This is a genomic window from Microbulbifer harenosus (assembly GCF_005771435.1).
Taxonomy (GTDB): domain Bacteria; phylum Pseudomonadota; class Gammaproteobacteria; order Pseudomonadales; family Cellvibrionaceae; genus Microbulbifer; species Microbulbifer harenosus.
Map to the genome: position 1 here is coordinate 1 of NZ_VANI01000024.1, position 57671 is coordinate 57671.

General features: G+C 57.8%; 49 protein-coding genes and 1 riboswitch (1 of these 50 running past the window's edge). Of the genes, 31 read left to right on the plus strand and 18 right to left on the minus strand.

Annotated elements, in window-relative coordinates; translation table 11 throughout:
- The 6 genes from FDY93_RS18365 to FDY93_RS18390 form a co-directional block, all read left to right on the plus strand.
- Positions 1 to 148 (plus strand): transposase domain-containing protein (locus tag FDY93_RS18365; RefSeq protein WP_181954057.1); only part of this gene is annotated, 148 nt, incomplete at its 5' end.
- Between the two features lie 684 nt (positions 149 to 832).
- Positions 833 to 1495 carry a GNAT family N-acetyltransferase gene (locus FDY93_RS18370; RefSeq protein WP_220446246.1) on the plus strand — a complete coding sequence of 221 codons (663 nt, stop codon included), beginning with the start codon at positions 833 to 835 and terminating at the stop codon, positions 1493 to 1495.
- A 163-nt stretch (positions 1496 to 1658) separates the two neighbouring features.
- Positions 1659 to 2540, plus strand: coding sequence for a TolB-like translocation protein (locus tag FDY93_RS18375; RefSeq protein ID WP_138237218.1), 882 nt, complete (start codon positions 1659 to 1661; stop codon positions 2538 to 2540).
- Between the two features lie 199 nt (positions 2541 to 2739).
- Positions 2740 to 3321, plus strand: a complete 582-nt coding sequence (locus FDY93_RS18380; RefSeq protein ID WP_220446247.1) for a TetR/AcrR family transcriptional regulator — start codon at positions 2740 to 2742, stop codon at positions 3319 to 3321.
- A complete protein-coding gene (locus FDY93_RS18385; protein WP_138237220.1) occupies positions 3321 to 3608 on the plus strand; it encodes a YciI family protein in 288 nt (95 codons plus the stop codon). Before FDY93_RS18380 ends, FDY93_RS18385 begins: the two co-directional genes overlap by 1 nt.
- Positions 3609 to 3625: 17 nt before the next feature.
- A complete protein-coding gene (locus FDY93_RS18390) occupies positions 3626 to 4234 on the plus strand; it encodes a DNA-3-methyladenine glycosylase I (protein WP_138237221.1) in 609 nt (202 codons plus the stop codon).
- Between the two features lie 102 nt (positions 4235 to 4336).
- Here FDY93_RS18390 and FDY93_RS18395 read toward each other — a convergent pair whose 3' ends face one another.
- Entirely contained in the window at positions 4337 to 5533 is a 1197-nt protein-coding gene (locus FDY93_RS18395) for an MFS transporter (protein ID WP_138237222.1), read from the minus strand.
- A gap of 157 nt (positions 5534 to 5690) precedes the next feature.
- Between FDY93_RS18395 and FDY93_RS18400 the strand changes: the two genes are divergently transcribed.
- The 7 genes from FDY93_RS18400 to FDY93_RS18430 all read left to right on the plus strand — a co-directional run bounded on the left by FDY93_RS18400 (position 5691) and on the right by FDY93_RS18430 (position 15114).
- Positions 5691 to 6695 (plus strand): LysR family transcriptional regulator, encoded by a 1005-nt coding sequence (locus FDY93_RS18400; RefSeq protein WP_138237223.1) that lies wholly within the window; start codon positions 5691 to 5693, stop codon positions 6693 to 6695.
- 226 nt (positions 6696 to 6921) lie between these two features.
- Positions 6922 to 8433: a DNA-3-methyladenine glycosylase 2 gene (locus FDY93_RS18405; protein ID WP_138237224.1), complete on the plus strand. Its 1512-nt coding sequence runs from the start codon at positions 6922 to 6924 to the stop codon at positions 8431 to 8433.
- Entirely contained in the window at positions 8430 to 8912 is a 483-nt protein-coding gene (locus FDY93_RS18410) for a methylated-DNA--[protein]-cysteine S-methyltransferase (protein WP_138237225.1), read from the plus strand. The genes FDY93_RS18405 and FDY93_RS18410 overlap by 4 nt, the downstream gene beginning before the upstream one ends.
- 102 nt (positions 8913 to 9014) lie before the next feature.
- Positions 9015 to 9563, plus strand: coding sequence for a gamma carbonic anhydrase family protein (locus FDY93_RS18415; protein WP_138237226.1), 549 nt, complete (start codon positions 9015 to 9017; stop codon positions 9561 to 9563).
- Complete coding sequence (locus FDY93_RS18420) at positions 9556 to 9798, plus strand: DUF1289 domain-containing protein (protein WP_138237227.1); 243 nt, start codon at positions 9556 to 9558, stop codon at positions 9796 to 9798. Before FDY93_RS18415 ends, FDY93_RS18420 begins: the two co-directional genes overlap by 8 nt.
- A gap of 426 nt (positions 9799 to 10224) precedes the next feature.
- Positions 10225 to 13755 (plus strand): DNA polymerase III subunit alpha, encoded by a 3531-nt coding sequence (dnaE, locus tag FDY93_RS18425; RefSeq protein WP_138237228.1) that lies wholly within the window; start codon positions 10225 to 10227, stop codon positions 13753 to 13755.
- A 402-nt stretch (positions 13756 to 14157) separates the two neighbouring features.
- Positions 14158 to 15114: an acetyl-CoA carboxylase carboxyltransferase subunit alpha gene (locus FDY93_RS18430; RefSeq protein ID WP_138237229.1), complete on the plus strand. Its 957-nt coding sequence runs from the start codon at positions 14158 to 14160 to the stop codon at positions 15112 to 15114.
- A gap of 93 nt (positions 15115 to 15207) precedes the next feature.
- On the opposite strand, the gene FDY93_RS18435 is transcribed toward FDY93_RS18430, so the two are convergent.
- Together FDY93_RS18435 and FDY93_RS18440 are read right to left on the minus strand one after the other, a co-directional pair.
- Complete coding sequence (locus tag FDY93_RS18435) at positions 15208 to 16569, minus strand: MBL fold metallo-hydrolase RNA specificity domain-containing protein (protein ID WP_138237230.1); 1362 nt, start codon at positions 16567 to 16569, stop codon at positions 15208 to 15210.
- Positions 16566 to 18107: a thymidine phosphorylase family protein gene (locus FDY93_RS18440; RefSeq protein WP_138237231.1), complete on the minus strand. Its 1542-nt coding sequence runs from the start codon at positions 18105 to 18107 to the stop codon at positions 16566 to 16568. Before FDY93_RS18440 ends, FDY93_RS18435 begins: the two co-directional genes overlap by 4 nt.
- A 353-nt stretch (positions 18108 to 18460) precedes the next feature.
- On the opposite strand from FDY93_RS18440, the gene FDY93_RS18445 reads away from it, so the two are divergent.
- From FDY93_RS18445 to FDY93_RS18480, 8 genes are all read left to right on the plus strand, one after another.
- Positions 18461 to 19234 carry a sulfite exporter TauE/SafE family protein gene (locus FDY93_RS18445; RefSeq protein ID WP_138237232.1) on the plus strand — a complete coding sequence of 258 codons (774 nt, stop codon included), beginning with the start codon at positions 18461 to 18463 and terminating at the stop codon, positions 19232 to 19234.
- Positions 19235 to 19252: 18 nt separating this feature from the next.
- Positions 19253 to 20620, plus strand: coding sequence for a sulfoacetaldehyde dehydrogenase SafD (gene safD, locus FDY93_RS18450; protein WP_138237233.1), 1368 nt, complete (start codon positions 19253 to 19255; stop codon positions 20618 to 20620).
- Between the two features lie 265 nt (positions 20621 to 20885).
- A riboswitch (TPP riboswitch) is annotated at positions 20886 to 20984 on the plus strand.
- Positions 20985 to 21083: 99 nt separating this feature from the next.
- Positions 21084 to 23009, plus strand: coding sequence for a phosphomethylpyrimidine synthase ThiC (gene thiC, locus FDY93_RS18455; RefSeq protein WP_138237234.1), 1926 nt, complete (start codon positions 21084 to 21086; stop codon positions 23007 to 23009).
- 189 nt (positions 23010 to 23198) lie between these two features.
- Positions 23199 to 24287, plus strand: a complete 1089-nt coding sequence (gene thiO, locus FDY93_RS18460) for a glycine oxidase ThiO (RefSeq protein WP_138237235.1) — start codon at positions 23199 to 23201, stop codon at positions 24285 to 24287.
- On the plus strand, positions 24278 to 24481 hold the full coding sequence (gene thiS / locus FDY93_RS18465; RefSeq protein ID WP_138237236.1) for a sulfur carrier protein ThiS: 204 nt from the start codon (positions 24278 to 24280) through the stop codon (positions 24479 to 24481). Before thiO ends, thiS begins: the two co-directional genes overlap by 10 nt.
- Before the next feature lie 14 nt (positions 24482 to 24495).
- Positions 24496 to 25305, plus strand: coding sequence for a thiazole synthase (locus FDY93_RS18470; protein ID WP_138237237.1), 810 nt, complete (start codon positions 24496 to 24498; stop codon positions 25303 to 25305).
- On the plus strand, positions 25302 to 26852 hold the full coding sequence (gene thiE / locus FDY93_RS18475) for a thiamine phosphate synthase (RefSeq protein WP_138237238.1): 1551 nt from the start codon (positions 25302 to 25304) through the stop codon (positions 26850 to 26852). The genes FDY93_RS18470 and thiE overlap by 4 nt, the downstream gene beginning before the upstream one ends.
- 16 nt (positions 26853 to 26868) lie before the next feature.
- Positions 26869 to 27639: a HesA/MoeB/ThiF family protein gene (locus FDY93_RS18480; RefSeq protein WP_138237266.1), complete on the plus strand. Its 771-nt coding sequence runs from the start codon at positions 26869 to 26871 to the stop codon at positions 27637 to 27639.
- 29 nt (positions 27640 to 27668) lie between these two features.
- On the opposite strand, the gene FDY93_RS18485 is transcribed toward FDY93_RS18480, so the two are convergent.
- From FDY93_RS18485 to purM, 9 genes are all read right to left on the minus strand, one after another.
- Positions 27669 to 28481 (minus strand): type IV pili methyl-accepting chemotaxis transducer N-terminal domain-containing protein, encoded by an 813-nt coding sequence (locus tag FDY93_RS18485; RefSeq protein ID WP_138237239.1) that lies wholly within the window; start codon positions 28479 to 28481, stop codon positions 27669 to 27671.
- Between the two features lie 112 nt (positions 28482 to 28593).
- Complete coding sequence (locus tag FDY93_RS18490; protein ID WP_138237240.1) at positions 28594 to 29838, minus strand: alginate export family protein; 1245 nt, start codon at positions 29836 to 29838, stop codon at positions 28594 to 28596.
- Positions 29839 to 29970: 132 nt separating this feature from the next.
- Positions 29971 to 30852: an ABC transporter ATP-binding protein gene (locus FDY93_RS18495; protein ID WP_138237241.1), complete on the minus strand. Its 882-nt coding sequence runs from the start codon at positions 30850 to 30852 to the stop codon at positions 29971 to 29973.
- A gap of 47 nt (positions 30853 to 30899) precedes the next feature.
- Positions 30900 to 31889, minus strand: coding sequence for an ABC transporter permease (locus tag FDY93_RS18500; RefSeq protein ID WP_138237242.1), 990 nt, complete (start codon positions 31887 to 31889; stop codon positions 30900 to 30902).
- A gap of 93 nt (positions 31890 to 31982) precedes the next feature.
- Entirely contained in the window at positions 31983 to 33359 is a 1377-nt protein-coding gene (locus tag FDY93_RS18505; RefSeq protein ID WP_220446248.1) for a CmpA/NrtA family ABC transporter substrate-binding protein, read from the minus strand.
- Positions 33360 to 34008: 649 nt separating this feature from the next.
- Entirely contained in the window at positions 34009 to 35481 is a 1473-nt protein-coding gene (locus tag FDY93_RS18510) for an OmpP1/FadL family transporter (RefSeq protein ID WP_138237243.1), read from the minus strand.
- A gap of 230 nt (positions 35482 to 35711) precedes the next feature.
- Positions 35712 to 36464 carry a DUF3108 domain-containing protein gene (locus FDY93_RS18515; RefSeq protein ID WP_246068648.1) on the minus strand — a complete coding sequence of 251 codons (753 nt, stop codon included), beginning with the start codon at positions 36462 to 36464 and terminating at the stop codon, positions 35712 to 35714.
- 61 nt (positions 36465 to 36525) lie between these two features.
- The gene (purN, locus tag FDY93_RS18520) at positions 36526 to 37203 is read right to left on the minus strand and encodes a phosphoribosylglycinamide formyltransferase (RefSeq protein ID WP_138237245.1); all 678 of its coding nucleotides are present in this window, start codon (positions 37201 to 37203) and stop codon (positions 36526 to 36528) included.
- A 6-nt stretch (positions 37204 to 37209) separates the two neighbouring features.
- Entirely contained in the window at positions 37210 to 38262 is a 1053-nt protein-coding gene (purM, locus tag FDY93_RS18525) for a phosphoribosylformylglycinamidine cyclo-ligase (RefSeq protein WP_138237246.1), read from the minus strand.
- A 218-nt stretch (positions 38263 to 38480) separates the two neighbouring features.
- Between purM and FDY93_RS18530 the strand changes: the two genes are divergently transcribed.
- The 3 genes from FDY93_RS18530 to sodC all read left to right on the plus strand — a co-directional run bounded on the left by FDY93_RS18530 (position 38481) and on the right by sodC (position 41001).
- On the plus strand, positions 38481 to 39578 hold the full coding sequence (locus tag FDY93_RS18530) for a DUF2066 domain-containing protein (protein ID WP_240914290.1): 1098 nt from the start codon (positions 38481 to 38483) through the stop codon (positions 39576 to 39578).
- Positions 39579 to 39580: 2 nt separating this feature from the next.
- Positions 39581 to 40333, plus strand: a complete 753-nt coding sequence (hda, locus tag FDY93_RS18535; protein ID WP_246068649.1) for a DnaA regulatory inactivator Hda — start codon at positions 39581 to 39583, stop codon at positions 40331 to 40333.
- Positions 40334 to 40461: 128 nt separating this feature from the next.
- Positions 40462 to 41001 carry a superoxide dismutase family protein gene (gene sodC / locus FDY93_RS18540; RefSeq protein ID WP_138237247.1) on the plus strand — a complete coding sequence of 180 codons (540 nt, stop codon included), beginning with the start codon at positions 40462 to 40464 and terminating at the stop codon, positions 40999 to 41001.
- Here sodC and FDY93_RS18545 read toward each other — a convergent pair.
- The 4 genes from FDY93_RS18545 to FDY93_RS18560 all read right to left on the minus strand — a co-directional run bounded on the left by FDY93_RS18545 (position 40995) and on the right by FDY93_RS18560 (position 47234).
- Positions 40995 to 42380 (minus strand): catalase family protein, encoded by a 1386-nt coding sequence (locus FDY93_RS18545; RefSeq protein ID WP_138237248.1) that lies wholly within the window; start codon positions 42378 to 42380, stop codon positions 40995 to 40997. The two genes, sodC and FDY93_RS18545, sit on opposite strands and share 7 nt — an antisense overlap.
- On the minus strand, positions 42377 to 44410 hold the full coding sequence (locus FDY93_RS18550; RefSeq protein ID WP_246068650.1) for a c-type cytochrome: 2034 nt from the start codon (positions 44408 to 44410) through the stop codon (positions 42377 to 42379). Before FDY93_RS18550 ends, FDY93_RS18545 begins: the two co-directional genes overlap by 4 nt.
- A 155-nt stretch (positions 44411 to 44565) precedes the next feature.
- Complete coding sequence (locus FDY93_RS18555) at positions 44566 to 46464, minus strand: DUF885 domain-containing protein (RefSeq protein WP_220446249.1); 1899 nt, start codon at positions 46462 to 46464, stop codon at positions 44566 to 44568.
- Positions 46465 to 46652: 188 nt separating this feature from the next.
- Positions 46653 to 47234 carry a superoxide dismutase gene (locus tag FDY93_RS18560; protein ID WP_138237249.1) on the minus strand — a complete coding sequence of 194 codons (582 nt, stop codon included), beginning with the start codon at positions 47232 to 47234 and terminating at the stop codon, positions 46653 to 46655.
- Between the two features lie 341 nt (positions 47235 to 47575).
- Here FDY93_RS18560 and FDY93_RS18565 point away from each other — a divergent pair, with 341 nt between their 5' ends.
- The gene (locus FDY93_RS18565; RefSeq protein WP_138237250.1) at positions 47576 to 48337 is read left to right on the plus strand and encodes a hypothetical protein; all 762 of its coding nucleotides are present in this window, start codon (positions 47576 to 47578) and stop codon (positions 48335 to 48337) included.
- Between the two features lie 273 nt (positions 48338 to 48610).
- Complete coding sequence (locus tag FDY93_RS18570; RefSeq protein WP_138237251.1) at positions 48611 to 50119, plus strand: fumarate hydratase; 1509 nt, start codon at positions 48611 to 48613, stop codon at positions 50117 to 50119.
- 67 nt (positions 50120 to 50186) lie between these two features.
- Here FDY93_RS18570 and FDY93_RS18575 read toward each other — a convergent pair whose 3' ends face one another.
- Positions 50187 to 52046 carry a DUF885 domain-containing protein gene (locus FDY93_RS18575; RefSeq protein ID WP_138237252.1) on the minus strand — a complete coding sequence of 620 codons (1860 nt, stop codon included), beginning with the start codon at positions 52044 to 52046 and terminating at the stop codon, positions 50187 to 50189.
- 203 nt (positions 52047 to 52249) lie between these two features.
- On the opposite strand from FDY93_RS18575, the gene FDY93_RS18580 reads away from it, so the two are divergent.
- Complete coding sequence (locus FDY93_RS18580; RefSeq protein ID WP_138237253.1) at positions 52250 to 52594, plus strand: 4a-hydroxytetrahydrobiopterin dehydratase; 345 nt, start codon at positions 52250 to 52252, stop codon at positions 52592 to 52594.
- Positions 52595 to 52740: 146 nt separating this feature from the next.
- Positions 52741 to 52962, plus strand: coding sequence for a DUF1272 domain-containing protein (locus FDY93_RS18585; protein ID WP_240914351.1), 222 nt, complete (start codon positions 52741 to 52743; stop codon positions 52960 to 52962).
- 30 nt (positions 52963 to 52992) lie between these two features.
- Here FDY93_RS18585 and FDY93_RS18590 read toward each other — a convergent pair whose 3' ends face one another.
- A complete protein-coding gene (locus FDY93_RS18590) occupies positions 52993 to 53751 on the minus strand; it encodes a TlyA family RNA methyltransferase (protein ID WP_138237255.1) in 759 nt (252 codons plus the stop codon).
- A gap of 232 nt (positions 53752 to 53983) precedes the next feature.
- On the opposite strand from FDY93_RS18590, the gene nhaA reads away from it, so the two are divergent.
- The 3 genes from nhaA to FDY93_RS18605 form a co-directional block, all read left to right on the plus strand.
- Positions 53984 to 55426: a Na+/H+ antiporter NhaA gene (nhaA, locus tag FDY93_RS18595; protein WP_138237256.1), complete on the plus strand. Its 1443-nt coding sequence runs from the start codon at positions 53984 to 53986 to the stop codon at positions 55424 to 55426.
- A gap of 186 nt (positions 55427 to 55612) precedes the next feature.
- On the plus strand, positions 55613 to 56701 hold the full coding sequence (locus FDY93_RS18600; RefSeq protein ID WP_138237257.1) for an alpha/beta hydrolase: 1089 nt from the start codon (positions 55613 to 55615) through the stop codon (positions 56699 to 56701).
- Between the two features lie 77 nt (positions 56702 to 56778).
- On the plus strand, positions 56779 to 57671 hold the 5' portion of the coding sequence (locus tag FDY93_RS18605) for a peptidase M42 (RefSeq protein ID WP_138237258.1). It continues 163 nt past the right edge of the window; the window shows 893 of its 1056 coding nt (coding positions 1–893); the start codon lies at positions 56779 to 56781; its stop codon lies off the right edge, out of view.

A 57671-nucleotide genomic window follows, 5' to 3' on the forward strand; every position in this document is an offset into this window, starting at 1 on the left:
CAAGGCCAATCAGTTGGAGCCCTCAGCCTACATCCACTATGTACTGGACCGAATCGGTGAGGCCGACACGCTGGAGAAGCTCGAAGCCCTTCTACCGTGGAATGTGCCCTTGAAGCCTGTTTCAAAAAATTTGGCTCAGTATGGTTAGGGGAAGTGTGTCGATTTAACGGCGCTTACGAGGAATGGGTTAAAAACCTCCTGGAGATACCCATGCTGAGTCAATCAGAGCATGTAGAAAGTGGAGCGTTAATACTAGACGTAGCTGTTCGAAAGTATCGGTTAGGTACAGATTTTGCGCTTTACTGCGATCCAGTTATCCCAATATTATGGCGCCCAAGTATTAGTATTGACATGCGTATAAGAGAGTACGATTCAAATAATACGCTGGGCGAATACTCTATCAGTCGAGTTCTCGGGTGGAGGGAGTATTTCCGAAGAGCCTTTTCATTCTCGTCGATGTTCAGGTTTGGATCTCTGTTCAATTCAAATGATTTGAAAAACCTGTTGGCAATGTCTTTGTTGGATGGTTTGGTTTTGGTCAAGAGGCAAGAAAAATCATAGCAAGGCAGGGTGATTTACTCTGGGCCTTCGTCTCTCTACGGGATGTCTTACCTTGCGCACCTTTTGCGTGATTCGCTACGCTTGCAGTTTCGCGCAAAACGCGCACAAGGTAAGCTGTCTCTGCCAGCGGGATATCAACCTGTCCGATTTTTTACGACAATTACGAGAATGGTGCGGACGGTTGTTTGGCGTATGATCCAGCGATTTTTTTGGAACAATACTTTTCGCCTATTCCAAGCCCTATGTGCCAGGGTGTGCTGACGATAAACAGTTGAAAGAGCCAAAAGAAGGCAGCGGAGAAAGTCGTTTTTCTACAGGCTTGTTATGCGTAAAAATGGAGGAATTCATGTCGGAAGAGTTGTTTTTCCCAGTTCTTGAAACCGTGCGATTAACTCTTAAACCTTTAGTAATGGATGACGCGGGTAGCTTACTGGAAATTTTCTCTGACTCTGAGGTCATGCGGTATTGGCATACTGCTCCTTGGGAAACAATTCAGGACTCTCTTGACTTCATTAATGAGAGCAACGGTTCGATGCAGGATCAAGAGTCTCTTGTGCTCGGCGTGTATTTGAAGTCTACAGGTGAGCTCGCTGGAAAATGTATGTTGTTCAGTTATGACAAGGAATCCAAACGTGCCGAGATCGGTTTTGGTTTGGGGCGTTCTTTTTGGGGAAGGGGTTACATCCACGAAGCGGGAGAGGCATTAATTCAGTACGGATTCAATTCATTGGGACTTCGGCGAATTGAAGCAGAGATCGACCCAGACAACCAGTCTTCCGCGAAAGCATTAGGGAAACTAGGGTTTTCCCGCGAGGGGCTACTAAGGCAGCGTTGGGAAGTCAATGGCATCGTCTCTGACTCGGCATTGTATGGGCGACTGGTAAGTGACCGTCCAGAACCGCACAGCCAGGCAATACACGAGGCAAGCGCGTGATTTCGTCGGTTAGGCGCAAATTAAATTACCTGAGGTTTTTGGAAATATGGAAGTTGAAAAAAGTGACGCTCGGGAGCGCGGACGAAATTAGGCCTTATCACTGCAAGCCAACCAGATGCTTAATGGTCAACTATTAGGGGAAATTATGAATAAGGGAAAAGTTATGAAGAATAATTATGCTTCAATTTCTCTATTATTTACTGTTCTACTTATGGTCAATAAAAGTTATGGTCAAGATGATTTTCCAGTTCTTGAGGGTCCGTATCTCGGGCAGAAGCCTCCGGGTTTGACTCCTGAGCTTTTTGCGCCGGGTACTATTGCAACAAGGGATTGGGAGGGTGGTGCTGCTTTCTCAAACGATATGAAAGAGTTTTATTTTACCAGGCAGCATCCGGAAACTAAAAGCGTAGAAACTGTCGTTTTCAAGAGTAAAGATGATCGGTGGTACATGTCTGATGTGTTTCCTGGGTATGGACCATCTTTCGCGCCGGATGGCAAGGTCATGCATTTTGGCAAGCGGTATAAAGAACGTACGGATTCTGGTTGGTCGGAGATGAAAAACCTTGGCTCCCCTTTTGAAGAGATACGCATCATGAGCCTTAAGGTTTCCAATAAAGGAACCTATGTGTTTGACGAGGTGGGCACAAACGGAGACGGCATTATTCGATATTCACGGCTAGTGGATGGCATTCGCGAAGAACCGCAACCATTCGGTAAAGAGATCAATACGGGATTGTGGAATGCCCATCCCTACATTGCTCCGGACGAGTCTTACATTATGTGGGATGGTGAAAGAGAGGGTGGGTATGGTGGATCTGATCTTTATGTGAGCTTCAAAGAGGCGGATGGGTCGTGGGGTGAAGCAATTAACCTGGGCGGTGAGATCAACACAGAAGTCGACGACGGGGGCCCGCGGATCACACCAGACGGAAAGTATCTTTTCTTTAGTAGAGTTGTTGCGCCGGCAGATGGCGACAGGTGGCCCGATGTGGATACCTACTGGGTTGATGCGCAGGTTGTCGAGAGCCTGAGGCCCCGAAATTGAACCAGATAGCAAAGCGCTATGGTCGAATAATGCTTCTTTGGTGATATAGAACGCGGCGCCAAGGCGTCAATTTTCTCCGCTTCACTTATCCTCTCGTGAATGTCTTGATTTGTTAGGACGGTTGCCCTAGAGTCTGAGATTAGGTCGGTTGTCCTAGGTGTCTGACGGGGCGTTGGGGGGTGTTTCTGTGGGTGGCAGTTTGACGAGAGATCGCATTATCGTTGAGGCGGATCAGCTGTTTTATGAGCAGGGGTTCGAGCACGCTTCTTTTGCGCAAATTGCGAAAGCTCTGGGTATTTCTCGGGGAAATTTCTATTACCACTTCAAGACCAAGGACGAGATCCTGGATGCTGTAATCAGCCATCGTCTTGTTCGCACTCGCTCAATGCTCGACGGCTGGGAGCTAGAAGGTGAGACACCAATTGATCGAGTTCGGAGCTTCATCAACATTCTGATAGTGAATGGCGCAAAAATCAGGCGCTATGGCTGTCCGGTAGGAACACTCTGTGCGGAGCTCACGAAACTAAACCACCCTGCTAGAGATCACGCAAAGGAACTTTTTACTCTTTTTAGAGTGTGGTTGCGTCGACAGTTTGAACAGCTTGGCCTTGGTGACGAAGCGGATGAGTTGGCAATGCATCTGCTGGGGTTCAGCCAGGGTGTAGCAACGCTTTCCAGCACATTCAACGATGATAAATTTGTTCAGAACGAGGTAAACCGCATTAATGAATGGTTAACCTCCGTCACAACCAGAGCTGAAGTTCAACCGGAGATACTTTAATGTTTTTCGTGCTTTTGCGGTTTTCACAGAATAAGGAGCAGGCCAGCCATTATATGGACGCCCATAATCAATGGATAAGGCGTGGATTTGACGATGGCGTTTTTTTGATGGTAGGTAGTCTGCAATCCGGCCTTGGTGGCAGTATTATCGCTTATGGGGTTTCACGTGAAGATCTTGAGAATAGGGTTAATGAAGATCCGTTTGTGGTTGAGCGTATCGTCGCTGCAGAAATACTTGAAATTGCGCCCAAGAAAGCAGATGCACGCCTGAGCTTTCTTCTGGGTTAATGACTGGGGAACTTAAAATGAACTCTACTGTTGCTGGTCCTGACGGTAAGTTACGCTGCGGTTGGTGCTCGGCATCTCCTGATTTCTTTGATTACCACGATAAGGAGTGGGGGTTTCCTGTCGACGATGATATTCGGCTGTTTGAAAAGATATGTTTGGAAGGATTTCAGTCTGGGCTCAGTTGGCGGACTATTCTTGCAAAACGTAATAACTTTCGTGCTGCCTTTGCAGGTTTCGACTTCAATAAAGTGGCTCAATTTAACGAGGTTGATATTGAGCGTCTGTTGCGGGATAAGGGTATTGTGCGCCATCGCGGGAAAATTGAAGCTGTTATTAACAATGCAAAAATGGCGCAAGATCTTGTGAGTCGGGAAGGTTCACTTGCGGCCTATTTTTGGAGTTTTGAGCCAGACGAGAATAGTCTTCCAGAGCCGCAGACTGTTTCGACCTCGGAGGCCTCGGTTGCGCTTTCGAAGGCTTTGAAAAAGCAGGGCTGGAAGTTTGTAGGCCCTACCACAGTGTATGCGTTTATGCAGGCAATGGGTCTGGTGAATGATCACTCCAGTGGGTGTGCGCTAAGAGAGAAGGTGGAAAAAGCCCGCAAGCGATTTAAGCGTCCGGGGTAGGTATGGTGCCCGGCCTGTCGGCTGCAGCGCAAACGATTTAAAATGTACTATTAACTCGAACTCACTGTTGTGATGATTTTCACTGGCTTGACGTACACATTGTTATTGTGGCAGTGCTGCGGCTGTCGTGGGTTCTTCTTGAGCTTGAACGGGTTTGAGTAGTAGGAAGTAACTCAATAGGAAAACGAATGCGCACGCGTAGAGCATTACGGAATAATTGCCATTGGCAAGAAGTAGTGATGCGAATAACGGCCCTTTTGCCAGGCCGACAGAAGAGGCGACTGCCGCGATAGTTGATAGCCGCCCACTGCCGTCTAACTCAGCCGTTACCGCTAACAGATATGACTGCACTGCAGGCCAGGAAAGAAATAATAGTGCCATGGCGATAACATAGAGTTGTGTGTTCTGTGAAAAATTGAGCAATATCGCCGTGGTAATTGACAGGATAGTACCAGCCACTATCCAGATCATTCGGCCATAACGATTACCTGCCACGACAGGCCATGCTGCGCCAAGTAGCCCTAACATCCCGGCAATCGCGATATAGTTGCTGACACTTTCATGGGTAATGCCCGCGTTGGTGCCGATCAGTCCTACATATGCCCATAGGGCGCTGGCCGCCATTTGGTAGGTAATAATAGCGGACAGTAGTAAAGCGGCGTTTTGCCAGCCGCTGAGTTGGAAGGATAGGGAGAAACCTACTGAAAGGCTGCACATATCTCTGTCGAAATGGCGCGAGGGCAGAATTAGCATGAAAAGCAGGCTGATCAGCGAAAAGCTGGCCATAACGTAAAATACCGCATAGGCACTGACCATTTCCTCGACTCCTGGTAAAAGATAGATGACCAGTGAGCCAACGCTGAATTGCACAAATAATAGTGTTCCAAAGGCTCGGTCTGGATTGTCTAGCCGAGCAAGCAATGCGATCGCCATGCCTAGACATAGGCCGCCCAATACTCCGGCTAGAAAACGCCAGATGAGCATCAAACCGAGGTCATCAAACAAGACGGTGGCGCTGTCTATCAAGGCCAGTAGAGAGAAACATACAAAAAGAGCGGGTTGAGAGTTTATTCGGCGCACCAAAAAAATGGCGATAGTGCTTCCCAGTAATCCGCCATAGCCATTGAGTGCGACTATCTGCCCCGCCTCAGCATCACTGAAGCCGATGTCTCCTGCCAGGGCGTTTACCACGCCCGGAAGAAAATTAATATAAGACAGCCCGGCCATGGTGACGAACGCAAAAAGTGCGTAGGTTAGATAGTAGCTGGGAGATACTTTTTTTGTTGGATTCCGGTTCAATGTTAATCCTATGAGTGGTTTAAGCCTGCTGTTGGGTTGAATTCTATGGATCTCAGCTCTTTAATGAATCGACCGCGCACCCTAAGAGTCGTGAATACAATTCACGAAATCCATGTTATGTTTGTAACAGACGTCAACAGCATGAGTCAGGCAGACAGTGGATAAGCTGCGCTTGTTGGAAATTTTTTTGGCTACGTGTGATGGCGGGAGTTTCGCTGCGGCCGCCAGAAGTTGTGGTACCGACCCTTCGACCGTCAGCAAGGCGATCAGTCGCCTTGAGACTCAGCTGAAGTTGACGCTCTTTCAGCGCTCGACCCGACATTTGCGCGTAACAGAGGCTGGTCAGCGATATGCCGTTACTGTTCGCAAGATGATGCGGGACCTCGCTTCCTGTGAGCATGAACTGATGCACTTGAATGATTTACCTGGCGGTACGCTTCGCATCAGTTCGGCCGTGTGCTACGGGCACCTTTACCTGCGCCCTTTGCTGCACGCATTTTGCCAGCGGTATCCAGCGATCAAGCTGGAGCTTGAGGTCAATGACTTGCATGTAGATATCATTGAAAGTGAAATTGATATTGCTCTGCGTACTGGCTACGTAAAAGACAGCCGTCTTGTAGCCCGACGGCTGAGTCCTATGGATTTTTTGACCTGTGTATCCCCGAACTACTTAGCGGCATACGGTACTCCCACTTGTGCCGATGATTTTAAACGGCATAGTTGGATTGGCTTTCGGATCAAGCAGACGCAGCAGCTACAGCCGATTTTTTTACCCGATGAGAAGGGTGAGTACCGGCTTTTTGAATTGGTGCCGCGTCATATTACAGACGATGGCGAAGCGATGGCGTATATGTGTGCCGATGGATTGGGTTTTGCGCAGTTGCCTCATTTTCTGGCGAAATCCGGTTTGCGAAGTGGAACCTTGGTCTCACTTTACCCTTATTACCGACCCCCAGAGCCGGAAAACGGTGTCTTTGCTATTTACCCCAAACGCGATTACTTGCCGGCTAAGGTCAAGGTCTTTATTGAATTCTTGATTTCCTCCTTGGCGTCTCTGGGAGAGAATGCAAATCACACCTGGGCCGAGAATTTGACACCGGCCGTCAATTTTCCTGCGAAATTGCCGCCTGAATTGACATTGTGCCTGGATGCAAGCGTCTAGTTCCGGTTTTGCGAAAACCCCCTATGTGTCAGGGTGGTTGTCTCCCACTTCTTTTGACCAGCGAGTTCTGAGCTCTCCCGGTATTCTTCCGTATGCACCATACGGGACGACAGACCGCGCGCTTGAAGCGTGCATTGTCACTCCTGATTGTCAGTTCCGAATCTGACTAGCCCGGCTGCCGCCATGGCCATACACTGGTACTTGTAGACCAACCAGTGAACATGAGATGCAACCTGATCCAGAGATTTGCCACAGCGCCCGGATGGCACGCGATAAGCGGTTCGATGGGCGTTTCTACACCGCGGTAAAGACCACGGGTATTTTCTGCCGCCCTGTCTGCCCTGCGCGCCCGCCGTTGGAGCGCAATGTAGAGTATTTTGCTACGGCCGCGGAGGCCGCTGCCGCCGGCTATCGCCCTTGTCTGCGCTGTCGCCCCGATGCCGCGCCCGGAAGTCCCGCCTGGGGTCTGGTATCCACGACCGTTCAGCGCGCTCTGGGTTTGATGCGTCGCGAGCGCGAGGCCCAGTCCATCGAGGAGCTAGCGGAGCGGCTCGGTATCACCAGCCGTTATTTGCGCAAGCTTTTTGCGGATCATATCGGCCTCAGTCCGTTGCAGGTCTGGCAGACTGAGCGCGCGCTGTTTGCATTCAGTCTGTTGCGAGATACCAGTCTGTCCATTGGCGATATCGCCTTTGCTGCCGGGTTCAACAGCCTGCGCCGGTTCAATGGGGTGTTTAAAGCAATATACCAGCGTACGCCGAGCGAAGTGCGCCGGGAGCGGTCGGGTATGGCCTCTGGTTCGGTGCACCCGGAGGCGGAGCCTGTGCGGATCTATCTGAGTTATCGCCCACCGTTTGACTGGCCGGAACTGCTGGGCTTCTTTGCGGCAAGGGCTTTGCCGGGGGTGGAGCGAGTGGTCGTCGGGAATACGCCTGAGGAGGCGGTGTACCAGCGTAGCTTTCGGCTGAATGGACGGCGCGGCGTATTGCGGGTTGCCCATGAGCCGGAGAAGGACAGGCTTCGGGTTACGGTTTACGGGGAGGGGGCCGCGGCGGTTCTGTACCCTTTGCGGGAGAAGCTGCGGCGGTTGTTCGACCTGGATGCGGACAGCGAGCAAATTTGTGTGCATTTGCAGGGGGACCCCTTGCTCGGGAAAGTATTGCTGCAAAGCCCGGGGGTGCGCTTGCCAGGTGCCTGGGATCCTTTTGAGTACACTCTGAGGGCCATCCTCGGTCAACAGATCTCCGTTGCCGCAGCAACGACGATTGCAGGGCGGATCGCAAACCGCTACGGAGAAACATTCACTGGGCCGGAAGGGGAGCCGGTGCTGCTGTTTCCTTCGGCGGAACAGTTGAGTGGTGCCGATTTCTCCGATATTGGCGTTACCCGTACCCGCGCGAAGACGTTGCAGCATTTTGTCGCCGCGACCCTGGATGGCGAAATCGACTTCGACGAACCGGATCTCGAGCGCTTTTGTGCGCAGATGACGGCTTTGCCCGGCATCGGAGACTGGACCGCCCATTACACCGCTATGCGCGGCCTTTCCATGCCGGATGCTTTCCCGGCCTCGGATCTGGGAATCCTGATTGCACTCGGCAAGGAGAATGACGGGGACCGGAAGGCGACACCCAAGCAGGCGTTGGCGCGCGCCGAATCCTGGCGCCCTTGGCGGGCATACGCTGCACTGCTGCTCTGGCAGTCCCTGAAACTGAGTTCGTCCTCGGGAGACAAAAAATGATCTGTTATGAAATTTACAACAGTACCTTCGGCGAGCTCGGTATTGCCGCCAGCGATACCGGGCTTGTGGGGATCGACCTGCAGGCGGGCAAGCGCCCTCTGCCGGTGCGGGAAGGATGGCGACGGGACGCGACGCCGCTGACGGATTTGGCGGCGGCACAGCTGCAGGCGTATTTCCGCGGTGAACGGCAGGGATTCGATCTGCCGCTGTCGGCTGCCGGCACGCCATTCCAGCAGTCCGTGTGGCGGGCGCTCTGCGCCATTCCTTACGGGGAAACCCGCAATTATCGCGAGCTGGCGGAGGCGATTGGCAACCCGAAAGCGGTGCGCGCGGTTGCGCGGGCCAATGGTGCCAACCCGCTATCTATTGTGGTTCCCTGTCACCGTGTGATCGGTTCCGACGGCACCCTGACGGGCTATGCGGGCGGGCTGGAGATAAAGGCGCGGTTGCTGGTTTTGGAAGGGGCGTTGATCGGTTGATGTGTCCACTCGGTCAGCCCTCGCAAGGGTGGCAATCGGGGGCCTTGGGCGGGATAATGCCGGGCTGATTTTTACTGCCGCCACACGATGACCGGAGGCCAAATGCTGTACCGATTGGGTGATAAACAGCCACAGCTTGAAGGCGAGGGCCATTTCATTGCCCCTGGTGCCCGGGTAATCGGCCATGTACTGCTGAAGTCCCACAGTTCGGTGTGGTTCAACGCGGTGATCCGCGGCGATAACGACCTGATCACCATCGGTGAGCGGGCCAATATCCAGGATGGCTCGGTGCTGCATACGGACCCGGGGATGCCTCTGGTAGTTGGCACCGGGGTGACTGTGGGGCATAAGGTGACGCTGCACGGTTGCCAGATTGGCGAGTACTCCCTGGTTGGGATGAACTCCGTGGTGTTGAATGGGGCCAGAATTGGCCGCTGCTGCATCATTGGTGCCAATGCGCTGGTGAAGGAGAATGCGGAGATTCCGGATTTTTCGCTGGTGCTGGGTAGCCCGGGCAAGGTGGTGAAGACGTTGGATGAGTCGACGTTTGAGTTGCTGAAGGCGAGCAGTGAGATTTATGTGGCGAATGGGGCACGGTTTGCGGATGAGCTGGTGCCTATCGCTGTGAACGGTAATGTGAGCGATGGCTGAGAGCGATTGGAGTCGTCTGAAAGACAAAGAGCCGGAGCCGGCGTTTGAATTTCCGGTGAAGTCGCCCTGTGTGTCGGTTTGTGCGTTGAATCGCGAGGATATCTGCGAGGGGTGCTTTCGCTCCGGGACTGAGATCAGTCAGTGGGGGCGGATGTCTAACGCTGAGAAAAAGCAGGTATTGGGTAGGTGCCATGAGCGGGCGGTTCAGATGCGCCGGGTTTGGTGGTCTGACTGAAGTCCTTTTAGTGAATTTGGGCTGGGGTTTTGGTTTCGTGTTGTGGCGGCGGAGCACCGGGTGGGAGTTTTCAGGACCGCTGTGAACCCATCCCTGGGCGCTGCGGCGCAAACATCCTGTTTGCGACGCTCCTGAAAACCCCCACCCGGTGCTCCGCCTTCGCGTCACGCCGTTGTCTCCGTCAGCAATTTTGAGTGCCGCGCCCTTTTAGGTTTGGGTGAGCGCTTACGAAGTAATTAATTTTCAGAATTGCACTAAGCACCGAGGGGCGGTAAGCCCTTTCGGGACCTTCGCCGACAGGGATGTCGGCGCAGAGCTACATGGATGTATTCACCGCGTGTCCCGGAAGGGCTTACCGCCCCTCGGTGCGTTCCCGGAAAAGAGCTCACAACCAGAGACCTCCGGGGCCAATCAAATAGAAAAAATATGACCCAACCCTTCGTACATTTAAGAATCCACTCCGAATTTTCCCTGATCGACGGCCTGGTGCGCATCAAGCCGCTGGTCGGCCGTCTGGCGGAGCTGGAAATGCCCGCGGCGGCGATCACGGATCAGACCAACTTCTATGCGCAGGTAAAATTTTACAAAGCCTGTCTCGGTGCCGGCATTAAGCCAATCACCGGTGCAGATTTCTGGTTGAAAGAAGGTGGGGAAGAGCAGCCGACGCTGCTGACGCTGTACGCGCTGAATACCACCGGTTACCGCAACATCACTGAGCTGATCTCCCGCGCCTGGATGGAGGGGCAGTACCACGGGCATGCGTACATCCAGCGCGAGTGGGTGAAGGAGTACGCGGAAGGGGTGTTGATGCTTTCCGGTGCCAAGTACGGCGATGTGGGCCGGGCGCTGATTGCCGGGCGTAATGCGCAGGCGGAGGCGCTGGCGAGTGAGTGGGCGAATATTTTTCCGGGGCGCTATTACCTGGAGCTGCAGCGCACCGGGCGTCCGGGCGATGAAGAATACTTGCACGCAGCGGTGAGGCTCGCGGGGCAGCTCAATCTGCCGGTGGTGGCGACCAATGATGTGCGCTTCCTGGAAGACAGCGAATTCGAGGCCCACGAGGTGCGGGTGTGTATCCGCGAGGGGCGTACGCTGGATGATCCCCGCCGCGAGCGGCGCTATTCCTCCGAGCAGTATCTGCGTTCGCCGGAAGAAATGTGCGAGCTGTTCAAGGATCTGCCGGAAGCGCTGGAAAATACCGTGGAAATTGCGCGCCGCTGTTCTGCGCCGATCCAGCTGGGCAAATACTTCCTGCCACAGTTCCCGATTCCCGAGGGCATGACCGAAAACGAATTTTTCGAAAAAGTCTCCTTCGACGGTCTCTACGAGCGCCTGGAAACGATTCTCGACAAGTCCGCGCCGGACTATGAAGCGCGCAAGAAAGTCTACGAAGACCGCCTGCGCTTTGAGCTGGATATCGTGATCCAGATGGGGTTCCCGGGCTACTTCCTGATCGTGATGGACTTTATCCAGTGGGCCAAGGATCACAATATTCCGGTGGGCCCGGGGCGGGGTTCCGGTGCGGGCTCGCTGATTGCGTATTCGCAGAAAATTACGGATCTCGACCCGCTGCAGTACGACCTGCTGTTCGAACGTTTCCTGAACCCGGAGCGGGTTTCCATGCCCGACTTCGACGTCGACTTCTGTATGGAGAAGCGCGACCGGGTGATCAACTATGTGGCGGAGAACTACGGTCGCAACGCGGTAAGCCAGATCATCACTTTCGGTACCATGGCCGCGAAGGCGGTGGTGCGGGACGTGGCGCGGGTGCAGGGAAAGTCTTACGGCCTCGCCGACAAGCTCTCGAAAATGATTCCCGCCGACGTGGGTATGACCCTGCAGAAGGCGTTCGAGCAGGAAGAGGTGCTGCGCGAATTCCTGGAGAACGACGAAGAGGGTCAGGAAATCTGGGAGATGGCGCTGCAGCTCGAGGGCGTGGCGCGTAACGTCGGCAAGCACGCCGGTGGTGTGGTGATTGCCCCCACCAAACTCACAGATTTTGCACCGCTCTACTGTGACGAGACCGGTGCCGGCCTGGTAACCCAGTTCGACAAGAACGACGTGGAAGACGCGGGCCTGGTGAAGTTCGACTTCCTCGGTCTGCGCACACTGACCATCATCGACTGGGCCAAGGTGATGGTGGACGAGCAGCGCGCGAGCGAAGGCAAGGAGCCGCTGGTCATCGAAGCGCTGCCGCTGGACGACGAAGAAACGTTCAAACTGATCAAACGCGCCGAGACTACTGCGGTATTCCAGTTGGAATCCCGCGGTATGAAGGACCTGATCAAGCGCCTGCAGCCGGACAACCTCGAGGATATGATCGCGCTGGTGGCGCTGTTCCGCCCGGGCCCGCTGCAGTCGGGCATGGTGGACGACTTCATCAACCGCAAGCACGGCCGCGCGCAGGTGGCCTACCCGGATGCCAAATACCAGCACGAGAAACTGAAACCGATTCTCGAGCCCACCTACGGCGTGATCGTTTACCAGGAACAGGTAATGCAGATCGCGCAGGAGCTCGCGGGCTATACCCTTGGCGGCGCGGACATGCTGCGCCGGGCCATGGGTAAGAAAAAACCCGAGGAGATGGCGAAGCAGCGCAGCACGTTCGCGGATGGTGCCAAGTCCCAGGGCGTAGACCCTGATCTGGCGATGAAGATCTTCGACCTGGTGGAAAAGTTCGCCGGCTACGGCTTCAACAAATCCCACTCCGCGGCCTACGCGCTGGTGTCTTACCAGACCGCCTGGTTGAAGGCGCACTATCCGGCTCAGTTCATGGCCGCCACTATGTCGTCGGATATGGACAAGACCGACAAGGTGGTGACGTTCATCGAAGAATGCCGGTCGATGAAGCTCGACCTGGTGCCACCGGATGTGAACCTGGGCAATTACCAGTTCTCCGTGCCCGTCTCCGAGAATGGCAAAAACCGGATCATCTACGGTCTCGGTGCCATCAAGGGGCTGGGGGAAGGCCCGATCGACAATATCATCAGCGAGCGGCAGAAAAACGGCCCGTTCAAGGACCTGTTCGACTTCTGCTCGCGCATCGATCCTCGCAAGGTCAACAAGCGCGCGTTGGAAGCGCTGGTGCGCTCCGGAGCGCTGGACAGCATAGGGCCGGATACCGGCGGTGCCGATGGCCTGGATTACTCCCGCGCGGTATTGTTCGCCGCTCTGGACGAAGCGGTGAAATCCGCGGAGCAGCAGAGCAAGAACGACAGCGCGGGCATGATGGACCTGTTCGGTGAGGTGGTGCGCACCGCATCGGAAGGCGATGTGTACCAGGACTTCCGCAATGCGCGGCCGTGGAGTATCCGCGAGCGTCTTGAGGGCGAGAAGAATACTCTTGGTCTGTACCTCACCGGCCACCCCATCGACGAATATGAGGAAGAGCTCAAGCATCTGGTGCAGGCGCGTATTGCCGACCTCAAACCTGGCCGCGAGAACCAGAAGGTGGCCGGCCTGGTGGTGGGTATGCGGGTGATGAAAACCAAGCGCGGCGATTCCATGGCGATTGTTACCCTGGACGACCGCAGCGCGCGCATCGAGGCGGCGGTGTTCAGTGAGGCGTTCGGCCAGCACCGGGAAAAGCTGGTGAAGGATTCGCTGCTGGTACTGGAAGGCTCGATATCCCACGACGATTACAGCGGCGGCCTCAAGATGAGCGTTAACAGTGTGTCTACGCTGGACGATCTGCGCAGTGGCAGTGTGATCGGCGTGACCCTGAAGCTCGATAGTGCCCAGGCGCTGCCGAAAATGGGGCAGCGCCTGGGTGCCTGTCTGCGGCCCTATGTGGGCGGCAGCTGCCCGATTCTGGTGGAGGTGGAGCGCAGCGACGCGCGCGGTACCTTCCGCCTGGCAGACGAGTGGAAGGTGGAGCCGAACGACCAGCTGATCCAGTCCCTGCGGGAGGTGATCGGCCGCGAGCGGGTCAAGCTCAACTACACTCAGCGGCAATAGGTCTGTGCCTCTCAGAAGGCACTGGTGCGGTGTGGTGCCGGTGCGAGTATTCCGAATCGCTGTGAATCCCCGCAAGCGGGCCCGGCCACCAATCACAGATTGGCGTCGTTAGGCTGCCCGCGAAGCGCTGCTTCGCATGCGTTTGCCTAACCCATGTACGCTCCGGCGCCGCCATCCATGGCGACGACGGTTCGGAATACTCGCCCCGCCACCACACCTTCAATTCATGGTCCAGTGATACTTGGATAGTGGTAAGTGACCCGTGCACTCGACTGAGTGGTTCTATCCCGGTAAGCTAGCCGCCATTTTCAGTAGACGAGGTCTGTTTGCGACTGATCGGGGTGATTTAGTCGCATTTTCCAACATTTGGCAGGCCCACAGAATTATCAAGGCGCGAAATAAATGAAGTTCAGTTTTCTCGAGTTTGAACAGCCGATTGCGGAACTGGAAAGCAAGATCAAGGAACTTCAGCATGTGGGCGACGACAACGAGCTCAATATTGCTGAGGAGATCACCCGCCTGCGGGAGAAGAGCGAGAAGCTCACTGAATCCATCTATTCCGACCTGTCTCCCTGGCAGGTTGTGCAGGTGGCGCGGCACCCGCAGCGGCCCTATGCCAAGGACTATATCGAGCGCATTTTCACCGATTGGGACGAGCTGCATGGCGATCGTCACTTTGGCGACGACAAGGCCATCATCGCCGGTATCGGCCGTCTCGAAGGCCGCCCGGTGGCGGTGATCGGTGAAGAGAAGGGCCGTACCGTCAACGAGAAGGTGAAGCGCAATTTCGGTATGCCGAAGCCGGAGGGCTACCGCAAGGCCCAGCGCATCATGGAGATGGCCGAGCGCTTCAAGATGCCGGTGCTGACCCTGATCGACACCCCCGGGGCCTATCCTGGCATCGACAGCGAAGAGCGCGGCATTTCCGAGGCGATTGCCAAAAACCTGGCGGTGATGTCGCGCCTGCGCACGCCGATCATCTGTACCGTGATTGGTGAAGGTTCTTCCGGTGGCGCGCTGGCGATTGGTGTGGGCGACCAGCTGAACATGCTGCAGTACTCCACCTATTTTGTGATTTCCCCGGAAGGTTGCGCCAATATCATCTGGAAAACTGTGGAGAAGGCGCCGCTGGCGGCCGAGGCCATGGGGGTGACTTCCGGTGTGCTGGAAGAGCTGGGTATCGTCGACGAGACGATTACAGAACCCCTCGGCGGCGCGCACCGCGATCCGGACCTGATGGCGGCACGCCTGCGGGATCGCCTGTCTGAGCAGTTGGACAAACTGACGGCGGTGCCGATCGACGAACTGCTGGAAAAGCGCTATCAGCGCCTGATGAGCTACGGAAACGTCACTGGCTGAGTGTAAAAGTCAGAGAGTCTCGGCGGCGTCCGCCGCCTGCAAACGACAACGGCAACTTCGGTTGCCGTTGTCGTTTATAGTGCCATCGCTCCGTTACAGTCGATAGATACTGTGGTATTGCGCCACCTCTACCCCGAATGGCGTGTGGTCCTGCAGGTAAAGCCGCAGGCAGTCGGCTGCGTCTGGTTCACCGTGCACCAGCATGATCGGGGTGCCGGCTTTCAGCTTTGAGCTGCGCAGCCAATCACCGAGCTCCACATAATCAGCGTGGGCCGAAAGCCCCTCGAGCACTTCAATCTGCGCCTTGCAGGGCACATATTCCCCGTGGATTTTTACGCTGCTCGAACCCGCCAGCATGCGCGCGCCGCGGGTGCCACCCGCCTGATAGCCGGTAAACAAAACTGTGGCGCGGTGGTCCGGCAACAGGCGTTTCATGTGATGCAAAACACGACCGCCGGTTGCCATGCCGCTGCCAGCAATGATGATGTGCGGGAAGTGGATATTCTCCAGCGCTTTCGATTGATCGACACTGCGAGTGTACTGGATACCCCGGCACATGAAGGTGCAGTTCTCTGCGCTGAGACGGTGTTGTTCGGGGTAACGGGAGTAGATTTCGGATGCGTCGATCGCCATTGGGCTGTCGAGGATGACGGGCAGCTTGGGAATCCTGTTCTCGCGCATTAAGGAGAGCAGCAGAAACTGCAATGTTTGCGCGCGGCCGACCGCAAAGCTCGGAATCAGTAGAACGCCGCCGCGCGCTACCACCCGATTCACGATCTCCGCCAGCTGTGCCTTGTGATCGATCTGTGGATGGCGACGGTCTCCATAAGTGGATTCCATCAGCAGTAGGTCGAGCTCCGGCAGTGGTCTCGGTGGGTGCATGATGAGGTCGTCTGCGCGGCCCACATCACCGGAAAACCCTACGCGCTTGCCTTCCGCGTGCAGTATGGCGCTGCCGGCGCCGAGAATATGTCCCACGGGCTGGAAGTACAGTTTCGCACTGCCTATAGGAAAGGTTTGGTCAAAGCCCACCGGCTGAAACAGCTCCAGGCAGCGTTCGGCGGTGTCGCCATTGTAGAGCGGTTCCGGGTGGCTGTGTTTTCCGAGCCGGTGACGTCGGTAGTACTGCGCATCTTCTTCCTGGATGCGCCCGGCATCCGGCAGCAGGATTGAGCACAGATCCATGGTGGCGTGATGACAGTATACGGGCCCTCGGTAGCCCAACTCGTACAGGCGGGGAATATATCCCGAGTGATCCAGGTGGGCGTGGGTGAGCACAATGCCGGCGAGGCGGTGATAGTCGAACATCGGGGCTTCCCAGTTGCGCTCGCGCAACCACTTGTACCCCTGGAACAGACCGCAATCCACGAGAAACTCTGTTTTTCCCTGGTCCACGCTGACAAGAAACTTTGAACCGGTGACGGTTCCGGTGCCGCCGAGAAACGTGATATTCACTGCTGTTGCTCTGCTTGTGGAAGAGGGGTATTCACCGGGGAAAACTCAAACAAGTCCCGGTTCTGGTGGAAATATTCCCGCGCGTAGGCCAGTTCGCCTGGCGTGGCGGCATACAGGGTGGCGAGTGGTTGCCGGGCCTCGACGCTATCGCCTACCTTGACCCTCAAGCGCAATCCGGCTTCCGGTGACGCGGGCGCTCCGGCGACCTTCGCCAGACGCGCGAGACGGCGGTTGTCCATACCGAGCAGCTTGCCGGCATACTCACTGCGCAGTTCGATGTGATGACTGGCCACAGGCACATCGCGAAGTCCGCCCTGGGCCTCGCAGATCGCACGAAACTGTATCCACGCCTGCCCGGAGTGCAGAATTTCTCGCGCCTGCTGCAAGGCCTGTACATCATCCACGCCGGTTGCCATCGACAGTAGCTGTCCGGAGAGATACAGAGCTCGGGCCACCAGGTCTGTTGGTGCGGCGCTTTCGTTGCGCAGCACGCTCAGCACATCCCTTGCTTCCTCCGCCGGCCCAATACCGTTGCCGACCGCTTCGGTGCCATCGGTCATCACACATCTCACCGTCAGTCCGAGCGCACTGGCGACATCATGGAACAGCTTTGATAGCACCTTGGCCTGTTTTTGATTGCGGAGCTTCGCCGTTGGGCCCACAGGCATGTCGATCAGGACATGGGTGGAGCCGGCGGCCATTTTTTTGGATAGAACGGAGGCGACAAGCTGGCCTTCGCTGTCGAGATCCAGAGCGCGTTCAATACGGATCAACAGGTCGTCGGTCGGGCTGAGCCCAACTTTACCGCCGGCGGCCAGGCAGGCGCCGGTGCGGTCAATGACCTTGCGCAATCGCTCGAGTGTCAAATCAACGCTGGTGAGTACCGCCATGGTATCGGCGGTGCCCGCGGGCGAGGTAATTGCGTGGGAGGATGTCTTGGGGATGATCAGCCCTGCGGCACTGACAATGGACACCACAATGGGCGTCGTGCGGTTACCGGGCAGGCCGCCGATACTGTGTTTGTCGAACACCCGTTCATACTGCGGCCAGTGTAGCTGGTTGCCGATCTGCGCCATTGCCCGCGTCAGAGCGGTAGTCTCCGACGATGTCAGGCGACCGCCGGCACAGGCGGTAATAAACCCTGCAATTTCAATATCGGAATACAGGTGCCGACCGATATCCTGAATGACACCGCTGATCTCGTCGGCGTTCAGCGGATGGCCGTAAATCTTTTTGCGCAGTGCGCTGAGCGACCGGATCTCGGGAACATGGTGCACCGTCACCGCTTGCCCCTGTACCAGGGCGAGGAATTCCCAGGCGCTGTCGGAAAATCCGATGTAGCCGTGGGGGAGGATGTGATCAGCCGCGGTATTCAGGGTGGCAATCAGGGAGCGGGATTCGGTCTTGATCTGTAGGCGTGTGCTGGCGGTATAGCCTTCTGCGCGACAGATGGCGCAATCGGCGCGCATATAAACACGCGGCTCCTGATGGGTATCGATACCCATTCTATAGGCGTAAAGCGGTAGTGCCCGTGACATGCAGTCTTCCTGGCAATTCATGTCGGGAGCTGTCTGCTGCGGAAGTTGAGCGGGTACTGTCACCCCTCGCTTCCATCGTGTCGGTAAAATCAGCTCTCTGTTTAATTCAAGTCCGAATATGTGACAGCGGCAAGTGGCGCGGTAAGCGAGGATGCGCTCCGCGGCCTGCTCCGGGAGATTCACCTTTGGTGTCGATACTGGCTGGGTACCAGCGGTGACCATCGCTAAAGCCACAGGTGTGTCCCAAAATAACCAGTAACAGGCCCGTGACTACTGGGTTTGTCCCTGTCTTATGGGTACACTGCCCATCGTTCAAAAACCATCCGCATAGCGATAGTAAACAGGGGAAGGCCTTGGCCGAGTTGGGTGCGCTTTTCAGTCTGATGCCAGATCAGAACCCCAGCCTTGCCCTCGGGTTGCTGTTGCTTGTCTGTGTGGTCAGCGCCTTCATTTCCGCAGTTACCGGCGGCGCGGGCGGCATCCTGATGTTTGCCGCGCTCAATGTGGTGATCCCCCTGCGCGCGCTGGTGCCGATTCACGGCGCGGTGCAGTTGATGAATAACCTCGCCCGTGTGGTCTACGTGCGCGAGCACATCCGCTGGGACCAGTGCATCCCGTTCTTTATCGGCTGCACCTTAGGCTCCGCGGCAATGACCCTGGGGCTCGCGAAACTGGATTGGCAACAACTGCCTCTGGTGCTGCTGGCCGGGCTGATTTTTTACACCGTCTTCAAACCGAAAAAACTCCCGGAAATCCGCCTCAAGCCGCGCAATTTTTTCTGGGTGGGCATCGCCACCGGCACCCTCGGTATTGTTGCCGGTGCGGTGGACCCGCTGCTGGCCGCATTCTTCGTGCGCAAGGACATGACGCCGAAAGAGATCGTCGCCAACAAATCCGTCATGCAGGCCTGGTGTCACGCACTCAAAGTACCTGCATTCATTTATCTCGGCTTTGCCTTCTCCGATCATCTGGGGCTGATCCTGCTGCTCACCGTAGCCGCCATTATCGGCACCCGCATCGGCATTGCACTGCTGAACCGGATCAACAGCGAACTGTTTTTCCATCTGATGCGCGCCGCGCTGCTTATTGCCGGCGGCCGCATTGTTTACCAATTATTTGCCGTATAAAAACGTACAGGTGTTTCCATGGCCGACTACCAGATCATCAATCCATACAACGGTGAATTGATTGAAGCCTACGACTTCCACACCAGAGAACAGGTTACCCAAGCCATCGATACCCTGGTGGCCGGCCGCAAGATCCAGCAGGCTACACCGGCGTTCCAGCGCTCCAATATCCTGCTGAAGCTCGCGCATTTGCTCCTCGAACGAAAAGAAGACCTGGCCCGCGCGATCACTGAGGAGACCGGAAAAACCATCAGCGACAGCCGCGTGGAAATCGACCGCGCCTACAACACCGCACTGGCAAGCGCCATGGAAGCCCGCAACATCAACGGCGAAGCTCTCGACTCCGATGCATTCCCGCCCATGCGCGAAAAAATCGGCGTGGTGCTGTGGAAGCCGCTTGGCACCGTTCTGTGCATCACCCCGTTCAACTTCCCCATCAATATCGCCGTACACAAAATCGGCCCGGCCTTCGCCGCCGGCAATACCATCCTGTTCAAACCCGGCCCGCAGAACAAACGCTCCGCGGAATTGTTGGTAGAGCTCTGCTACGCCGCCGGCATGCACAGATCCGTACTGCAACTGCTGACCCCCGACATCGAGGCCACCAGCTACGCCGTCAAACACCCGCAGATCCAGGCTATCAACTTCACCGGTGGCACCGCCGCTGCCAACGCCATTGCCGCCAACGCCGGCTACAAGAAAATGCTGTTCGAACTCGGCGGCAACGACCCGCTCATCGTCATGCCCGACGCCGACTTGGACGCCGCCGTAAATGCCACCATCAACCAGCGCTTCGCCACCGCCGGCCAGCGCTGCACCGCCGCCAAACGCCTGTTCGTGCACAGCGAAGTGTTCGATACCTTCGCCGAAAAACTGGTTGCGGCCACCGCAAAACTGAAGGTCGGCAACCCTGCCGAAGACGACACTTTCATTGGCCCACTGATCCACACCGCTGCCGCCGACGAAGTGCAAGCTCGCATAGACGCCGCCGTAAATAGCGGTGCTAACGTCCTGTTCGGCCACAAGCGCGAAGGCAACATCCTCTGGCCAACCATTCTCAGCAACGTCCCCGACGACGCCGAACTGGTCGCCGAAGAAACCTTCGGCCCGGTCGTCCCGCTGCGCAAATTCGACGATGAATCCGAACTGATTTCCCTTATCAACAGCTCACCGTTCGGCCTGCAGGCAGGTGTCTTCACCCAGAACCTCGCCCTGGCCAAACGCCTGTACAACCAGCTGGATGTGGGCCTGCTCGCCGTCAACGACGGCCCCGGATTCCGCGCAGAACATTTCCCGTTCGGCGGCGTAAAGGAAAGCGGAGTAGGGCGAGAGGGCGTGCGCTACGCGATCCGCGAAATGAGCTACCAGAAAACACTCGTGATCTGACTGTTCCGATTCGAAGTACATAACGCCGACGCGAAGGGCGAGTGCTGGGTGGAAGGTTTCAGGAGCGTCGGCGGCATGGACGTCGCCGACGCAGCGTACAGGGATGTATTGAAGGGGGGCGCCTAGCTCGGTACTGAAACCTTCCACCCAGTGCTAGGCCGCCACCTAACGATCTACGAAGCGCCAGTTGACCAAATTTCAGGTCACGCTCGCGTTGTATTCAGAGATCAGTTGTCCATCACATTAAAATTCCCCTATACTCCGACCCAACTTGTCGGAGTGCCTTCGGGCTGAGATCGCAGTAGCGAGATCCGTTGAACCTGATCGGGGTAACCCCCGCGTAGGGAACAAGATCTGAATTCGCTTATTTTTCGGGCATAAATAGCGTTCCTTCGCCCCCGAAAACCGCTCACTCACTGCACCCCGGCAATCCACACACGGATAATTTACGCAAGGGGTCAGCATGTCTCAGGTCACGGAACCAAAAGCCGCCAACACAAAATCCAGCCGCGCCGCCCAACAGGAGCGCGCCAAAGAATTCCTGGACAACCTCACCGCCCAGCAATTCCCCAACTCCCGCAAAGTGTACCTGCAGGGCGAAACCGAAAGCATCAATGTCGGCGTGCGCGAAATCTGCCTCGGCCAAAGCCTTGTTGGCGGTGACGAAAGCAATCCTGTGTTCGAGCCCAACGAACCCCTGCAGGTCTACGACACCGCCGGCCCATACTCCGACCCCGCCTACAACCCCAACGTCCGCGAAGGCCTGCCCAAACTCCGCCAACAGTGGATCGAAACCCGCGACGACAGCGAAATTCTCGACTCCCGCCAGGCCGCCTACAGCCAGAAACGTATGGCGGACCAGGGTCTCGACCACATTCGCTTCGACAATTTACCGGCCCCACGCAAAGCCAAAGCCGGAAAAAACGTCACCCAGATGCACTACGCCCGCCAAGGCATCATCACCCCGGAAATGGAATTTATCGCCGTGCGCGAAAACATGGGGCGCGCAAAGTTGGCCGAACAATTGACGGATGCGGACTATAAAAAAGCCCGCGAAGGCATCTACATTCCACCGCAGATCACCCCGGAATTCGTCCGCCGCGAAGTCGCCGAAGGCCGTGCAATCATCCCCGCGAACATCAACCACACCGAGTTGGAACCGATGATCATCGGCCGCAACTTCCTGTGTAAAGTAAACGCCAACATCGGCAACTCTGCGATCACCTCGTCCATTGAAGAAGAAGTGGAAAAACTCGTGTGGTCCATCAAGTGGGGCGCCGACACCGTCATGGACCTGTCCACCGGCCAGAATATCCACGAAACCCGCGAATGGATCCTGCGCAACAGCCCCGTACCTATCGGCACCGTGCCGATTTACCAGGCGCTGGAGAAAGTCGATGGCATCGCCGAAGACCTCAATTGGGAAGTGTTCCGCGATACCCTGATCGAACAGGCCGAACAGGGCGTCGACTACTTCACCATCCACGCCGGCGTACTGCTGCGCTACGTGCCTCTCACCGCCAAACGCGTTACCGGCATCGTTTCCCGTGGTGGCTCCATCATGGCCAAGTGGTGTCTCGCCCATCACAAGGAAAACTTCCTCTACACCCACTTCGAAGACATCTGTGAAATATTAAAAGCGTACGACGTCAGCTTCTCCCTCGGCGACGGCCTGCGCCCCGGCTGCATCGCCGACGCCAACGACGAAGCCCAGTTCGGCGAACTGCGCACCCTCGGCGAACTCACCGAAATCGCCTGGAAACACGACGTCCAAACCATGATCGAAGGCCCCGGCCACGTCGCCATCCACAAAATCCGGGAAAACATGGATGAGCAGCTAAAACACTGCCACGGCGCCCCGTTCTATACCCTCGGCCCACTTACCACCGACATCGCCCCCGGCTACGACCACATCACCTCCGGCATCGGCGCCGCCATGATTGGCAGCATGGGCTGCGCCATGCTGTGCTACGTAACCCCCAAAGAACACCTCGGCCTTCCCAACAAAGAAGACGTAAAAGAAGGCCTCATGGCCTACAAAATCGCCGCCCACGCCGCCGACCTCGCCAAAGGTCACCCGCGTGCCCAGATGCGCGACAACGCGCTGTCCAAAGCGCGCTTCGAATTCCGCTGGGAAGACCAATTCAACCTCGGCCTCGACCCCGAGCGCGCCCGCGCCTACCACGACGAAACCCTTCCCAAGGAATCCGGAAAAGTCGCCCACTTCTGCTCCATGTGCGGCCCGAAATTCTGTTCGATGAAAATCACCCAGGATGTGAGGGACTATTCAAAACAACTAGAGGCGGCCAAACAGGAAGCAGAGAAGGGCATGGAAGAAATGTCGATCAAGTTCAAAGACATGGGTGCCGAGATTTATCACAAGGCTTAATCTCCCGGACTCAATAGAAACTTTTGAGCTCGAAGCGAAGGCAGTGATGCGGGTAAGCCTTTGCCAGACCTTCCGCGAGAGGGACCTCGCGGAAGAGCCCCCATGGATGGGTTCACGGCGTGTCTGGCAAAGGCTTACCCGTAGCACTGCCGCCCGACACTTGCCGACAACAACCCTCGGAAAAACGTAGTGGCAGAAGCTAAATTAAATATTGCGATAGCAGGAGCCGGCCTGATGGGCCGCCTCCTGGCGTGGCGCCTGTCAGCAATGGGCCATCAGGTCACGCTTTTCGAATCTGGCAGTCTGGACAAGCCGGCTGGGGCCTGCCATACCGCCGCCGGCATGATTGCCCCCCTGTCCGAGCTGTACCACTGCCCACTCCCCATTTACCACATGGGTATGCAAAGCCTGCAACACTGGCCCCAGTGGGCAAAACAACTAGAACAACAAACCGGAACCAACGTCGACTACCGCCAGACCGGCAGCATCCTCGTTGCCCACCCACAGGACCGCAGCGAACTCCTGCAATTCCAGCAGGAACTCACTGCAAAACTCGGCAAAGAAAACACCGGGCAACTGCACTGGCTTGACAAAAACACCCTCACAAAACTCGAACCGGAACTCGACCGATTCGACCAGGGACTATGGCTCGCCACCGAAGCCGACATCGACAACCGCAAACTTCTCCCCGCACTGCACCTGGCGCTGAAACAGAGCGACGTCCGGATTCACGAAAACACCCCTGTAAACTGCACCCCGCGAAAAATCCACACCGCGTCCGCCAGCGAACAATTCGAGCTCGTCATCGACACCCGCGGCCTCGGTGCCAAACAGCAAATCAAAGGTCTGCGCGGCGTACGCGGCGAAGTCTTGGTGGTGGAAACCCAGGAAGTACAATTGAACCGCCCCGTGCGTCTGCTGCACCCCAGATACCAGCTCTACGCCGTACCCCGGGCGGATCACCGGATTGTCATCGGCGCCACCGAAATCGAAAGCGAAGACATGAGCCCGATCTCCCTGCGCTCCAGCATGGAACTCTCCAGCGCGCTTTACTCCATACACCCCGCTTTTGCCGAAGCGCGGATACTGGAGACCCGCGTCAACTGCCGCCCCGCCACCATGGACAACATGCCCCTGCTGGAAACCGAACCCGGCCTGATCCGCGTCAATGGGCTCTACCGCCACGGTTACCTGCTGGCGCCGGCGCTGGTTGTACAGGTGGAGATGCAGATTCAACAAACAACTTCAGACACAGCACAGGTGACCCGATGCAACTAATGGTCAATGGCGAAGCGATAACGATTCAACCCGGCGGGAAAACAGTTGAGTGCCTACTGCAGCAACTCGGCTATCAGGGCGAAACCTTCGCCGTCGCGCTGAATGGCGACTTCGTCGCTCGCGACACCTATGGTGAAGTCGCACTCAACGAGGGCGACAGTGTGGATATCGTTGCGCCTGTCGTAGGCGGATAACGGAGAAGTAGAACATGGCCGACAAACTGAACCTCTACGGCAAAGCGTTTGACAGCCGCTTGCTGGTGGGCACTGCGCTATACCCATCTCCCGCCATCATGCGCGAATCCGTGGCTGCCTCCGGGGCGGAGATCATCACCCTGTCCCTGCGCCGCCAGAGCCCGGCACAGCAGCAGGGAAAAATGCTTTGGGACTATATTCAGGAGTCAGGCTGCCAGCTGCTGCCCAATACGGCCGGCTGCAAAACGCCGAAGGAAGTCGTCGCCCTGGCGGAAATGAGCCGGGAAATATTCGGCACTGACTGGCTCAAGCTGGAAGTGATCGGCGATGACTACAACCTGCAGCCGGACCCGTTCGGACTGATTGAGGCCGCGCGGGAGCTGGTGCAGCGCGGCTTCAAGGTTTTACCTTACTGTACCGACGACCTTGTTGTGTGCCGAAGACTACTGGACGTGGGGTGCGAAGTGCTGATGCCGTGGGGATCCCCCATCGGCACCGGACGCGGATTGATGAACAAATACAACCTGCAGACCCTGCGCGAACGCCTGCCGGATGTGCCATTGATTATCGACGCCGGTATCGGCGCACCGTCGCAGGCCTGTGAAGCGATGGAGTTGGGATTCGACGCCGTGCTGCTGAATACCGCCATCGCCAGGGCGCAGAACCCGGTTCTGATGGCAGGTGCGTTCCGCTTGGCCGTGGAGTCTGGCCGCGCCGCGCGCAACGCCGGCCTGATGCTGAAGCGCCAGACCGCCAGCCCCAGTACACCGACGCTGGATATGCCATTTTGGCAGCAGGCCGTCAGCGAGGGTGAAAAGGCATGAGTTCCTCTCAGCAGTTTCGTCCAATCGTATGGACGATTGCCGGCAGCGATTCCGGTGGCGGCGCCGGCATCCAGGCTGATCTGCTCACTATGCACGACCTCGGCGTGCACGGCTGCAGCGCGATCACCGCGAATACTGCGCAGAATACGCTCGGCGTACCCGCCATCAACCCGGTGGCAGACGCGGCGCTGCAATCCCAGCTGGAAGCATTGTTTGCCGACCTGAAACCGGCGGCGATCAAGATCGGCCTGCTGGTGAATGCGGCACAGGTGCGACTGGTGGCGGATTTCCTGCGGGCGATGAAGGCGCGTGGCGAAGCTATACCCGTGGTCTACGACCCGGTGGCGGTCGCTTCTATCGGCACGCCGCTGACCGAAGACAGTACCGGCGAGGCCGTATTGAACGATTTGTTGCCCCTGTGCGACCTGCTCACACCCAACAGCGTTGAGCTGGAGTGGCTGGCGGGAATGCCGGTCGATAGTGCCGAGAAAATGTTAACCGCCACGCGCCGTGTGCGCGGCGAGCATGCCTGCGCGCTATTGGTTACCGGCGGTCATCTGGAAATCGAACCCGGTGTCACTGCAGACCTTTTAAGCCGCGGTGCTGGTGAGAGTCTTAGTGAAGACTGGTTGATCGGTAAGAAAATCGAAACTCTCAACAACCACGGCACCGGTTGTACTTTTTCTTCCGCAATTGCCGCGCTGCTGGCGCAGGGCTATCCATTGACGGACGCCTGTGTAGTGGCCAACGCCTACGTGCGGCGCGGCCTGCGCCTCGGCGGCAGCGGCGCTATCGGGGCGGGTGCCGGTCCCGTGGGGCACTGCGGCTGGCCGACAGAGTTGAGAGATTATCCCGAAGTGCTGGTGGCCGGCAGCGAGCGCGCGCAGCGGTTCGCGAAATACAGTGAACCGGCCGCGTTGAAATGGGCCGCGGAGTTTGCGCAGCCGGACTCCAACCGACTGGGGCTGTACCCGGTGGTGGATTCGGTGGATTGGATCGAAAAGTTGGCGAAAGAGGGGGTGCGCACCCTGCAGCTGCGGATCAAACAGCCGGGCAGTGACTTGCGCGCTCAGATCGCGCAGGCAGTATCCATCGGCCGTCACTACAATTTGCGTCTTTTTATCAATGACTATTGGGACATCGCCATCGAGTGCGGCGCCTACGGCGTGCACCTGGGGCAGGAGGATCTGCAGACGGCGGACCTGAACGCCATCCAGCGTGCGGGGCTGAAGCTCGGCATCAGCACCCACGGCTTTTTTGAGTTGCTCTATGCGTATCAGTACCGCCCGAGCTATCTCGCCATCGGCGCCATCTACGCAACGAACACCAAAGACATGAGCAGCCAGCTGCAGGGTCCAGACAAGCTCGCGCGCATGGCGGCGTTATTGCCGGATTACCCGCTCGTAGCTATCGGCGGTATCACACTTGATCGGGCGCAGGAGGTGGCCGCGAGTGGGGTGGGCAGTATTGCGGTAGTCAGCGCGATTACCGGCGCCCCCAACTACCGCGAGGCTGTGGCACAATTGCGTGCAGTATTGGAACAGTGAGCTGTGGAGTCGCATGGTGTTGAGTCGCAAACAGTTGCAGCGTTACAGCCGCCAGATCATGTTGCCGCAGATTGGTGAATCCGGGCAGGAAAAACTGAATGCCGCGCGAATACTAATCGTCGGACTCGGAGGGCTTGGTAGTCCAGCCGCCCTGTATCTGGCGGCAGCGGGGGTTGCTGAAATGCATCTGGTGGATGGCGACAGAGTCGAGATTTCCAATCTGCAGCGTCAGATCCTGTACAAGACTAACCACCGAGACAAGGAAAAGGCCCAGGTGGCCGCGCAACAGCTGACAGCGGCCAATCCGGAAATCCGCATACATGCGCACCCGCGCATGGCCGACGAAGCCTGGCTTTCTGTGCAGCTCTCTCAGCAGAAGTTCGATCTGGTGTTGGACTGTACCGACAATCTCAATATCCGCCACGCCATCAACCGCGTGTGCCGCGCGCAGCGGGTGCCGGTTGTGATGGCATCGGTACGGGGGTTTTCCGGGCAGCTCGTGAGCTTTGATTTCCACGCTGCAAGCAGTCCCTGCTACGCGTGTCTGTTCCCCCCTGCGAAGGTGCAGAGTGAGCTGCCGGAAGCGGAAAACTGCGCTACCGTCGGCGTCATTGGCCCCGCTCTCGGAATAGTGGGCAGCGCGCAGGCGCTGGAGGCGATCAAGTTTATCGCTGGCCTGCAGGTGCCCAGTCTGAACCGACTGCAGTTGTTCGAGGCCGCGAGCCTTGAATGGCGTGCGCTCGCAGTATCTTCCAATAGCGCGTGCCCCGTATGCGGCGGCGTGTGAAGCGGAATTTCCCGGCCCGCAATCAGGTATCAGCGCGCAGCCAGTGATATTTCATTCAACAATTGCGCATACTGCCCGGTAACCACGTTCATATTGCGTAACATGATGTCGGTTGTTCCGGTTACCACGTGGATCTGCCGTGCCTCCGACATCTGCATGTCGCCATCGAATCCGCGGCTTGCGTAGCTCAGGTGCCCGCGTGTTTTCAGTAGATTACGGGTGATCTCCGGCGTGTTGAGTGGGCTTTCCAACAGGAACGCTAGCATCTGTTCAAATTCCGCCAGATCCTCATACAGCATCTGGCTGGCGTCGTCGCCTGCAATGCCCCAGTGGTGCGCCACATAATTTTTGGCGATACGTTGTGAGAGCATCCTCTGGCGACCGGAAATATTTACCAGCTCCGCGCTGCTGTGTTTGGCCAGCGCCTGCAGCCGCATCACATAAGTATGCGCTGCGGGCAATAGGGTATTGCTGCGTCTGAACAACTCCGCAGCGGTGACTTTATTGGCGGGTTCGCGGGCAATCTCCGCAAAGCCGCGCCACTCTTCCTGCACCTTTTGCAATACGTCGCGAACCGGAGCCGCCGGCTCGAAGCTGGCCAGTTGATGCAGATTGCGCTCGAATTCCCGCATCGAGCGCTCAAAGACCAGCCGGTGCTTTTCAACATCAGGCTGCACACCTTGAAGGATGTAGGCCTGAGTGATGCGCTGCGACAACATGCGCTGACGACCGGCAATGTTGATAGCGTCACCCATATTGAAAGCGGGGATATCCGAAGCGCTATTCGCGGCGCTGAGCTCACCGCACAGGAGTAGCAGGATCAGGACAAACACACATTTCATATTCGATTTCCTGGATCTTGGTTGGACATTCGGGGAGGAAAAGGCCCGGCCTTGCGGCCGGGAAAGGCTCAACGAGTGAGTTGGGAAGAGGTTGATCGTTGTGTGCGAGGCATCAGAACTGGGCTTCGGCGGTTAACCACAGCCTGTCGGTATCTACACTGAATTCGTCCGCGTTGTACGCGCTGTACTTCATACTGAGGTTGACGCCTGCCAGCTTCCCTCCCACAAGAAATCCGGCTTCGCTGCCGAGCTTGTCTACACCCGATACGTTGGTGTCGTCGGAATTGAGCTGGTGGTAGTTCAATGCGAATTTGACACCGCCCAGACTCGTGCCGACAGAGAGGTAGATGTCTTCAATACCACCGGCGATGTTGCCGGAGCCGCCCCCGAGGAACATGTCGGTCCACCCCTGGAATTTATGCAGTGTGGCAAGAGGAGTGATGAACTGACCATTGGCGCCATCGGCACCCAGCAATTCATAGCCGCCCGCCAGGGTAACCGCCCCGAATTTGTAGCTCGCTTCTGCCAGCAGGTAGTTGGCATCGTAATCCGCCGGGTTGTTGGCAGCGGAAGATTGCACGGCATATTCAAGTGTGTAGCCGAGATCCGCTTGGCTGCCGGCGAAGCGCAGACCGTAGGTATCGGTCGAGAAGGCCGCGGCATCCTCGTTGTCCAGCAGGTACGCGTAGCCGGTCAGTGCGCCGGCGGAAAATCCGGAGTACTTGGCGTTCAGCAAGTAGGTATCACTGCGGTGATCACCCGCAGGGCTGTCTTCACCAAAAATTCGGTTGACGTTGTGGATGTGTGCCAGGAAAAGACTGGTATCGGCGAGGCTTGTGTTGCTCACGCTGACGCCGTCGTAGGTCTGCTCGTTCTGACGGAAGCCCACACCGCCGATAAAGCGCTGGTTATCCAGCAGGATGCGCTGGCGACCGTACTTCAACGTGGTGGCGCCCGCCGTGTAGGCCAGGTAGGCCTGGTTGACCTCGGTGCCCTCTGCATCGGCTACGCCGCCTTCGAAATCGGTTATGTGGGTGACGTCATCCATCTCAATCAGGGTGCTGAATCCCTGATAGCTGGCAGAGGAGAACGTCAGACGGGTGAGCAGGCTGGTGAGGTCCAGCCTATCACTGCCGGCGGCGTCGACCATTTCGGTGCGCGCACGGAAGCCCAGGGTAACGTCCCCCTGGCTCAGAGCATCGCCGAAGCTGGTTACCACCGGAGCTTCCTGCTCAATCGATTCCTGTGCCAACGCGGGAACACTGGCGACAGCGATGGTTGCGGCACCGATGGTGCTGGCCAATGTCCGGCGAGACAACAGGGTGGTGGTCTGAAAGGTGGAGGTGTTGGTTTTCATTATTTGGATTCCTGTTCCTGGGTATTCAAATACGGTCTGTTGTTTGATGATCCACTGGTGTTGCCCGCGGCAGTGATCCCTGGAGATTACACCGATTTTGCGGCGACCCGAGTGGGAATTTCACGTTGCCGATCAGGCGGCGTCCCCGACAGCTTTCGCGGTGTGTCCGGATGTCCAGGCGGGGGTAGCGTGAGCCGAAGCCGGAGCGGCTTTCTTTTTCACCGGTACATCTGGTTTGCTGTGGCGCTCGTGCAGAAATTTGAGAACTTGCGCACGGTACTGGTTGTATTGCGGATTGTCGGCGAGTGCGAGGCGGTCGCGGGGGCGCTCGAGTTCCACACTGAGAATTTCTCCGATCGTTGCAGCGGGCCCATTGGTCATCATCACAATGCGATCAGAGAGAAGTACCGCTTCATCCACATCGTGGGTAATCATGATGATGGTGTTACGCAGCTCTGCCTGGATTTCCATCAGTGAGTCCTGCATATGTGCGCGGGTCAACGCATCCAGTGCACCGAAAGGCTCATCCATCAGGAGAACTTGTGGCTGCATGGCCAGGGCGCGGGCGATACCAACGCGCTGCTTCATACCGCCGGAGATTTCACCCGGGCGTTTGTGCATGGCGTGGCTCATGTGTACGAGCGCCAGGTTGTGTTCGATCCACGCGCGCATTTCCGCTTTGGATTTGCTCTTGCCGAACACCTGCCTCACAGCCAGTTCCACATTTTCATACGCGGTGAGCCAGGGCAGCAGCGAGTGGTTTTGGAATACGACGGCGCGTTCTGGGCCCGGTTCGGTGACCTCCCGACCATTGAGAATGACGCCGCCGCGGGTTGCCTGATAAAGACCGGCGACTACATTCAGCACGGTGGATTTTCCGCAACCGGAGTGTCCGATCAAGGAGACGAACTCCCCCTGTTGGATTTTCAGGTCCACATCGCGCAGGGCTGTAAAGTTGCCCCGAGGTGTGGGAAATTCCATGTCGATATGGCTGATGTCCAGTAGTACGCTCATGGGGTTGATCTCCGTGTAAAATTGTTTCTGCAGTATTGGGTGCGCGATTAACTGACGGCTTTGTCCCAGGACACCAGCCTCTGCAACATCAGCATGCCGCGATCCAACAGAAAGCCGATAAAGCCGATCACCAGTACCGCCGCCATGATGCGCGCGAGTGAGTCTGAGCTGCCATTTTGAAATTCATCCCATACGAATTTTCCGAGCCCCGGATTTTGCGCCAACATCTCCGCCGCGATCAGCACCATCCAGGCCACACCGAGAGACAGGCGCATACCGGTAAAAATCATCGGTACCGAAGCGGGCAACACGATTCTCCGCACATGGCGCAGAGCGGACAGGCGCAGCACCTTGCTTACGTTCACTAGGTCCTGGTCGATCCCCGCCACACCCACTGCGGTGTTGATCACCATAGGCCACAGGCAGCACAGGGTTACGGTGATCAAGGAGTTCAGAAAGGACTTTGCAATCAACGGTTCGGGGCTCGTATAAAGTGCGGACACCACCATGGTCACCAGCGGCAGCCAGGCAAGGGGAGAAACCGGCTTGAATATCTGCACGATCGGATTGATGGCACTGTTCAGGGATTTGCTAAGGCCGATGGCGATTCCCAGTGGCACAGCGATGACCACCGCCAACAGGAAACCGCACATCACTGTGACCAGGCTGGTGCTGATTTGGTCGATGAACGTTTCCTTGCCAGTGTATGCGCGAATTTTGGGCTGGTAGGCTGGATCCGCGGCGACACGCTCCGCGTTGCGTTCTTGCTGACGCTGGTAAAACGCGCGCTCTTTTTCCCGCGAACGCTGGTGCTCGCTATAGAGCGCGTCGAACTGTTCGATTACTGCGCTGGGCCCGGGGAATTTTCCGAGCGAAGTATCTATGTTTTGCGCGGTGGCCGACCAAAGGAACAGAAACGCCAGCATACCCAACAGAGGCAGAGCCAGTTGCCGGAGAACGGTAACGACAACACGGCTGTCGAGTTGCGGGATCCGCACCTTAAAGAAATTTGAGAGCTGCGCGGCAGTGGTATTCATAATTTGTTACCTCGGTTCTCGGTAAACACTTCGGTCTATGACGTTCGGGGCGTATCGGGCGCTGAGGATGGCGGCGGATACGCCCGCCGGCGTTTAGAGTTTCTGGCCGGACTTCAAGCCGATGGTGAACTTGTCGATATATTCGTTGGGCTTGTGGCCGTCGTAGACGATACCGTCGATAAAGTGTGTCTGCGGATCGCGGAATCCGTCTTCACTGGCGAAGTCCGGGAACTGATCGGCACTGGCCAGTTTGTCGGCAACCAATGATCTGGCCGCAGCCTGGTAGATGTCCGGGCGGTAGACCTTTGCGGCCAGCTCTTTGTACCAGTCATCGGATTTGTCATCGGAGATCTGCCCCCAGCGTCGCATCTGGGTCAGATACCAGATAGCGTCTGAGTAGTAGGGGTAGGTGGCGTTGTAGCGAAAGAACACATTGAAATCCGGGACTTCGCGTTTGTCGCCTTTCTCGTATTCAAAGGTGCCTGTCATGCTGTTGGCGATCACCTCATAGTCCGCACCCACATAGTTTGATTGAGACAGGATCTTTACCGCTTCCGGGCGATTGGCGTTGTTGTTTGCATCCAGCCACATGGCTGCGCGAATCAGGGCGCGGGTGATGCGCACGGTGGTGTTGGGATACTTTTCAGCGAATTCTTTTGTGATCCCGAACACTTTTTCCGGATTGTCCTTCCATATCTCGTAGTCGGTCACCACAGGTACACCAATATCTTTGAATACCGCCTGCTGATTCCATGGCTCGCCCACGCAGTAGCCATAGATAGTCCCGGCTTCCAGAGTGGCGGGCATCTGTGGTGGCGGGGTAACGGAGAGCAGGGCGTCGGCGTCAATCTGCCCGGAAATGTCGCCCTTGTGCGGTGCGTAAAAGCCGGGATGAATACCGCCGGCAGCGAGCCAGTAGCGCAGTTCGTAGTTGTGTGTGGATACCGGGAAAACCATGCCCATATTGAAAGGCTTGCCATCCGCCTTGTATTTTTCTACCACGGGTTTCAGCGCATCCGCCTTGATCGGGTGTACGGGCTTGCCATCTGGCTGTTTCGGGATGTTTGGTTTCATCTGCTCCCAGATGGCGTTGGAGACGGTAATACCATTGCCGTTAAGGTCCATGGAAAAGGGCGTGATGATCTCGGCTTTGGTGCCGAATCCCATGGTGGCGGCAATGGGCTGGCCGGCCAGCATGTGTGCGCCGTCGAGGCGACCGTCGATCACGCCATCCAGCAAGACTTTCCAGTTGGCTTGGGCTTCGATGGTGACGTAGAGACCCTCTTCCTCGAAATAGCCCTTCTCATAGGCGATTGCGATAGGCGCCATATCCGTGAGTTTGATAAAACCAAAGGTGAGCTCCTCTTTTTCCGGATAGCCGAGTGCGACGACCTGCGCGCTGGCGCAACTTATTCCAGCCGCCGCTACCAGCGGGGCAAATATTTTCTTGAAGGGCATTTTCCAGTTCATGGGTGTTGTGCTCCTGCGATACAAAGGGTTATCTGAGTTCGGTAAAAAAATCAGCGCAAAAAAAAAGCGCTCACCGATGTCCTGCAAACGGGGCAGGATCGGTGAGCGCCTCTGCTCAAGGGCAAACGCCAATGCGTTGCCAATCTAGTTATTTCCGGGTTTCAGGGAGTACCCGGCAAGTCAACGGAAACGGTCGTCGGAAATGAGGGGCGTCAGTTGCCGGTTCATTTCGGTGCGGAGGATGTATTCCGCCTTTACCGGTAGCATTGCAGTCTCTGTGCCAACTTTTTTGTCGGGCGTGTTGTGAAGCGGTCTATGGACCTGGCAAGTCGAGGTTCTGGCAGAGAGGGCAGTGCGATGGGATTGTGTTGCAAGTAATTGAATTTTCTACGGCTTTTTACGCGGGGTTGGATTTGGGAGTGTTTAGTGGATTCAGGTTGGAAAAATACTGGCAGCAGATTTACTTGCGGGGATTTGGCGGCTGGGGGTAGGGGATTCAAAGAAATTTCTGCAACGCAGCTGTGTCATTTTCGGTGCGCGGCGCAAGCCGATGTGGTGCGTACGCCTGAAAATGGAGCAGAGAGCGGGATAAAAAAAGGCCGGATGCTTGGCATCCGGCCCCGTTGACAAGGTGTTGTCAGAATGTATATCAGAAGCTGTAGTTCAGGGATGCGCCCACCAGCCAGGCTTCCAGATTAGTGGTGCCCCCATCGAAGTAGGTGCCGAGGCCCTGGACTCCGGGAACTGGCAGTGTACCGGCGATGTTCGCGGGAATGGGCAGTGCAGAGAACTCTTCAATTGGCTCGTCGTCGCCCCACAGGTAGGCCAGACCGGCGTCGATGCTCAGCTGGTTATTCCACTTGTAGGTGCCCCCGATGGTCACCCATTGACGATCTGCGTCGGGGATGGACAGGGTGCGCCAGGTAACCGGCAGTCCGGCGCCGCCGCCCAGGCCGTAAGACGCTGTTTCTGCAACCGCGTCCTGGTTGATGCCATCGCGGGCTGCGCCCTCGTCGTAGGCGTAGCCGACGCGCCAGGTAACCTCTTCACAGGGGTAGTACTCCAGGCCCAGGCTGTAGCGCCAGCCGCTCTTGAAGTTTTCTTCCTTGATATGCAACGGGTTGTAGTCAATCGGGCCGACGCCATTGGCTGGTTGATCCGGGAAGAATGCCTCGAGGCGCTGGAAGTCATCCCAGTCGGTCCAGGAAGCGCCAAAAGCGATGCCCCACTGCTCATGGAAGCGGTGATAGATACCCAGCTCGGCGATATCCGGCAGGTCCAGAGTCAGGTTGGCCGGCTCATTGTTCAGCAGAGCACCAGTGGTAAGAGAGCGCAAGAGATCTGAGTTTACGTCCGCCTCGATTTCCGGGTCCAGCTCCGACTGGTAGGAGAGGCCGATGCGGGTACGGCCGTCCACACTGCGCCACAGCGCGCCGATGCTCCAGCCGTAATCCCAGTCATCACCGTCTGCATCCAGAATACGCGCACCGGCCAGACTTGGGGCCAGACTGAAATTGGATGGAACTGTGGACTTCAATGTGGCATCCGCATACAGAAAATTCGCGGATACGCCAATGCTGAACTGGTTGTTGTAATCAAAGGCGACAGACGGCGCAATATTCACGCTCAGCAGCTCTGTCTTGTCGGCAATGTGGGTGACCGGCCAGTTGGAGGCGAAATCAGTCTCGAGACCATAGTCGGTATTGACGGCGAGGCCGAAAGACCAGCAATCGTCAAAGGGAACTGCCAGATACGCATTGGGTACCCAGGCGCTGCTGGCATAGTCATTGGCTTCCGCATAAACAGAAGCTGCGGGAAACGGGCCGGTTTGTGTGAGCAGGTAGTAGTCGGTGGTGCCGGCGGCGTCGATTTCCGGATTCACATAGGTCACGCCGACAGAAAAGGCTATTTCATTGAACAGCGCAGAACCGGCCGGGTTGCGGGCGAGAATGGCTGCGTTGTCGCCGATGGCGTTTTCTGCAGCGAAGGCGCGGCCGAGACCGGAGCTGCTGGATTCCTGAAGTAAAAAGCCGGCGGCCATGGCACCGCTGGAATAAATGCCGCTGGACACGGAGCAGATGGCCGCGGCCAGTGCGGCCTTACGCAGTGTTTTGATAGTCATGAGGTCCCACTCTATTGCTGAATTTTATGCCGACGGGAGAAGGATGCCCGAGTCTGGCTGAGAAGCATTTCCAGAAATGGTTTTTCAAAAGCAAACAAATTCCCAGTAGCTTGATTCTAGCAGTGAGAATTTTACGTTCGTGGAGAATGCGACGACTTTATAGTAGCCCTAAGCGGAAAAATCTACGTTTTGGCGTAGATTTTCATGAAGATGTGAGAAAATTTTCCGGCTCAGTTTTCTATGCGGACTTCTTTGCCGTCGATGGATAGTTTTGTCAGGGTGATTTGGTAGCTTTTGCCATTATCTTCCTGCTGCATAAGCTTTACCAGTGCGTAATTCCACTCCGGCGCAAACCAGATGTTCGTGACGCGTTCGGCATCTTCTGCGCGCACACGCTGTACCTTGATCGTTTCGATCACACCCATTGATGTATTGAGTTTCTCCTTACCGGAGATTTCAAATTCGTATTCGCGAATTTTTTTTCCGTCGGCCACTAGGTATTTCAATGGCGACTTGCCGTTGGCGATGTCGACAGCCAGTTGCAGCTGGTAACTGATCTTGTCCTGAACGTTTTCCGGCGCATTGTTGATGCTGCGGGATTTGTCGTAGACATTGATGACACGACTGGCGTTGTCTTCGAAGTTGAGCGCGGTGTGGCGGTCTTTGCCGAGGCCGGATTTCTGATAATCGTAGTGTTGGGGAATCAGGCGCAAACCCTGTTGGGTAAAGCGGGAGTATTCTTCGATTTTCGCGAACATGGAATGAGCGGAAAAATCCAGGCGCCAGCTGTTCTGGTTGCCGCTGAGTCTGCGCTCGGCGGTGACGCCAAAACCGCTGAATTCTGCCTGGTACGTGGCGGAGAAGGGAACAAGTACTTGGGCGGGCGGCGCCGAAGGCGCGCTTTCCTCGGCAAATGAGGCCGCGCTGACAGCAAGCGCGAAGAAAAAAGTGAGAATAGCGTTGAATGCTGCGTAGTGGGACAAGATTCCACCTCCGGCCTGTAATTCTGATTCCATGACTCAGGCCGGAAGTGTAGCCGGCCTGTCAGTCGAGACGTTTTCCCGAACGGGGCAGCAGTTCACCATCCAGCTCGACGCGGTCATCGACCATTCTCAGCCGCCCCTGGGCAAACCAGCTGGCGGCCAGCGGATAGATCCGATGTTCCTGCACCAGCACCCGTTGTGCAAGGGTCTCGGCGGTGTCGCCGGACTCGATGGGGACTGCCGCCTGCAGGATAGGCGGGCCGCCATCCAGCTCTTCGGTGACGAAGTGCACAGTGGCACCGTGCTCACGGTCACCGGCCTCCAGCGCGCGCTGGTGGGTGTGCAAACCCTGGTACTTGGGCAACAGGGACGGGTGAATGTTCAACAGGCGACCGCTGTAGTGGCGCACAAAACCCGGTGTGAGGATGCGCATAAAGCCAGCGAGGATTACCAGATCCGGGCGGTAGGCGTCGATGACCTCGACCATGGCTTCATCGAAGCTTTCGCGGTCGGTGAAGTCCCGATGGCTCAGGACTTCGGTATCGACGCCAGCATTTTTTGCCCGGGTCAGGCCGTAGGCGTCCGCTTTGTTGCTGATTACGGCTTCCACGGTGTAGCCGCAAGCGTCATCGGCGGCCGCGTCGAGAAACGCCTGCAGGTTGCTGCCGCTGCCGGAAATCAGAATGACAGCGCGGCATTTGCCAGTACTTTTGGAGGCGAGGTCAGGGGTTGTCGGCATGGAGGGTCAGAGTCCCGCCAGCTCAACGGCTTCGCCGCCGTTACCGGCTTCGATGCTGCCCACCACAAAGGCTTCTTCACCCAGTTCCTGCAGTCTTGCCAGCGCCTTGTCCGCGTCCGCGGCCGGTACACAGATCACCATGCCCACGCCGCAGTTGAAGGTGCGGTACATCTCGCGGCCTTCGATATTGCCGGCCTCCTGCAGCCAGCGGAATACCGGCGGCAGCTCCCAGCTTTTGGTGTCGATCACGGCGCGGGTATTCTCCGGCAGCACGCGCGGCAGGTTTTCCAGCAGGCCGCCACCGGTGATGTGGCAAAGGGAATTGACCTGCACTTCTTTGATCAAGGTCAGCAGGTTCTTCACATAGATGCGGGTGGGGGCCATCAGCGATTCGGCCAGGGTTTTGCCTTCCAGGTCTTTCTGCAGATCGGCACCGCTGATTTCCAGCACCTTGCGGATCAGCGAATAGCCGTTGGAGTGGGGGCCGGAGGAGCGCAGGGCGATGAGCTTGTCGCCCACGGCTACCTTGCTGCCGTCGATGATTTCGGATTTCTCTACCACACCAACACAGAAGCCGGCGAGGTCGTAGTCATCGCCTTCATACATACCGGGCATTTCCGCGGTCTCACCACCCACCAGAGCGCAGCCGGACAACTCACAACCCTTGCCGATACCGCCCACCACGTCTGCAGCGATGTCGACGTTCAGCTTGCCGGTGGCATAGTAGTCGAGGAAAAACAGCGGTTCGGCACCGGCTACCACCAGATCGTTGACGCACATGGCCACCAGGTCGATACCGATGGTGTCGTGGATGCCGAGGTCCATAGCCAGGCGCAGTTTGGTGCCAACGCCATCGGTGCCGCTGACCAGAACCGGCTCTTTATAGCCGCTTGGCAGCTGGCACAGGGCGCCAAAGCCGCCCAGTCCGCCCATCACCTCCGGGCGCGCGGTACGCTTGGCAACGTGCTTGATGCGCTCAACCAGCGCGTTACCCGCGTCGATGTCAACGCCGGCATCTTTATAGCTGAGAGAGGGAGTGGTGGGCTTGGAATCGCTCATGGTTCAACCTGTAAGGGCCAGTTTCGGAGGGCGCGTATTCTAGTGGAAAAAGTACACAATGTGCGAACTGAAGGCTGGGAGAAATAGCCGACACTGATACAATAGCCGCTAATTGACTGCCGGGAGGCGACTCCCAGCGCGCAGGTGCACCGCAAGCCGCTGCCTGTAGCCAGTGTGGTCGCACGCAAAATCATAAGAGGTAAGGGGGCTGAGAGCCGATGCCATTAACGACGAATTTCCGTGTGGTGCTCTGTTTCTCGCTGTTATTGGCGGCAATCATGCTGGCAATGCCGTCTTCGGCCAGAGTTTTGCCCGATCTGTACGAAGTAAGCGAAGCGGTACCCAGCCGCGGTGCCACCGACCGTGCCGATGCCGCGGTGCGTGGCCTGGGGCGGGTTTTCATACGTGTGACCGGTGACCAGAAGATCACCAGCGACGTCAAACTGGCGCCGGTGTTGGCGCAGGCACAGAAGTATGTGCAGAGCTATCGCTATGACAGCGACAACAACCAGTTGTATCTGAACCTGACCTTCGATCCCAAGGCGGTGAACGAGCTGGTGCACCAGTTGCAGTTGCCGTTGTGGCCCAACAACCGCCCCGGCACTCTGGTGTGGATGGCGGTGGATACGCTGGAGCACGGTCGCGACACCCTGGGCCAGGACGATTATCCCGAGCTGTTTGGCCTGTTGGACGGCCTCGCCATGGAGCGCGGTCTGCCGCTTGATTTTCCGGTGATGGACCTCAACGACCAGCGCAATATGCCACTCGGCAGCCTCTGGGCCCAGGACGAGAGCGCCGCCCAGCAGGCGGGCGTCCGCTACCGCCCCGACGCCACTCTGATGGGGCGTTTGCTGCAGACGTCGGCCCAGCGCTGGCAAGCCAACTGGCTGTTGATACACGGAGGCCGCAGCTATGCATTTGATGCCGAGGGCAGTTCTCTGGAGGAAGTGGCCCTGCGCGGAGTGAATGAGGCTGCCAACCGGTTGGCTGAACGCTATGCCGTGCGCGCCGGTGACTCTGGCGTCGCCAGTGCGGTGCTGGTGGAAATTGCCGGTATCCGCAGCTTTGCGGATTACTCTGCGGCCACCCGTTACCTGCAGGGGCTGGCTCAGGTCAGCAGTGCCGATGTGCTGGCGGTCAACGGCGACCGGCTGACCCTGTCTCTCACCACCAGTATCCAGCTGGAAACGTTGCGTGACGTACTGTCGCTCAACCGCAACCTGCAACTGGCGGCGGAAGATGGGCTGGTGGATCTCACCGGTTACCGCGCACCCTTAGGCAGTGCGCAGAATCCGCTTCGCTACAGCTGGCACTGATCGTGGCGCAGAATAAACAATCTGGTGGCGTGCCACAGCAGCTCTCGCTGGGTGTTTCCCTGCGGGACGACGCCACTTTTGCGAATTTTTTCCAGCCCTGCAGTGAGGGTGAGGGGCTGGAAAGTGGCAATCGACAGATCGTCGGTCTTCTGCGGGCGTTTGCCAGTGGCGACAACGCCGAGCCCTGCATTTATCTGTGGGGAGAGTCTGGTAGTGGTGTCACTCACCTGCTGCAGGCGGCGTGCCAGGGGGCGGAGATCGCTCATCGCGGGTTCCAGTACCTGCCACTGGCGGACCTGATCGACGGTGACCCGGAGGTAATGGTAGAGGGGCTCGAATATCTCGATCTGGTGTGTATTGACGATCTCCATCTGATCGAAGGCCGTCGCAACTGGCAGACGGCGCTGTTCCACCTCTACAATCGTCTCCGCGACAGCGGCCGCCAGCTGTTACTCGGTGCGCGCAAGTCGCCCCGCGGTTTGGCGCTGGAACTTGCGGATCTGCAGTCGCGCCTGCAGTGGGGGCTCACTTTCCAGCTGCATCCTCTGAGCGACGACGACAAGCTGGCGGCCCTGCGGCAGCGCAGCAGGCTGCGCGGTTTCGATCTCTCGGAGGAGGTGGCGCACTACATCCTCCACCGGGCACCCCGGGACACCCGTGCGCTCTTCGCCTGCCTGGAACAGCTGGACCGCGCATCGCTGCAGGCCCAGCGCAAAATCACGATCCCCTTCGTCAAACAGGTTTTAAATATCTGAACCTGCACCAGCCCCGCGGCCGGCGCATTTGCCCGGCCTTTCTGGCATTTGCTTCTACACTGTATTCGTTAGCGTGAATTTATCCGCCGGCACCGTTTGCAGCGACCGGCACACAGTGGAGGACGCGCATGTTCCAGTTTCCCCGAAATTTCCTGATCCGCACCGGTGCTGCCGCAATACTGATGAGCGTGGCGGCTTTTGCGAGTGCGCAGACCGTGGTCAGTGTATTGAAGCTCGACAGCAAGGGCGTCGGCACCCTGCTGGGTACGGTCACGGTTTCAGAGACGCCGTATGGCCTGGTGTTTACACCGAATCTGAAGGGACTGCCTGAGGGGCAGCACGGCTTTCACCTGCACGAAAACGGCAGCTGCGAGCCGGCGGAAAAGGACGGGAAAATGGTGCCGGGGCTGGCGGCCGGCGGACACTACGACCCGCACAAGACCGGCAAACACGGGGCGCCCTGGGGCGACGGCCACCTGGGTGACCTGCCGGCGCTGTATGTAGACGGCGACGGCAAAGCGACGACCCCGGTGCTGGCGCCGCGGGTGAAGACATCCGACCTGAAAGGGCGGGCGTTGATGATCCACGCCGGTGGCGACAACTACTCCGACCACCCGAGCCCGCTGGGTGGCGGTGGCGCGCGCATGGCCTGCGGTGTTATTCAGTAGTGGCTTTGAATTGATTTGGTGGCGGCGCTGCTGCCAGGTGCAGCCCCCGCCTCCACCTTCTGCGCGCTGAAGTCGATTGCATAAGAATCATCCGCACACTGGCTGTCTAAAACCTGTCCATCCACAGAGCGCGCCAGCGCATCAAAACACCGTGGCAGGGGCCAGGTCGGTTTGACGATGTTCAACCCCTGTTGCGGTGTGCACACCTCTCCCGGCAGGCACCAGCCCTCTGGTTCCTGTTGCGGAGCATTGTTGCTGGTGTGGCGAAACTCCGACACTGCATGGTACACGAGCCGCCGCGCGCGGTTGAGGCTGCCCAGCGGTTCCCATTCGCCCACCCCGCGCCAGGGGTTCATGGAGAGGTTTTCGCAGAACTCCCACTGCGCCTCGCTGGTGAAGGTTTGCGGCGGGATGTGAATGCGCGCGATGGGGATAAATGGCGAGTCTTTTTCTTCCCAGATCACGGTGGCGTCATCCAGTGGTGTGTTGGCATCGGTGTTGCGCGGCTGCACCACAAAGTCAAAGCAGGCGCTGGCTGACTGCAGGTTGTCGGCGAGCTGTGCGGTGAGGAAGTTCTCATCGGATTGGTCGACGGTGATCGGATAGTCGGCGCCGGCGCAGGGACGGCTGGCGAATTTAATTTCCGTTTCCCCCAACCGGTAGGGGAGGATGGAGAAGTAGCGCTCTTGCAGTGGGGTGTCGATGGTAGACGACACGGTCTGCGCGGCCCGAACCAGCTGTTTCAGATGCAGGCGCGGCGGCCACAGGCTGAAAAACCATCCGCTTCGGTCGAGCCTGGCCAGATGCTGCATGTTCTCCGCATAGTCGTGGATGTTGCGATTGAAAAACGCCTGGTTGTTGGCCATCAGGAAATCCTGGGTGCCGCCGGCACCCAGCTCTGGCGCGAGAGGCGTACCGTTAACTCCCATCAGCTTGATCGCCATTCCGCGCGCGTCTTTCTCGCCGTCGGTCTGCACCAGCATGTCGCCATTGGAAAAGCGAATCCAGGCCTGGTACCGGCGCCCGGGGTTGGCGAACACGCTGTGGCGGAACTGATTGGGAATATCGCCGTTTACTTCAAACTCCGCGCGCAGGCAGCCGGTGGCCTTGGCATGGGCGTCGCGGCGAAACCGGTCGCCGTAACGGGGGCTGTTCTGCTGCTGTGCGGCGCGGGAAACGTCGAGCCCCGCCAGCATGGCGGAAGCGATGGCGTCGCGCTCCGCACTGGATACATCCATACCCAGTTGCTGGATACTGGCATCCAGCGCGCGCAGGGATTCTCGCCTGTGTTCATGGTCCTGGTCGGCGAAGCTTGCTGCGCAAAAAAAAGTAAATGCCAGTGCCGATATCTTGACCGTGGTGAGAAGGGTGTAGCTCATGGTTGCACCTGCCTCTGCACCAATGTATTTCCCGGGTTGCGGCGGTACTTGTCGCAGGCCATCTCGCCAATGGCGCTGGCGGGTGGGGCCGGGTACCGATCCCAGTTCTGCGGGTCGCCGCCGAGAGCAGTACTGAATTCGGGGTTACCCATTACCTTGAGGTATTCGATCAATGCCATGCGCTCGCGTTCACTCAGGCGGCTGCCAATACGGCCGGCGACGTCGGCATCGGTAAACAGGTGCCCGCTGTTGCTGTTACCGTCGAGGGTAGTATCGAACTCGAAACTTCCCGGGCGCATATCGGTGACGTAGCCGAGCTTTTGCGGATTGTATTCGCGGTGGCCGAGGCCAAATTTTGTCGGGCGCACGGCCAGAGGTGAAAGCAGGTCGTAAATGGTGGGTACCGAGCCGTTGTGCAGGAATGGCGGTGTCGCCCACACTCCGTGGAGCGGACGCGCCTTGTAGGCCGGCTTACTGGCGATGCGGAAAGGAACATTGAGACCGTCGTAGTCGGCGATGCCATTGTGGTCACTGGAAATGCCGCGGTTTTTGTACAGCACGGGGACCAGCTCATTCAGTAGCAACTGCAGTCCATCGCCGGCGTTGACTCGCCGGCTGTCGGAGTCATCGGGGTTTGGTGGTACCAGCGGGCCGGGGTCGTAGGTATGATTCAAATAGTTGCGCGCAGCGGTCGGGTCGGTGCCGATAACGGCGATATCAATCCAGGGAAGCGCCCACAGGGACTCGCGCCAGTCCTCCCGCACCGGGTGATTCTCCTCGTCATAAGAAATCTGCCCCGCCATATCCCACTGCCAGTTGACACTGCCCTGCTGCGCCGGATTTTGTTCCGGTCCGCCGGCGACCGGCCAGGCGTAAGGGGCTGACTCATGTGGACCGTGGCAGTGGGCGCACTGGTCCGCGAACAGTGCTTTTCCCTGGCGGGCGCGCGCGATGTCGATTTCCCCCAGCACATCTTGCGGCCACTTCGGCGGTTTGAGCTTGCGCAGGGTGGTCTCGATACACTGCATACCCTCCACGTCGATAGTGGACTGGCCAAACTCTCCCTCCGGCAGCAGTGCGCCACGTTCATCCACCAATTTCACCGGCGCCATCACCCCGAGGCTCTCGCCTACATTGCGCGCCATGGCCTGGTTGGTAAAACCGGTGTACTGCACCCAATCGAAACGCCAGATATCCCAGAGGAAGGGGTAGCTGACCGGCGCATTGGCGATCTTGTAGTTCTCCTCGATGCCGAGATTGTAGCCAAAGACCACGTTACCGATGCGCCCGACCGCATCGGTGCGGCCGCGGCCCTCGGGGGTGGGGAAGAGCGTTGACTGACCGGGGCCCCGGGAGAATTTCCACACTTCACCCAGGTAGCGTTTAAGATCCTGTTTGAGCTGTTTGCGCGCGACGGGGTCATCCCCGGCAACCCGGTCGGCGAAGCGCGCCCATTTTCTCGGGTTGATGAATGTTTCTATCGCGGCGGCGTTCAGCGCAACGATGAACTCCCCCGGCGCGCTGGTGGATATACCGTGAATGGCCTGACCGCCGTCCACCCGCAGGGCGGTGCCCCGATAGTGCAGTTCGCCGGTGTGGCAGAGGGCGCAGCCGAGATCGAGGCGCTCGGTGTTGTCCTCGTTGTTCAGGTGTCTGCCCATGCCGACAGGGTGCAGTCCCGCCTCGCTTTCGGTGCTACTGCCGCCGCTATCGACAATAAATCCCCAGCCGCGCAGATTATCAGCGCTGGCAAGTGGGTCCCGGGAAAACGGCAATTCCAGTGCGGTCAACCAGCGATAGTGCAGCCCCTGCAGCTCGGTGCCCTGAGGGGTGGTGTAGAAAAGCTCGCGGTCTTGCGCGGTCCACCCCTGGTCGAGATAACGCACCTCGGTAATGTGTTCGCGGGTGATTTTGGGGGCGAAATACTCGCGGGCGATGGTACAACCGGCAAGCACGGTGGCGATGGCAATGGCCAGAAAGGTGAATGTGCGGCCGGCGCGGCGAACAGCAGGCATTTGCCGTAAAGACATTTGAAAATCCATTTTGATTTTTTATAGAAATGCTGGTTTTGCGCTGTGACGCCGGATTGTAAATGGCGTGGGCGGAAAAACAAAAGCCGGGCATGGATGGCAGTAATCGCCTTCCATGCCCGGCCTGTAATCGTAATCAGAGAATGTCTGGAAAATCAGTTACTGTTTCTGGTCTCTTCGATCCAGTCATCCACCAGCTCTTCCAGCACATCCAGCGGCACCGCACCGTTCGCCAGCACGACGTCGTGAAATTCGCGAATATCGAACTTATCGCCCAGCGCCTGTTTCGCGCGCTCGCGCAACTCGACGATTTTCATCATGCCGATTTTATAGGCGGTTGCCTGGCCGGGCATAACGATGTAACGCTCAATGGCCTTCTGCACATCCGCAGGCGGGTTGGGGGTGTTTTCCGTCAGCCAGTCGATGGCCTGCTCGCGGGTCCACTTCTTGCTGTGGATACCCGTATCCACTACCAATCGTCCCGCGCGCCAGAGTTCCATCGCCAGGCGGCCGAAGTCGGAATACGGGTTCTGGTAGAAGCCGATCTCCTTGGGTACCAGCTCGGAATAGAGCCCCCAACCCTCGGTATAGGCGGTATAACCGCCGTATTTGCGGAATGAGGGAACGCTCTCCAGTTCCTGCATAATGGACAGCTGCATATGGTGGCCGGGGATGCCTTCGTGGTATGCGAGCGCTTCCATCTGGTAGGTGGGCATACTGCTCATTTTGTACAGGTTGGCGTAGTAGATGCCAGGGCGCGAGCCATCTGGCGCGGGACGCTGGTAAAACGCTTTGCCCGCCGATTTTTCACGGAAGGGTTCTACCGCCTTCACGATCAGATCTGCTTTCGGCTTGGTGATGAACAGTTCGTCCAGGCGGCCTTTCATGGTGTCGATGATGGCGGTGGCTTCTTTCAGGTAGCGCTGTTTGCCATCTTCGGTTTCCGGGTAATAGAACTGCGGATCGGTGCGCATGAATTCGAAGAATTCCTGCAGGCTGCCGTCAAACTTGACCTGCTTCATGATCGCGCGCATTTCGTCGTGGATGCGCGCCACTTCCTCAAGACCTTTTTGGTGGATTTCGGCGGCGGTCATGTCGGTGGTGGTATAGACGTTCAGGCGGTGCTGGTAAAACTTGTCGCCGTCGGGAAGCTTCCACGCGCCGTCATCGGTGGTGGCTTTTTTCTCCAGCTCGGCGAGATAGCTGTTCAGGTTTTCATAGGCGGGCTTCACCCGTTCAAGCATGGCCGTTCTGGCTTTTTCAACCAGCGCGGATTTCTCCTCGTCACTGATGCTGAGCTTGTCTACCTTGCCTTTGAAATCCGCATACAGGGTGCTGTCTTTGCCATCGTCATAGGGCGCACCGGTGATCAGGTTTTTGCCGTCGCTGATCACATAGGGGAATACAAACTTGGGCACGATGACGCCCGCATCGGCGCGTTCCTTGAGGTTGGCGATCAGCTGCTGGAAGTGTTCAGGTAGTGCATTCAGGCGCACGATGTAGGCTTCCGCATCGGAGATATCATCGATACGGTGCTGGTTAATCAACAGTGAGGCAACGCCGGTGTGGGTCGCGTACATCTGATTGACTGGGTAGGTGTGCAGCCGCCACTGATAACCCTCGATATCCTGCTCCAGATTGCGGATGGCGAGTTCCAGCGACAGGCGGGTGGCATCGTCCAGCTGGGTTGGATCAATTTTTTTCAGCGCTTCCAACTGCCGCTTGTTGATCTCGTGAGTTTCCTCTTCAAACGCCGGTGAAATGTTATCCCACTTGTCGTAGCCGTCTTTCATGCCGAGGAAGGTCTTGAACTCCGGGCTGCGGTCAAGGTGTGTCTGGAATTGTTCTTCAAACAGCTGGTTGGTACTGGCGATGACGTCCGGGTTGCCACTGCCTTGTCCGTCGCCCGCAGCTTCCGGTTGGGTGGCGGCCGACTGGGTTTCGGCACTGTTCGTGACGGAGGGTTGTTGGTCGGTGTTCGCGGATTCCCGCTCACAACCCGCCATGGCCAGGGTGCTTATGGCAGCGGCCAGCAAAGTCATCTTCAGCTTCATGTTGTGCTCTCAGCTTCTGTTTTAGAGGTGTGTCTGCTTGGTTGCAGCGCCTGTGTTGTACCCATAACTGCATAGCGATGCAAATTCCGTGTGCGGGTGCTGGAGGCGGGTGTAAAACGGCGGACATAAAAAAAGCGGGCCGCAGCCCGCTTCTCGTTTGCGCCTCGCGGCGCGGATCTGCAAGCAGATCAGGCGAAGTTCTGGTTCGCGAAGTCCCAGTTCACCAGTGCCCAGAACGCTTCCAGGTACTTCGGACGCAAATTGCGGTAGTCGATGTAGTAGGCGTGTTCCCATACATCGCAGGTCAGCAGCGGGGTAACACTGCTGTCGGTCAGCGGGGTTTCGGCATTGGAGGTGTTGACGATAGCTACGGAGCCGTCGGCCTTTTTCACCAGCCAGGTCCAGCCGGAACCGAAGTTGTTCACTGCGCTGTTGGTGAATTCTTCCTTGAACTTGTCGAAGGAACCGAAGGCCGCATTGATGGCATCCGCTACCGCACCGGTGGCTGCGCCGCCGCCGTTCGGGCTCAGGCAGTTCCAGTAAAAGGTGTGGTTCCAGATCTGGGCCGCGTTGTTAAAAACACCGCCGGAAGAGGACTTGATGACGTCTTCCAGGGATTTTTCCGCGTCCGGAGTGCCTTCCAGCAGGCCGTTCAGTTTGTCGACGTAGGTCTTGTGGTGTTTGCCGTAGTGGTACTCCAGGGTTTCCTGGGAGATGTGCGGCTGCAGCGCGTCCATAGCATAGGGGAGTTCGGGGAGAACATGTGCCATGTAGTAATCCTTCCTTTGTCTTGGGACCCCCGCCGACCGCATGTCCGGCGATGGGTCAGTTATTGGTGGCATGCATTCTACACGCGCTTGATGTCATTATTAAGCCATCGGACAGGCCAAAGGGTGACACAAGTGAAGTTGCCGACAAGATATGCGCAAGTTGTGAACAATTGCGCCCCAACGGGGTTTTGACGGAGCAGTCCCGAAGGTGCCAGCGAAGTGGGAATGACCTATTCTGATAACTGCGCCCGGTTACTTTTTCGTCAATTTTTTGGTATAACTGCCGCAGTTTTCTACCTACATCCGGCCCGATGGGCCGCGAGCCAACGCAGGACAACAGCATGCAACGCAGAGAGCCCACATTCGATGGCAGCAGCTCATCTTCTATGGACCCTCAGATCCCTACCGCCAATGGTCCCATTGGCGGTAGGCGCTACGCAGCACCCGAGCCGCCGGCTGCGGCGCCGGTGCGCGAACCCTCTTCCGGTGGCGGCTCCTCATTCATCGCGATACTGGCTTTACTGCTGGCGCTGGCAGGGCTTGGGGCCGCGGGCTTCCTCTACAACCAATGGCAGGTGACCCGCGCACAGCTGGTGGATGCGGACGCGCGCATTGTGCAGCTGGAGAAGCGCTTCGAGATGTCCGGTGAAGAGTCGGCGGCCTCCGTGGAGGTGCTGAATGCCAAGGTGAAGGAGAACGCCTCCGAAATCCGCAAACTGTGGGGTGTATCCTACGACACCAACCGCAAGGACATCGCTGCCAACAAGGAAGCGAACGCTGCCCAGCAGAAGTCCATCGCCGCGCTGACCAGTAAGATCGGCAGCGTCGAGTCCGGGCTGAAGAAGGTGACCGCACTGGAAAGCGAAATGGCGAAGCTGAAAGAGTCTACCGTCGACGCCTCCCGCGAGACCAAAGACAAGGTGGCGAGCCTGGAGCGTCAACTGGCCTCCGTGCGCGCGGATCTGACGGCGCGCGTCGGTGCCAACGAGGAGGCGGTGGAATCTATCGACAGCTACCGCCGCAGTGTCAACAAGGATCTGGTGCAGCTGCGCGATGCCATTCGCAGCCTGCAGTCCAGCTCAAGTACGGCGTCTGCTCCCTGATCCGGCGGGAACCTCTGAAAACTACTGTGCGGACGCCTGACGGCGTCCGGTGCTGGAGCGCCAGTCCGGTCGCTACGTTTTCAGGGGTTCGCTAGCGCTGATTTCGATTTGCGGCGATTTTGCCGCCGTTAATTATTATCATTTTCATTTCCCGCCCTAAACGCTCTTTTTCCCTTCATTTACTTCCTATTTCTTGTTGCGCCGAATCCAACACCCGCATGCAATTCGTGTAAAATCGCCGCCTTCGAGACGAGAACACACACGGAGCCGGCAATGACCATAATCCGCCAGGACGACCTGATCGACAGCGTGGCCGATGCGCTGCAGTTTATCTCCTACTACCATCCGCAGGATTTCATCCAGGCCCTCAACAAGGCCTATGAAAAGGAAGCCAACCCGGCGGCGAAAGACGCCATGGCCCAGATCCTGATCAACTCCCGCATGTGCGCCCAGGGCCACCGCCCTATCTGCCAGGACACCGGCATCGTGACCGTGAAACTGAAAGTGGGCATGAACGTGCAGTGGGATGCCGAGATGACCGTGACCGACATGGTCAACGAAGGTGTGCGCCGCGCCTACAACAACCCGGACAATGTGCTGCGCGCCTCCATTCTCGCGGACCCGGATGGCGCTCGTAAGAACACCGGCGATAACACCCCGGCGGTCATTCACTACGAGATCGTGGCCGGCGACAAGGTAGACGTCTATGTGGCGGCCAAAGGGGGCGGCAGCGAGGCCAAGAGCAAGTTCGCCATGCTGAACCCGTCTGACTCCGTAGTGGACTGGGTGCTGGAAATGGTGCCGAAAATGGGCGCCGGCTGGTGTCCGCCCGGCATGCTGGGCATTGGTGTGGGCGGCACCGCCGAGAAGGCGATGCTGCTGGCGAAGGAGTCCCTGCTGGATCCCATCGATATCCAGGAGCTGCAGGAGCGCGGTGCCTCCAATCGCGCCGAAGAACTGCGTCTGGAGTTGTTCGACAAGGTCAACAAACTGGGCATCGGCGCCCAGGGCCTGGGCGGCCTCACCACCGTGCTGGATGTGAAGGTCAAGGATTTCCCGACCCACGCCGCCAACAAGGCGGTGGCGATCATCCCCAACTGCGCCGCCACCCGCCACACCCATTTCACCCTCGACGGTTCCGGCGCAGCGCGCCAGACCCCGCCGAAGCTGGAAGACTGGCCGGAAATCACCCGCGAGGCCGGCGGCAACACCCGCCGTGTGAACCTGGACGAAGTGACCCGCGAAGACGTACTGAGCTGGCAACCCGGCGACACCCTGCTGCTGAACGGAAAAATGCTCACCGGCCGCGATGCCGCGCACAAGAAAATGGTCGACATCCTGGCTACCGGCGAGAAGCTGCCGGTGGACCTCACCGGTCGCTTTATCTACTACGTGGGCCCGGTCGATCCGGTGCGCAACGAAGTAGTCGGCCCGGCCGGTCCCACCACGGCCACCCGCATGGACAAGTTCACCCGCACCATGCTGGAAGAAACCGGCCTGCTGGGCATGATCGGCAAGGCCGAACGCGGCCCCACTGCGATTGACGCCATCCGCGACAACAAAGCGGTTTACCTGATGGCCGTGGGCGGCGCCGCCTACCTGGTGGCTCAGGCCATCAAGGACGCCAAGGTCATTGCCTTCCCGGAACTGGGGATGGAAGCCATCTACGAATTTGAGGTGGAAGATATGCCGGTCACCGTTGCGGTGGACAGCAACGGGGAGTCGGTGCACAACACCGGCCCGGTGATCTGGAAACACAAGATCGAAGAGGGAGTGGTGTAACTCCCGTTCGCTCGATGTTCCGATGAAAACGGCTGCCTCAGGCAGCCGTTTTTTTATCTGTGGGTTGTCAGTTCTGCCTGTCGATTTCCGCCAGCATCAGTTCGCGGATGACCGGCACTGGTGCGTTGCCGTAGCTCAGAAACTGCTCGTGAAACTGCTTGAGGTTGAACCTGTCACCCAGCAACTGCTGGATCTCTTCCCGCAGCGCCATGATATCCATGTACCCTGCAAAATAGCTGGTGAGCTGGACCTGGCTCAGAGTGGCGCGGCGCCACTTGCCCACAGCCTCTGTGTGCTGTTGAAACCCCTGATTCATCAACAGGTCGAGAGCCGCATTCTCCTCCATGCCTTTGACCTGTACCGAGTAATCCAGAATGGTGTTGACCACGGTGCGCAGGTGCCATTTGTAGTACATCATCCACAGCTCCGGAGAAAAATCCCCGTAGCCGGCCTCCAGCATCATTCGTTCCGCGTACACCGCCCAACCTTCGATCATCGCGCCGTTGCCGAGAATGTTTTTGATCAGGCTCGGTGAGCGGTTTGCGTATACCAGCTGTGTGTAATGCCCGGGAATCGCCTCGTGAATGTTCAGAATCTGCATGAGGTAGGTGTTGTATTCGCGCAGAAAGCTCTCCGCGCGGTCATCCGGCAGTTCGGCGACCGGCATCACGTTGTAGTAGGTGTTGGCATTCTTGTCGTAGGGGCCGGGGGCATTGATGGAGGCCACTGCGAAGCCCTGCATATACGGCGGAGTGGTGCGCACCACCAGTGGCTTTTCCTCATCCAGTGACAGCAAGTTTTTTTCCTTTACAAACGCCACCAGTTGCGGAATCTGCTTTTCCACTTCCGTCTTGAAGTTTTCCTTGGTGGCGTGATGCTCAGACAGCTTTTCCAGTACCTTGGTGATTTTCACCAGGATGTCTTTGGGGCGGGACTGGTCCGGGAAATATTTTGGCCACAGCTTGTCGGCGAGATCGTCCATTTTCAGGTGCAGGCGATCCTTTTCGCGCAGTGCCTGTTGGTATAGTTCCCTGCCGCTCATGCCGATCTGAATGTCGTAGTGGAATTTTTCCTCGTATAGCGTTTCACCGATACGGAAATCGCTGAAGCTGTCGGCATTGGCCATCTGGGCCTGAAGGGTCTGTAGTAAAACGATATATTCCTCTATGGCCTTGCGGGTGGCGGCAAGTCGGGATTCAAATAAATCCTTTTCACTGCGGGACAGCCCGCTGTCAGCGAGTGTTTTCTCCAGTTCCTCACCGAACACCGACATGGCACCTTCATTTTGCTGGATGGCCAATACCAGTTGGGGCGCGGCCGGGTTGCGCAAGGATTTTTCCGCGGCTGCGTAATAGGCTGGCACCATTTGCATCCGCGCGCTGAAGGCGCGCAGGCGGTCATCCAGTGGCGCGTAATCGGTATTGAGAATCAGGGCAAAACCATGGGAGACGTTGTAGTTGCTCGGGTCCCACTCAAATGTCTTGAATTCCGTGAGATTCCAGATAGTTTCATTCAGGAAGTTGTTGATCAGTGCCAGGTCCGTGCGCGCATTGACGTCCAGCTCGTCGCGTTTGTAGCGCGCAAAACGGTTGCGATAATCGCGGGCGAATGCCAGCACCTGCTGTCGATAATGCTTGTCGGGCACCTCCAGCTGTTCCGCAACCTGGTAATAGCCGTTGCTGATGGCCCAGGATGGGAACAGCTGCCACATCCGTTTGATCATCTGTGCGCTGAGGTCGTGAAAGGATTGCTCGACGTCTGCGCCAGTGGCGGTTTTACCATCGGCGCCAGTTTTGGCCGCTTCAGAAACCGGGATGTCGGTGTCGACACTGGTGTTTTCGCCAAGTCCATCACCCGATCGGGGGCTTTTTCCGTCACAGGCGCACATTAATGTGGCCAGAGTAATCGCGATGATGGTCTGTTTCATGGAGCGCTCGAATTAATGCCGGATTCTGCTCAAAAACTAGCACACTCGACTTATAGTTATCCCTTGCTCCGGCGATTATTTTGTGTGACCCAGGTCGCCTTGTTTCACTTTGGGGCGACGGCTAAAGTGGCAAAACGTGAATTTGTGGCCGAGTGCCACGAATTGCTCCATTCAATTTTGTATTTTCCACAGAGGAGTCAGGTATGACAGATCTCGCAGCGCAGGCGTGTGAAGCCTGTAGGGCGGATGCGCCGTTGGTTTCCGATGAAGAACTGGCGCAGTTGATCCGGGAAATTCCGGACTGGACACCGGTTGTGCGGGACGGCGTGATGCAGCTTGAAAGAGCGTTCAAGTTCCGCAACTTCAAACAGGCGTTGGCATTTACTAACCGGGTAGGCGCCATCGCCGAAGAAGTCGGGCACCACCCCGCACTGTTGACAGAGTGGGGCAAGGTAACGGTCACCTGGTGGAGTCATGAGGCCGGTGGCCTGCACAAGAATGATTTCATCATGGCGGCGCGTACCGACAAGCAGCTTGAGGTGGAGTGAATCCAGCGCCTGCGCCGTATTCGTGAAGTTTGCGAATACGGTGCACACTTCCAGCTGTGAGTTGCGGCGTTCGAGCTATGCGAGATTCCTATGCAAAGTGGCAAGCAGAAATACAGCGGGTAAGTGAGTAAGACAACATGCTGAAGATGAAAGCCAGCTGCGAGCGTTGCAGCGTAAAACTGGGCCTTTCCGATCAAGCCTTTATCTGTTCTTACGAATGTACTTTCTGCACGGACTGCAGCGAATCACTGCAACACGTCTGTCCCAATTGCCAAGGTAATCTGGTGGTCCGCCCGCGGCGACGTACGTCGCCCACAGAGGTACCGAAGTCCGGGTTTAAGGCAAAGCTCGAAACAATCCTTCCCTGAGCGCAACGCTATTCTTGTCAGAGCAGCGTGCTATGAACTTTTCTGTGCCCAGAGTAAAAACTCCTGATTGCCGTCGCCGCCGGTGATCGGGCTGTCAATATAGGTTTTCACCTCCAGCCCCAGCGTTGCACACAGTGCGCTGATTTTTTCCTGTACCCCTTGATACAGTGCGAGGTCGCGCACCAGCCCACCTTTACCGATACCGTCGGGGCCGACTTCAAACTGGGGTTTGACCAGGCTCAGCAGATGACCGCCGGGTTTCATCAGTGGCGGCAGCCGCGGCAGGATCAGGGTCTGGGAAATAAATGAAACATCCATCACCACCGCGTCAAACCCCTTGTCGGCCAGAGGAGCCAGCTGTTCGGCAGTCAGGTATCGGGCGTTGATGCCCTCGAACAGATGCATGCGCGGATCGTTGCGCAAAGATTCGGCCAATTGGTCGTGCCCTACATCCACACCGACCACCAGCTCGGCACCACGCTGCAGCAGGCAGTCGCTGAAGCCGCCGGTGGAGCAGCCCACATCCAGTGCCCGCCAGCCATTGGGATCGAGATGCGTGTGATCGAGGACCCCCGCCAGTTTCAGCCCGGCGCGGGATACATAGCGGTCTTCCGGTAGTGGCTCCACGGTGATGCGAGTGTCTTCGCTCACGCTCTGGCTCGCCTTGGTGGCAGGGCGGGGGCTGTGGCCTTCATACAACTGGACGCGCCCCGCGTCGATCAGCTTGCGGGCATGGGTGCGGGAGCTGGCCAGGTTGCGCTTCACCAATAACAAGTCGAGACGGATCATGGACGGCACTATAGTTCTGGCAATCAGCTTTTGGAATGGACGTCGCAAAAACTGACCGATTGTGAAATTGGGGTTGGAAAGGGCGGCCATGCTACCCTCTGTCCCGGATTCTGAGAAGCAGCGGAAACATGCTCCGGCGATGTCATTGCCAATCGGAATAACCATCGCGCCGCAAGATGCAACGGCAGGCGGCGAAAATGGCGTGTAGGAATTATTAGGGAGTTCGGGACAGATGGCAAAAACGGTGTTGAGTAAGTTCAGGGTGCGCAAAGGCCGGGTATTCGAGGCCCCGCTGGAGAATGCGTTCGGCCGGCTCGTCACACCATTCGAAGAGTTCATTCATCGCCAGAGCACCAGCGGTCTGCTATTGATGGCGTGCGCGGTGATTGCACTGATCATTGCCAATTCCGGTTGGCAGGAGGGGTACAAACACCTGCTGCATTTACCGGTGAGCTACAACTTCGGCGACTGGTCGCTGTCCATGAGTTTCCACCATTGGATCAACGACGGGCTGATGGCCATCTTTTTCCTGTTGGTGGGGCTCGAACTCAAGCGGGAGTTCCTCGTTGGTGAATTGTCCGAGCTGAGACACGCAGTGTTGCCGGTGATGGCCGCGGCGGGCGGCATGGTGGTGCCGGCACTGATTTTTTTCGCATTGAACGGCGGGACGCCCGCGGAGCGTGGCTGGGGGATTCCCATGGCCACAGATATCGCATTTGCCGTGGGCTGTATCGCGATCCTGGGTAACCGGGTGCCGCGGGCGGTGGTGACGTTTCTGGTGGCGCTGGCCATCGTGGACGACCTGGGAGCCATTCTCGTGATCGCCGTCTGGTATACCGAGAGCGTGAATACCCACGCCCTGATCGCCGCCTGTGTTCTGGTGGGCCTACTTTGGCTGCTGCAATTCGTGGGGGTGCGCCGGTCAGCGGGATATATGTTTGTGGGCATTCTGCTGTGGTATGCGCTGTATCTCACCGGTGTGCACGCCACCCTGGCGGGCGTAATTACCGCGATGGCGATCCCCGCGAGGCCCAAGTACGACCCGGTGGCGTTCAGCACCTTCGTCAAGGACATCATCCGCAGTTTTGACCGTTGCTTTCGTCCAGGCGACAAGATCATTGCCAACGATGCGTTGCGTGCGCGGGTGACCGCTCTGGACAGTGGAATTCATATGGTGCAATCGCCGCTACAGCGGATGGAAACCCGCCTTCACACACCGGTGGCTTTCGTGGTGGTGCCGATATTTGCGCTGGCGAATGCGGGTATTCCCATTGACAGCTTCACCAGCTACACCGCGGTGTTCAACCCGCTTACGCTCGGAGTGATCTGCGGTCTGGTGTTTGGCAAGTTGATCGGCATCGTAGGGGCTACCTGGATTGGCTGGAAGCTGGGTCTGGGTGAATTGCCGAGATCCGCCACCTTCCATCACATTGTCGGTGTGGCACTGCTGGGCGGGATTGGTTTTACCATGTCGATATTTATCTCTGAACTCGCGTTCGAAGGCGCACCCAAAATGTTGATCCAGGCCAAGGCGGGGGTGTTGCTGGCTTCCGTCATCGCCGGCGTATTGGGATTCCTGGTACTGCGGCGGGCCCCGATGGAGGCGTCCACACAGAAAAGCGGCGCGGATCACGGGGACAATACCCAGGTTGGCGAGGAGCGGAAGCTGCCGTAACCGGCCGCGCCTGAGTAAGCGTCATCGGAAGTACCATCACGTCCGGTGACCAGCAGCGAGATCCAAGGTAGCAGCGTCGCGCTTATCCTGTGTTAGTATCGGAAATCTTCAGTTTTGGTCAGTCCAAATTCGGTGATTTCCGATAATTGGCTTGTCACTCAATAAGCATAATCAGGAGTGCGAGAGATGGAGAAGCTTACCCTGCGTAAACAGGAACAGGGCACGCTGGACTTCCGGCAGCCCAGCGATTGGCGCAGTGTGCTGTGCTGGAGCCTGCTGCCAGTGCTGGCACTTGTGGCGGGATTGGGACTGGTGGCCGGCAAGGGCATTGCCGCGGCCGCCTATCCGACGGACAACTCCTTCACCGCGGAAGCCGCGTTCGCGAAAGAGCGCGCGCATTACCCCGACATCAGCATTGCCCGGGTAGCACCTGGACCTGGGATTGTTGTTGAGCGGGGGCGGGTATACCGGCAAATTGGCGCGCGCTCACTGCACCTGGACCTGTTCCGGCCGGATGTTACCGGCGAGGCCTCGTTCAACGTTGGCCAGCACCCCGGGCGGCCGGCGGTGCTGCTGGTGCACGGCGGCGGTTGGCGCTCCGGCAATCGTACCCTGCAGGAGCCCATGGCCATCTATCTCGCCAACCGGGGTTTTGTTGCCGCTACGGTGGAATACCGCCTTTCCCTGGAGGCGCAGTACCCGGCTGCGGTCCAGGACATCAAGGCTGCGCTCTGCTGGCTGCACCGGAATGCGGGGCAGCTCGGGGTTGATCGACATCGCATCGCCATTCTCGGTGCCTCCGCGGGCGCGCAACTGGCTACGCTTGTGGGGGTGACTCCGGGGATACCGGCCTATCGTGAAGAGGGCGAGGGGCGCGATACCGCGTGCGAAGCCGTGGCTGCGATTGTCAATCTCGATGGCGTGGTCAGCTTCATCACACCCATGGCGCTCGCGCACGAGAACGACCCGCGCAAGAATCCATCGGCCGCGGGCGCCTGGTTTGGTGGTCGCTACGAGGAGGTGCCGGAGCGCTGGCGCGAGGCGTCGCCACTGGAATACGCCGGCGCCGGCTCTCCCCCCACTTTGTTCATCAACAGCAGCCGACCGCGCTTTCACGCCGGTAGGGACGAGTATATTGCCCGTCTGACGGCGGAGGATGTGGCGACCGAGGTGATGACTCACGGGGACTCGCCGCACCCTTTTTGGCTGTTCCAGCCGTGGTTTGATTCCACTGCGGAACGGGTGGCGGATTTTCTGCAGCGCGTGCTGAAATAACGGTCGCAATCGGCAGTTTCCGCTCGCTATACTCGCGCCGAATCGTCAAACCGAAGGGGCTCAGAGGTCCGCGGAAAATGCAACAGTCAGAACAGTTTATCGACCTGCTCAAATTGCTGGTGCGCAGCCCCAGTGTCGTGGGCGCGGAACACTCATTTTTTCGGGTGTTGCAGCGCGAGTTGGAGGAGCGCGGTGCCCACGTGACCTGGTACGAGGGGCTTCTGGTGGCCCAGGGCCAGCGCCCGCACAGCGCCAAATTCTCTGCCCACATTGACCGCCACGGCCTGATTTGCACCGGACCCAACGAATTCCAGTACGCCGCCTTTGTTTCCGGGCACCGCTCCGACCTGCTCGGTAACTCGGTGTCGGAAAAACTGATGACGAAAATCGTTGACCGCTTTCAGGGTGTTTCCGTGACCGCTTACGAACCCTGGTCGGGTTCCTACTTCGGCTCAGGAGTCATCCGCCGCGCCTACGTCTGCGGTTATCGCAACAACCTCATCTTTGAAGTGGCGGGGCTTGAGCATGTGGTGGCGGGCACGCCAGTGGCCTTTACCGACCGCCTGAAAGTCAGCGACGGTATTCTCAGTGCACAGCTCGACAACGTGCTCACCGCGGCGCACTTAGTGCATCTGTATGGGCTCGGTTTCCAGGGTACGGCATTTTTTACCGCGCAGGAGGAATCCGGCAGTAGCTGGCGCTACCTGTTGGAGTGGTTCCGCCGTTTCAATGGCGGTACGGAAAAGCTGATTGTGGTGGATACCAGCCCCTACCCGGACCGGACCAGTGCCGATGCCCAGCAGGTGGTGTTGCGGCGCCGGGATGCCAACGCCGATTTTCACCCCGGCACCACTGCGCGCCTTGCGGCTCTGTGCGAAGCGCAGGGCATTACCTATAGCTATAAAGATACCTACATCGAGGCGCAGAACCATAAAGCTATAGCCGAGGGACAGGAACCCCAGTCTCTGGG

Coding starts and splice junctions, on each gene's coding strand:
- FDY93_RS18565 (WP_138237250.1), top strand. CDS start 47,576: ATGCAACGCAGAGAGCCCACATTCGATGGCAGCAGCTCATCTTCTATG.
- FDY93_RS18440 (WP_138237231.1), bottom strand. CDS start 18,107: ATGTCACGGGCACTACCGCTTTACGCCTATAGAATGGGTATCGATACC.
- FDY93_RS18505 (WP_220446248.1), bottom strand. CDS start 33,359: ATGAACTGGAAAATGCCCTTCAAGAAAATATTTGCCCCGCTGGTAGCG.
- FDY93_RS18490 (WP_138237240.1), bottom strand. CDS start 29,838: ATGAAAACCAACACCTCCACCTTTCAGACCACCACCCTGTTGTCTCGC.
- FDY93_RS18390 (WP_138237221.1), top strand. CDS start 3,626: ATGAACTCTACTGTTGCTGGTCCTGACGGTAAGTTACGCTGCGGTTGG.
- FDY93_RS18510 (WP_138237243.1), bottom strand. CDS start 35,481: ATGACTATCAAAACACTGCGTAAGGCCGCACTGGCCGCGGCCATCTGC.
- thiE (WP_138237238.1), top strand. CDS start 25,302: ATGAGTTCCTCTCAGCAGTTTCGTCCAATCGTATGGACGATTGCCGGC.
- FDY93_RS18485 (WP_138237239.1), bottom strand. CDS start 28,481: ATGAAATGTGTGTTTGTCCTGATCCTGCTACTCCTGTGCGGTGAGCTC.
- dnaE (WP_138237228.1), top strand. CDS start 10,225: ATGACCCAACCCTTCGTACATTTAAGAATCCACTCCGAATTTTCCCTG.
- purN (WP_138237245.1), bottom strand. CDS start 37,203: ATGCCGACAACCCCTGACCTCGCCTCCAAAAGTACTGGCAAATGCCGC.
- FDY93_RS18575 (WP_138237252.1), bottom strand. CDS start 52,046: ATGAAACAGACCATCATCGCGATTACTCTGGCCACATTAATGTGCGCC.
- FDY93_RS18570 (WP_138237251.1), top strand. CDS start 48,611: ATGACCATAATCCGCCAGGACGACCTGATCGACAGCGTGGCCGATGCG.
- purM (WP_138237246.1), bottom strand. CDS start 38,262: ATGAGCGATTCCAAGCCCACCACTCCCTCTCTCAGCTATAAAGATGCC.
- FDY93_RS18420 (WP_138237227.1), top strand. CDS start 9,556: ATGGCTGAGAGCGATTGGAGTCGTCTGAAAGACAAAGAGCCGGAGCCG.
- FDY93_RS18600 (WP_138237257.1), top strand. CDS start 55,613: ATGGAGAAGCTTACCCTGCGTAAACAGGAACAGGGCACGCTGGACTTC.
- FDY93_RS18410 (WP_138237225.1), top strand. CDS start 8,430: ATGATCTGTTATGAAATTTACAACAGTACCTTCGGCGAGCTCGGTATT.
- FDY93_RS18555 (WP_220446249.1), bottom strand. CDS start 46,464: ATGAAGCTGAAGATGACTTTGCTGGCCGCTGCCATAAGCACCCTGGCC.
- FDY93_RS18560 (WP_138237249.1), bottom strand. CDS start 47,234: ATGGCACATGTTCTCCCCGAACTCCCCTATGCTATGGACGCGCTGCAG.
- FDY93_RS18470 (WP_138237237.1), top strand. CDS start 24,496: ATGGCCGACAAACTGAACCTCTACGGCAAAGCGTTTGACAGCCGCTTG.
- thiS (WP_138237236.1), top strand. CDS start 24,278: ATGCAACTAATGGTCAATGGCGAAGCGATAACGATTCAACCCGGCGGG.
- FDY93_RS18500 (WP_138237242.1), bottom strand. CDS start 31,889: ATGAATACCACTGCCGCGCAGCTCTCAAATTTCTTTAAGGTGCGGATC.
- nhaA (WP_138237256.1), top strand. CDS start 53,984: ATGGCAAAAACGGTGTTGAGTAAGTTCAGGGTGCGCAAAGGCCGGGTA.
- thiC (WP_138237234.1), top strand. CDS start 21,084: ATGTCTCAGGTCACGGAACCAAAAGCCGCCAACACAAAATCCAGCCGC.
- FDY93_RS18385 (WP_138237220.1), top strand. CDS start 3,321: ATGTTTTTCGTGCTTTTGCGGTTTTCACAGAATAAGGAGCAGGCCAGC.
- FDY93_RS18430 (WP_138237229.1), top strand. CDS start 14,158: ATGAAGTTCAGTTTTCTCGAGTTTGAACAGCCGATTGCGGAACTGGAA.
- FDY93_RS18580 (WP_138237253.1), top strand. CDS start 52,250: ATGACAGATCTCGCAGCGCAGGCGTGTGAAGCCTGTAGGGCGGATGCG.
- FDY93_RS18405 (WP_138237224.1), top strand. CDS start 6,922: ATGCAACCTGATCCAGAGATTTGCCACAGCGCCCGGATGGCACGCGAT.
- FDY93_RS18495 (WP_138237241.1), bottom strand. CDS start 30,852: ATGAGCGTACTACTGGACATCAGCCATATCGACATGGAATTTCCCACA.
- FDY93_RS18590 (WP_138237255.1), bottom strand. CDS start 53,751: ATGATCCGTCTCGACTTGTTATTGGTGAAGCGCAACCTGGCCAGCTCC.
- FDY93_RS18545 (WP_138237248.1), bottom strand. CDS start 42,380: ATGAGCTACACCCTTCTCACCACGGTCAAGATATCGGCACTGGCATTT.
- FDY93_RS18375 (WP_138237218.1), top strand. CDS start 1,659: ATGAAGAATAATTATGCTTCAATTTCTCTATTATTTACTGTTCTACTT.
- FDY93_RS18550 (WP_246068650.1), bottom strand. CDS start 44,410: ATGTCTTTACGGCAAATGCCTGCTGTTCGCCGCGCCGGCCGCACATTC.
- FDY93_RS18585 (WP_240914351.1), top strand. CDS start 52,741: ATGAAAGCCAGCTGCGAGCGTTGCAGCGTAAAACTGGGCCTTTCCGAT.
- safD (WP_138237233.1), top strand. CDS start 19,253: ATGGCCGACTACCAGATCATCAATCCATACAACGGTGAATTGATTGAA.
- FDY93_RS18415 (WP_138237226.1), top strand. CDS start 9,015: ATGCTGTACCGATTGGGTGATAAACAGCCACAGCTTGAAGGCGAGGGC.
- sodC (WP_138237247.1), top strand. CDS start 40,462: ATGTTCCAGTTTCCCCGAAATTTCCTGATCCGCACCGGTGCTGCCGCA.
- FDY93_RS18530 (WP_240914290.1), top strand. CDS start 38,481: ATGCCATTAACGACGAATTTCCGTGTGGTGCTCTGTTTCTCGCTGTTA.